The following is a 42,976-nucleotide window of genomic DNA, read 5'->3' as shown; positions in this document are numbered from 1 at the left end:
GCGTCGTTTGAGTAGCTATCCCATTCGAAATGATGACTAAAACCACTGGCGCGGGTTCGCTTGGTAATGAGGTTCGCTGCGTTATAAGCATAACGTTCTTTTTCGCCCGATTGGTTTATCGCGGCGATCAAGTTGCCAGTATCGTCATACTCGTAGTGAGCTAGAGGTTTTCCTGATGTGACGAATTGATCGCTATCATTCACATGATAAGCCAAAACATCAATCAACAATCCTTGTGCGTTATATTTAAGTAAGCAGCCACGCGCTTTGTTCACTTCAATACGAGCCAAACGCTCTTTAACGTCATAATGAAAACGGGTGCTCTGACCTTTATCATTGATGATTTTTTCAAGCAACCACGCAGATTTTCCAGCTTTGAATGTTAAATGCTGATCATCAGGCGTTATTAATACCTGTTTACCATTGGTTTGATAATGCAATGCCAACTTACTACTTAGTTGATAGCTAGATTGGCCTGGTTTGACTTTTTCGAAACGGTGAGAAGCGCCATGCTCATCGCGGTATTCTAACCAATAGGTTCCCTTTTGTTTTGGGCCAACTTTTGGTGGTGGTAGATAGTGTTCCGTCAAACACGCCATAAAATCATGACGCCAACCATTACCCATCGCTGTTTTGTTATTTGAATGGGAAGATCGATACAAACGACGCCACACTAAAGAGCGACTACCGTTTAAGGTGAAATCGATCAAGGGCAGAATCTCTTCCCCTGTCAACATAGACACAGGGTCTGATCGGCACTCTTGATCTGTTATTGGTGTTTCACTAGAAACATCAGATGAAACACCACCAGTATTAGTCTCAGGCGATTGGGACACTGTCTTTCCCACCGCTTTTTCTGGACCTTTTTTGTTACTTGCTTTAACCGCATCTGCTTTATTATCAGAATATGAGATTTTCATATCCTGCATGTAGAAAGTAACTACCTCTGACATAAATGCGGCCTTTAATGCTGCCGCTGTCAAAGATGGCGCTTGATCCTTAGCTCCCTTCACACCAAGCGCTTGGAGAAATAGAATAACATTAAGATGTGATGAAGGTTCTTTGGAAATTATACGGCTCACTTCGTCTGTTCTGTTATTTGCAGACTCAGACGTGTCCGTCACTACTTGATGATACCCAGAAGGTACTTTACCTCCCTTACCAACAAGATAAATGTGATATCCCTCTCCTTTCAATTCAAGTGAATTACTTTCCATTAGCGTCGCGTTTCCTCATTCTTCCATATGTATACCCCAACAGCTTGATGAACCGACTGCTCTTGAGAAATCATTAATGCATGCTTTTGACTGCTGTAATTGGGATTATTAATAAGAGAATAAAGATTCATCACCCCATTAACTGCTCCTAACTTTCCTAAAGTATAAACAGGAAAAATATATTCGATATTTTTACCAAGATGTGGGGCAAGCAATTGCAGACTATGTAGCCAAATGTCTCCATCTTCATCAATGCCATTTCCAGGAGAAAAAATAGTATCTATATCAACTGAAACATCTTCTATCGCTTTCTTAAAAAGCGCCCCAAACGCATCATGTTGCTCGAAATCAATACTAGCTTCATAGCAAAAAAAGCGCTGCGACCAACCTACACTAGTCAAATCTAATGTAGCAACAATCCCACCAACACCATGGTAACAATATTCTGAGCTGGAGTTTGGTAGATAAACCCCATCGATAGCAATAACATTTGCAGCATCTATGCTTTGCTCTGAGATAAATTGTATAGCGGCATCTATACCACTAGAGCCTAGAAAAAAAACGAATTCAGGCTTTGCAGCAAAAAGCTGATAAAAACTTTCAATTACTATCTCTTTTTGCTCACTCTGAAATACCCAAGCAGGCATGAGCCAAATAGTAGGCAAATTAGAATCTTTTAGAGATACAAATAACGATTTGGCCTTCAAGATACAGTCATAAGTAAATGACTGCCATGATTCATCTCCAGAAAACTTTTCTTTCGTTACAAAATCGCCAATCATCAACTCTTCTATAGAAGAGGTATGAGGCAAAGAGACATAATCAACAGATAGTAAAAAGGCTGTCATTCCTATGCAGCTCCAAGCTTTTTCTCAGTGAAGAACAGTGACTGATATCGTTCAAATAGCATCACCAGCAAGACATTTGATACACTGATAGATTGCTTATTGGCGACATCAATCGTCCCTGAAAAAGACAAACCACCCAGCAACCTAAACCCTGCAAATTTCTCTTCGTATTTAGGCCAGTTCAACGCAAACTCTTGCTGAAAACACTCCAAAGAACCTTGATCGCCTAACCAAGCAGAAAGCTGGACATCAAAAGGGACAATGCTATCAAGATCACTCCCTAATATACTTCTAAGCTCTTTAATCAACTTGGATGACACATCAGATTGAGTCAGAATAGAATTTAGCAACGGAGAATGTTTAACCATCCCGCCCCGCATCAATAAGCACAACGTGTCGTCTGTTGACAAAATATCACTAGCAAAATTGCAAACAATATTTAATTGGCTTGGCGTTATCACCATCAAAAACAAAGACATTACTCTTGTTTCTAACAACCCCTCATCTACTAAATCTGTAAAAAAAGCCAACAACTGATCACGTGATAACAATTCTGGCGTTTCCAACCACGGAAACCGCTCATACAAACCAAGCGTTATCGACTCTTCACTAGATAAACTCAACATCTGATAAAGGCATAACTCCTTATCTGTCGCAAGATCACGCAAAAGACAATGGGAGCCAGTTATCTCAATAATATCTTTTGATACAGAACGAAGATCTTTAGAAAAATAAAGGGCATTGATATATTCAGCTTTTCTATCTGCTGCCATTTTACCAATTAGATAAGCAGCCCCCTCAACAAGAATCTCTTTATCGACATCAGACTCCAGCAATACAGAAAGATGATGTAAATCTACATCATCAGTATTGCTCTTATTAATGACGGACAGCCAGCATTCTTCCGTCAGTTGCTTTTTACACTGAGCATAATAACCATATGAAAAAAAAGGATTTAGCCTAGCCTCATTCAGCTTTTTTATCTGACTATAAAAGTCATTAACGAAAACAGATAACAAATCAGCCGCCTAACCAATGAGAACCGTAGGATTACCTACTACAATTTTGCCACTATGCGAAGTCCCGTCACCAAGTCGAGCTGCAGGTTTACCGTTAATAGTCACCGAGCCCGAGCCACCTTTTATACTATCCGGCGGCCCAACACACACAAGCATATCCCCATCCCTTGCCGCTGGAATACCACCAATTAAGACATTCGAAGACCCTGCAGCAATGGGGCCGCCAACATGCGGAACAGTGCCAGTTGTTTTAGGGCACACATGCATACTTCCAATTGTTGCCGCTGGCTTTCCCATGCAACCTCCTTATATAGCAATATGATTTTAATCTACTGATCGTAGAGTGGAATGACTAATAATTTCCCCGATGCAACAAAACAAGCAAGCTCTTCTATTAAAGTATCTAACGTCAAATCAGATATAGACACACTTGAAAAGGTTACATAGAAATATAACTTTGAAATGATATTGGTCTGATTCAATCGAGGATGTAAAGAAGAAAAAAACTGATCGGCAAAGTACCCCCCCCCTACTTTTAAATAAGCAAGGGAGGGACTTAGAAGGGGGTCATTAGGTCTATGAATAGGTAAACAGACAAGGTGAGGAAGCCCATACCGACAATAAGTTATAAGACCTTCCTTCACGCCAGACTTCATAATAATACTAGCTGTGCTATCTATAATTTCCATATCATACACTTCTGCTTAGTTGAGTTTGATGGTTCCTGCCGATAAACTAATCGCGCTACCATTTACTTTCACATTACTGCCTTTGATATTGATATTGCTACCCTCGATAGTTATATCTCCGCTACTAGACAACTTAATTTGTGCAGAGCCAGTTTTAATAACTATTTCATCTCCAGCTTCAATATTTAAGCTTTTACCCACTTTTAAAGTATCATTTTCTCCAATCTCAGAAGTACGATTAACTTTAACTTTAAGGCCTTCATTATTGCCGATCTCAGTCGTTACGTTGTTATCAACCTTGTCATTACGGTCATTTTTGACATAAAGCTGGTGGTCTTTTTCAGCTTGCATATAAACAAGCTCACTGCCTTTTTTATCCTCAAAGCGCAACTCATTAAAATTATCAGCTCCACCTTCTTTAGTAGAACGTGTCTTTATTCCGCTTTGGGTTTTCTGTGCAGGTAGATCATAGGGGGGCATTAGATCTGCATTATATATGGCACCACTAATGATCGGCTGATCCGGATCACCGTTGATAAAATCAACCAAGACCTCTTGACCTACTCGTGGGAAGAAAAAAGCGCCCCACTTCTTTCCTGCCCAGTTTTGAGCAACACGAATCCAACAAGAACTCTGAGAGTCTTTCTTTCCATCTCTATCCCAATCAAACTGGACCTTAACTCTTCCGTATTTATCAACCATGATCTCATCGGCACTATCACCCGTTACTATTGCCGTTTGAACACCGTGAATAGCCGGTTTCTTTTTAATCGCCTGAGGTCGGTAAGGGACATCTTTCGGCACACATTCAAAGTGATTCATGTATACCATATTAGCAGCTGAAATTGATGCGCCAGACTGGTTAGGAACAGAGACGGTAGTCAACATTGAGGTAATAACGAAGCTTTTACCACTCATGCGAGGGTCTTCGTGTTCAGCAAAACTAAAAAGCCCGCCCACAAAAAAACTACGGCAATCACTTCTACCGCTACTAAGCTTCATGTCTCTTTGCAACGATTCCAGCTGAAGAGAAGCCAAGCTGGCAGCTCGAACATTACTTTCGTCCTCGCCAGTATACTCAAACACCTCTGTAAAGGACTGCGTCGGTAGCGTTGGTTTCTTTTGTTCACCATCAGGATATCGAGAGGGTTGTTTAAAGTCATAACCAATTCGTTTAAAAGACCCTGGAGCTAAACTTAAACCACCTTGCCAGGTCGATATATGAGGGGTGCTTAAATGCCCTGTTGAGTAAGTAACCTCTGACTCATCACATTCAGTATATGCAGTAACATCATCAGAAAGAACAAGCACATGATCACTCTTAGAGTGCTCAAAGAAATAAAATATACCTTCCTGCTGCAACAAACGCTGAATAAAATCAAAATCCGTTTCTTGATACTGAACACAGTATTCATACTTTGGATACGTCTTTGTTGTTTGATCTTTAAAAGTAACGTTATGCTGTGAAAATAAATCCGAAAATATATCTTGGATTGTTTTCTTTTGGTATATGCGACTGTTTTTGCGGTTTCGCATTGACGCAGCGTGAGGAACAATCACTGCTTGATAATCAATGTAATTCTTTTTCTCAGTTAAATCAGCAGTTCTTGTCCCTTTCGAAACAAGATCGCTAACTATACCGTGATAATAGCGCTCAGTTTTATTGTCAGTACTTTTCACTAAAATACTAACAGGCTTACCCAACAAATCCTCGTGAGAAACTTGACGGCCTAAAGCATAAACAGAAGCAGAAATGACAAATAAATCCGACATTGCCTCTTGAGCAACAATTCTAGATAAGTAAAGAGCATCCTTACCTAACGGTGTGTTGATCTGTATGACGTTATTTTTTTGTGTTTCGTTTTGCATTCCTTGCCTTACCCATCAAAAAAAATAAATTAAAACAAAAAAGCTCTGAGCATTCGCCCAGAGCCCCTTTATCAAGACAACAAATTACATTTGCTGACCTTTAGCACCGCTATAACCATAAACAAGAGGTGCAGAAATAGCATTCTGATCATCTGTAGGTGTAACAGTCATCATCATTTCAGTATAGCTGATAGTGATTGTTTCGTAAGGACGATCATTTTGAACTGAAACTGAATAGCTAGAAATCATAGCATCAGTCAATTCAATTTTCATAATTTCTTCAACCTTATCACCTTGCTTAGTGATATGAAAAATTGCAGGCTGACCTTTACCGATTGTTGCTTCTTTGAATAGATCTGGAGAAGCTTTATCTTGAAGTTTAGTGATAGTTACATCACCAAGACGAGTCGCGCTTGACTCACGGTCCATTGAAGTACCTGTATGTGAAGAGATTTCACGACTAACGTTCCAATCCATAGAAAGCACTGTAATCATATCTTTGAATGATTCAGCTGTAGCTTCACCTTTAATTGAACCGTATTTTAGATAAGTATTAGCTTGCATTTGATAACGCTCCTTATATTGAATTATTACATCCTACACTGGATGCTCATAGCTTTGGTTTCCCAAATTCCCTTGAAATCATTATCTTTTTAAATTGCAACGAAAGGAGTGTACTTAATTCCCTTCCCTGGTTAAGACAATGTCTCAAAAACGTCCATTAACTAATTAAGACGAGAAGATTATAAGGTTGGGGTTACGAAGAAACAACCCTATATTTCTCACTTTTCGATATTCTTATTTTTTACTAAATCAGAACAACTAACTCACTACCACAGAGAAATCATTATTATCTAAAGATAAAACGACATTACTAATCTCTTTATCCTCAACCATGTTGCTTAGTAACAATTCTGAGAGTAAAGGCAACACCTTGTTTTGTAATAAAGTATGGATATTACGAGCACCAGAGCCTGCATTTTGACAATTAGCGACAATATGATCCAACACACCATCATCATAAGAAAAAGAACAATCGTAATTAGAACGAATTCTATTTTTAATTTTAAGAAGCTGGAAGTTTGCAATTTGAGAAATCACTTCATCACTCAAAGGCACATAAGGTATAACGTTTATACGCCCTAAAAATGCAGGTTTAAAAACAGCTAACAAATCATCCTGTAAGGCACTCTGCAACCCCTTGATACTTGGCAAAGCCTCCTCATCTTCATAAAGTCCCATTGTAGTATCAGTACCTACATTTGACGTCATAATGATAATAGTATTCTTGAAATCTATATCGCGCCCTTCTCCATCCTTGATCATCCCCTTATCAAAAACTTGATAAAAAATATCATGAACCCCAGGGTGAGCCTTCTCCATTTCATCAAGTAATATCACACTATACGGCTTCCTTCTAACCGCCTCAGTTAAGATACCACCTTCACCATAGCCTACATAACCTGGGGGAGAACCAAGCAACAAGGAAACTTTATGCTCCTCTTTAAACTCAGACATATTTATAATAGTTATATTTTCTTCGCTACCATACACTTCTTGAGCCAAGGTTAACGCAGTCTCAGTTTTACCAACCCCGCTAGGGCCAGTAAGCATAAATATACCATTTGGCCTATTCTCATCAGCTAAATGAGCTCTTGAAGTTTGAACAACTTTTGCAATAAGATCAAGCGCATGATCTTGCCCAACAACTCGCTCTTTCATTGTATCTGCAAGCTTTAACACACCAAGAACTTCATCTTGCTGCATTTTTCCAACAGGAATACCGGTCCAATCCGAAATCACCTGCGCAATGACCTCTTCATCAACCTGCCAATGAACCATATTTTGCGCAAAGGACGACAGCTCATTTTTACTCTTTTGCAGAGACTCTAAAACACTAACATCAGGAACATCTTCGCCACTTATTTTATTAAAAGCCTCTGACAACTTTGAAACAATCACTTTTTCTTTTTCAAACTGCTCTTTCAAAGGCACCAAAAGATCCAGAGCCTTAACTGAATCAGCCTGCAGCTCATTAATTTTTTCAGCATGATCAAGACCTGACTTCTCCTCACGTAACAACATACTAATTTGAGAATCAATGTTATAAATTTTATTTTCTAGTTGCTCAATAGAATTAGGTACGGACACTTGGCTCATTGCGACTCTCGCACAAGCTGTATCCAGCAAGCCAACCGCTTTATCCGGTAATTGCCTACCCACGATATAGCGATGAGAAAGATTAACAGCACTCTCAAGAGCCTGCTCAGAAATAAATACGTTATGATGTTTTTCCATGACAGACACTAAGCCACGAAGCATTGATATAGCCTTTAGAGGGTCTGGCTCTTCAACCTTAACAACCTGAAACCGACGAGAGAGGGCAGCGTCTTTCTCAAAATATTTCTTATACTCAGCCCAAGTTGTTGCAGCAATGGTTCTTAACTCCCCTCTTGCCAATGCAGGCTTTAGCAGGTTTGCTGCATCATTTTGACCAGCTTGACCACCACTACCAATCATTGTATGCGCTTCGTCAATAAAAATAACTATTGGTCGAGAAGAGCTTTTCACTTCTGATATTAATGTCTTTAGACGGTTCTCAAACTCACCTTTCATGCCAGCACCAGCCTGCAATAAAGCAAGATCCAAGCTATGAATCCGCACATTTTTTAAGACATCAGGAACAGACTGCTGAGCAATCCTAAGAGCCAACCCCTCTACAACCGCTGTTTTACCTACCCCAGCTTCGCCAGTTAAAATAGGGTTATTTTGCCTACGCCTGGTTAAAATATCGATCATTTGTCTTATTTCAAAATCTCGACCTAAAATTGGATCTATTCGCCCACTTTCAGCTTGTGCAGTCAAATCCACAGTAAATTGATCAAGACTAGGCGTTTTAGATGCTGATGCCAAAGACGACTGCTCAGATGAGCCTGACACAACATTAGACTCTTGGGATTGAGCCATAATTCCAGGCCAAGCGTGTAATAACTGCCCCGGATCTATTTTATTAAACTGCTTACTGCATCTCGTTAATAAACTCGACAGCGCATCATCTTTGATTAACGTGTAAATAACATATGCACTTCTAATTTGAGTATCTGTAAACTCAATACTTGTACTCAACCAAGATTGGCGCAGTAAACTAGTAACATGATGGGAAAGGCTTGGTGATGATTCACTACCAGTCTTAAAAGACTCAAGCGAACGATTCAAATCATTTTTAACGACATCAGCGTCAACATCAAAAGCACTCAAAATCAACCGAACATCATCAAGCTGATTCTCTAACATAGCAATCAGCCAATGTTCTAATTCCACAACAAAATGACTACGACTATTACAAATAGCAACCGCTTTTTCCAAACTCAACTTACACTCAGGGCTAAGTTTCTCGACCAGTTTATTCAATGTCATAGAAGACATATATTCTTCCTTATTAAAGTGAATTATCCTTTACGAGAAAGGTGCAACCTCTTATTAGAGTTCAATCGACTAAAAGCCAGAACACTATTCCCACCAAGAGTTACATCTTTCTTATTCAATCTAGAAATATCAGAATTACTAAAAGCCGATTCAACCAGAATCCTAGCTTGAACACCATTACCCACATAATCCTTAATAATTCTACACACAAATTTATACAATTCAGCATTGGGCAGTAATTTTTTCAGTTGCGCTGCATTATTCGGATATATACAGACCTCAATTAATGTTGAAATATCCCATATCTTGCTACCTAACAAGGCATCAACACCTAGCTTGGAATATTCTCCATCAAACGAAGTACGACTCGATAATCTTGTCTGTTCAGATGACTTTAAGTTCTGCCATTTCCCTTCTAACTGCTTAATTTTTACCTCACACCCTAAATATGAAGTCAAAATATTTTTCAAGTCAGAAGTGTTTTTTATTGCCCTAGAAAAGATTCCTGAGAAAAATAAATTATAGTCTGCAGAACCTCCACCTAATAGTGACAAAATTTTAGTATGACTGTCTTTATAGCCACTCTTAGAAGAAAAATTAAGTGAATGCTTATACTTTTTCCAAGATCGATAGTATAAAGATATTAATCGATGGTTAAACATATCGTAGAAATCACGCATCGCAGTATCTTTATACTTCACACGCTGAAGAACCAACTCACTATAAAACTGAGGCATCACACCTGAAGAACCAGTTAACCCCATAAAAGAAATATCTACTTTCATTTTTTGTAGTACCGAGGGATCGCCAACAGGCTCAATTCTACTGATGGATGCTCCAGGAAAACCGAACTTTTGAGTTGATGAAAACCTAACCAGCTCATTGACTGGATCACAGTCATAACCGACTTTCCTATAAGCCATTTGCTCTCTATCTAATTGCTTCTCAATTAAATAAATCGCTTTATAAAAATCAAACTGTGAAGCGTTTTCGGACAGCAATTTCATCATAAGAGTACCCGATCACCAACTCTCGCAGGCCACTGATGATAAACCTGCTCTTGCTCTTTCAACCTCAAAGATACCCTAGTAAAGCTATTAATTGCCGCAAACTGCGCAAAGAAATGCTCGAGAATAGATGCAAAAAAGAATACTCCACTACCTGAGAAGTCATCATTAGCAAAGGTGATTTCAATATCACTTCCACTTGCAAAACACACTCTCCCCTTTTGAACAACTCGCGCAGTAGATGGCTCGATAACCACTTTATATATATTATTAATTAAAGCCTTACTCTGAGGAGATACTTTAAAATCATAAAGTCTCAAAACCTCTTTTAAGCGCTCACAGGCATCAGGACCGGTAAAATAATCAAGGTTCAGATGATTAATTAACTGCCACCTAGTCGCATCACCAAGAACTGGCCTAATTGCATGGGTAGGCATCACCAGGCATCGTATTTTCTTAATAATATCGCCTTTTTCAGGCATCATTAAACCCAGCTCATCATCCCCAAAAGGCAAACTTGCGGGCAAATTACGATTACTGCACTTCGCCCTAATAGTAATAACCGTTTTATCACTATTCCCATCCAAGTGAGAGTTATCAAATGATGCATCAACCAACGAAAAAAATGTCTCTGTACCTGCTTCAACATATCCCCCCGCCCACATTGCGGTCTCTCTCCTGATATGCCAAAACAAATCATTACTACCTTGATATTTAGGATGTGTTTGCCCATAAAAAGGAGAAACAACCTGCTTATTTCCTTTAGCATCAAATACAACAACCTCATCGACACTAACAACTTCCGATATCTCGGCATCCATGTACCTAGGAGCGAGCTTATATTCATACTCACTGAGTTGTGGTCGAATAGGCTCAATTTCTTGCTCAAAAAGGTTGATGACTGGAGTACATCCCAACAAAAAGCTAGAACTATCAATTTGCTTTTCTAGTTCAGATGAATCTGTATCCATATAAAAATATATACTTGTAGCGCCTGATTTTTTAGGAAGCATTGATCTAATATTTTTCAACTCAAAGAATCTAAACTTCTCGGGAAAAACAAAATTCTCAACAAGCAATCTAAATCCTGAGGAAGAGCGATGCGAGTAAGGAACAACAACCTCATTCTCACCAAAACCAACAGCTTGGAGGTGCTCCTTAGATACGTAACGAATACCTTCCTCACCATTATCAAATGCCACGCCAATGCAGTTCTTAAATAATAATTCATATATTTTCAATCCATGATGCCACTGCCCACCAATATAAAACCTTAAGTTATTTAAGTCGGTTTCATATAAAGAAACACCGTCGTATTCACACATGACATCAAGCTGAAAAATTGATTTGGCAGGCTTCTCCCACTTTGCCTTTGGAGCAACAAATGGTGCGTTCTCAAATTTTGCGAGTTTAATTTCAACAGGCCAAAGGTTCGTTTCAAAGCAAGTCTTAAACTTACACTGTTTCATGCCTTCAGCATTAGATTCCACCTCTGTTCCAACTGGTATAACAACACCTGTCGTTGAGAGGTTCTCCGCTTCAAGCTTAATAATAGACATTGAAGGTATTGGCGCCTGATAATCAGGAAACATTTGACCAAGTAGCGCATCCGTCAATTCTGGAAAACTATCTTCAAGCTTCTGTCTTATATTAGCTGTCAAAAAAGCAAAAGATTCAACCAGACGAGAAACATGAGGATCCTCAACAGTATCACCACTTAGTTTTAATCTACCGGCTACTTTAGGATACTTCTCGGAAAACTCACTCCCCATTTTTCGTATAAAGGAGAGCTCTCTGTTATAGTATTTTAATAGCTCATCATTCATAAGGAGGCCTCAATTATTTTCATCCCTAAATTTATAGGCTCAACCTCTGAGTTAAAACTAATAAACTCAGGCTCAGGGTCGGCATAAAGCAAAGCATTGATTCGTAAGTTTAACACTCGATTGAGAGGTAGATCTTCATCAGTAAACACCTCTACCTCGATAAATCTAGGCTCAAATTTCTCAATTGTTTTTTTGACAATATCACACAGCAGATCACGACCCTCACTCGAACTCACAGACATACTCGAAAAATCAGGTAACCCATAAGATAAAATAGAGGTGGATAATTCTTCATACTGATCAGGCCAAGTATGCCACTGAATCCTCGCATTAAGTAATGCTTCAATATCACGACGAATATTTCGCCTTAAATCTGAAATACTTATTCCTTCTGATCGAGATGGAGACTCTTGAACTGAAGGATCATCATCAATCAAACGGTCTAAAACCGAAGCTTGGAGCTGCTGCTTACTCTCAATCATGATTAATCAACAGACAATTCTTTGTTTTTAGAAATACTTAAATCAGATATTAGACTTGCTTCTTCATTAATAAAGAGCATCTTCATCCCCCTCCCTACAACCACGTTTTCAGATAACTCATCCCACTCTGTAATCTGCCCTAATTTTTCAACATCATTTTCAGATTGAGCATAAACCAAAGGTAAATGGGCCGTTCCTGATGGGCCATCTTTTATACCCATCTCAACCCTAAGCCAGATATTCTCAAGAAGAGAATCAACAGGCTCCACCTTAAGTGATTCAATTTCACTAAAACGAGCCAAGTAAAACTCTCCATTAGTCCCCAAAACTTCTAGATAAGGATTAAGAATATCATCCAAATCACGAACCATACTCTGAGGGTGGTCGTCACTAAATGATGCCGCACGTAAAACTTCAAGTTTAGAACTCATATCAACAAGTAAATCCGAGTCACCTTCCAACTTTGCAAGGTGCATCTCGAGAAACAGAGTATCTAACTCATCGGCCTCATGAAAAAGCTTCGGCGCACTTTTCCCACTATAAAAGTCCTGTCTAGACTGCTCTGCACGAATGAGATGCCTTAAATTAATAGCTCCAACTGCAAATTCTGGATTCTTCTTCACCATAAAATCAAGTTGCTTATCCGCACGGTCAAGGTCACCATCAATACACAGTAGCTCAGCATAAGCACTTCTAATATCAAAGTTAAGAGGCTCATCTTTCAGCAAAGATGTACAGTATTCCATCGCCTCAGACAATTTACCGCCTTTAATGAATTCATATATTTTTTTCATACATTATTCCTTAATATGATGATGTGGACTTAACTCTGTAACAAGCTGAATACTCGACACCATTTGATCTAATTGAAAATGAGGCTGAAGCTGAAGAAGAGAAAAGAAGTGACCTGGACTTGACTTACTCTCACTCACCTTTACCTTAGCATTACTAAGAGGGTATTTACTTCTGACATGCTCAGATGCTGAATCTGATGCTGTCGTATAATTATTTATCCAAGCTTGTAAATCTCGCTCACACGCCTGCGCAGTGGCATATGAACCAATACGGTCACGAGCAAGGACCTTCAGATAATGAGCAAACCTAGACACGCAAAGAATATATTGAAGCATCGACGACAATCGAGCGTTAACATTAGCCATGTTTGCACCATAGTTTTTCGCCAATTGAGTAGAAGCGTTACTATAAAAAACAAGGTGCTCAGTATTTGTAACAGAAGATATAGGTATAAAACCCAGCTCAGACAACTCCTTCTCAAGCTTAGCAGTAACAATCAAGTCTACTGGTGGCTTCCCTTCTTTTTGGTAAGAATCATTTTTAAAAAAGTCTTTAGCAATCCCCGTCACCATTCCCTTCGACATTTCACCGGGATCCAACCCCCTTATATGACCAAACCAACCACTAGAGCAATACGCCCTAATAAGAGTTGAAACAAAAGGAAAAGCAGCATTCCCCCATAACATATCTTTATCTGAGTTATGGATACGCTCTGTAAAATAAAAGCTTTCGGAACGCTTACCATTATTTAAGTATGGCGCTCTAACAAGAACTCTAGGTAGGGTTAAACCAACAAAGCGAGATTCTTCCATATTTCTGAAGCTTCTCCAGTTGGTATACTCTGGCTGCTCGAACTGGGAAAATAAATCGTATGCATGACCTAATTCAGAAAAAGCATCAACCCCAAATAAGCTTGAATCACTAGAACAAACAAAAGGAGAAAATGCTGCGGCTGCGACCTTCGAAATTTCTTTTAGTGTGGCAATATCATTATATAAAGAACCATTTGAATGAGAGTTAGAAATCTCATAATCCCCAATAACAACACCAAAAGGCTCGCCTCCTGGGTGATCAAATTCGTTTTGGTACACTAAACTAAAAAAAGCACTCTGATCAAAATCAATAGCCTTATTCACATCTCTAGACAATGTCATCCAACTACAATTCAAAAGCTTAATTTTAACTTTTTTCTCATTATCCATTTGCTCGCTTTGAGATAAAAGCCAAAAAAGACTACGCCAACTAGATTCAAGCTTTTTGAATTTATCCTCATGGATTATTTTATTAATTTGTTCACACAACTTGGCATCTATATCCGTTATTACCTGCTGGATATACAAAGTAATAGAATCGTTCGTCCAATTTATGGGAGCGTCTGAAGAGCTTTCAAGCCAAAGAAAAAGAGCTTTATACAGGTCTTTCTCATTCAAAAAACGATCCAATAAGGAGTCGCTCTCACTTATTTTATACTCAGCTTTTCTTTCAAAAGCTGAGCTTTGACTTATAAACGAAAACTCTTCAACACTCATTTACAGCATCATCCTTAATATTAGCGCTTATATCAGTGCCGCCAACTAACCCACTTCAGGTATTTTAGCAACTAAGCGCAAGGAGGATGTCAGTTCTTCCATTTGCAACCAAGGCTTAAGCCACGCAACAGCATTATACGCCCCAGGCTGACCCGGGATTTCCTTAACGCGAACTTTAGCATCAGCTAATGGATAACGAGCACGAATATCTTGTCCACCACCTTCTGTAGCATTGACATAAGACAAGATCCAGCGATTTAACCAAGCCTCAACATCTTCAGCTTCCATAAAGCTACCAATTTTATCTCGCGCCATCACTTTTAGATAATGCGCAAAGCGAGATGTAGCCATTAAATATGGAAGTCTTGCTGAAATAGCCGCATTCGCGGTCGCATCAGGAGTGTCGTACACTTTTGGTTTTTGACAGCTCTGACCACCAAAGAAGACAGCATAATCTGTATTTTTATAATGACATAAAGGCAAAAAACCTAATTTACTAAGCTCAGCTTCTCGACGATCCGTTATGCCAATTTCAGTTGGACATTTCAAGTCAGGATCACCATCATCACTGGTAAATATATGAGTAGGTAAACCTTCCACTTTACCGCCACCTTCGGCGCCTCGTATAGCAGTACAAAAACCATACTGCGAGAATGCCTTAGCCATATTTGTCGCCATAGCATAAGCAGCATTACTCCAGCAGTAATCATGGTTCGCAGTATTTACCGAACGACCTGCTTGAGGCTCAATTTCAAATTCTTCAAAGTTAAACTCTTCAACTGGCTTTGAAGCTGCTCCATACGGTAGACGAGACAAGAATCTAGGCATAGTCAGCGTCACAAAGCGGGAATCATCACTTTCTCTGAATGAACGCCACTTTGTATACTCTAAAGATTCAAATACTTTTTCAAGGTCACGAGGCTTAGCAAGCTCTTCCCAGTTATCAAAACCAAATAAAGAAGGAGAGGAAGCTGAAACAAACGGACAAAAACCAGCAGCTGCAACATTAGACATTAAACCAAGTGTTTCAACATCTTCAGGGTGATTTGTGAATTCATAATCACCCACAATTGTTCCATATGGCTCGCCGCCTGGAGTACCAAATTCAGACTCATAAATTTTCTTAAAGGTTTGACTTTGATCAAATTCAACAGCCTTACTTAAGTCTTTATGCAACTCTTTTTTCTTCATATTCAACACACGAATCTTAAGCGTTGAACTGGTCTCAGAGTTCATAACTAAATGATGAAGCCCTCTCCAAGAACCTTCTAACTTCTGGAACTCATCCGTATGCATAATGACGCTAAGCTGCTTTGATATTTTACTATCGATCAAATCAATAGCTTCATTAAAAGTAACCGTCATGTTTTTATTCCACTGAACAGTACCTTTTAAGGCTTCCTCTGCCAGCGTTTTCAAAAGCTCTTCAGCTCTACCAGACTCTGTTTGTTTAGTTGCACCAATAGCTTGCTCTAGAAGAGAGACACTTTGCTCCGCTACCGTTTCATTACTATTTAAAGCTTCTTCCGTGCTCATTTTTCCGTCCCCTCAATACTTAAGTCCTTTGCCATTGATTCAAGGCTTGCGGTATTACTCAAGACCTCTTCTAAGACATTTTCCAACTCTTCCGAGCGATCTATCTTAGTCATAAGATCTCGTAGCTTGTTACGAGTTTCCATGAGTTTGCGTAGTGGTTCAACCTGATTAACAACTGCCGCAGGCTCAAAATCACTTATCGTGTTAAAGTTTAATTCAACAGCAAACTGACTATCGTCATCAGTCAACACATTGTCAACTTTCATTGAAAGACTTGGGCTCATACGCTTCAAAACATCATCGAAGCTATCGCGATCAATCTGAATAAATCGTCTATCTTTCAATGGTTTCAAGGCATCAACATTATCACCAGAAAAATCACCCATTACGCCAACAACAAAAGGAAGCTCTTTTTTTACTAAAGCTCCCTCAGTTTCTACATCATAAGTAATATGAACACGAGGCTTTCGAACCCTCTTTATCTTGTCATGAACACTCATTGGAACTCCTTTTACTATGTTTCAGTTTCGCTAACTTTGATACCAGACAGTTTAAAATATCCTGATCTAGCATCCTTGTCTGTAATTAATTCATCTAACAACTCAGGAAGAGACAACTTACTCCAGCGTATCACCTGCTCGATCGTATACGACATCGGTGAATGCGGCTCCGTTTCTCTAAAATAAACAGCTATTTCGGATAGTTTTTTTATTGCACTATCCCGTGAATCAATTTTCCCATTATCAGAACGCTGTCCTGATGTTACTAATTTATCTACTTGCTCTTCTTCAGGTAGCAGCTCAGGTTCCGATGACGCAACATTTTCCGCTGCCTGCTCCAACTTATTTTTCCCAATATGCTCAATTGCAGCCGCACTCAAGTCCAATGCTCGTTTTATATTAGAGGTTGGCTGTGGACTACCTGTCACTTTATCCATAACATCACTAAGAATGGAAAAGCTATAAATTGCTCTTTCTATATCAGCTTTTAAATTGACAAAAAACTCAACACTGCTCTCGTTAGCGCTTTTCTCAACATCTTCATAATTCACAGCACCTTGAGCTATCTTTTTTTCACGCTTATCGTCAGGCATTCTTGATATATCGTAAGCCTGTTGATACTCCCAAAAAGTAAAGGGGCCATGACTAACACCATCGGTTAAAGGAATGCTTTTTATTGGCATAATCAGAGCACCCTCTTGGGCTATACCATTAAGACCTACCAAAGCAGATACCTTATCCGACAGCTCTTCACCATCCTCCAGTGCAGGAAAAAGCTCTAAAAAATGATTTTCAATGAGCGTATGGGCAATATCAAACCCCAAAGCAAGCCCTTTAAAGCCTTCTAGCCGACACAGGGCCTCAATGAGCCAAGCAACATACTCAATATCTTTACTTTCATTTTTTATCGCATTTTTACACTGTTCAAAAAGAGGCAACCATTCACGAGTCAACAGAGAAAGACCTTCATCATCAACTAGAGCATTCCGTTCGGCAGCTCTTAGCTGATTCCTTAAATCTTTTAATGTGTAATAAGTGGAATTAGGAGAAATATCAGAGCGAGGATCAATACCTGCAAACTGCTCTTCTGTGATAGGAGAAACGAATTCTTCTAGTGTAAACATTCCATCGTCCTGCTCTAGTAGCATTAAATTATTGATGCCTATTTTACTAGCCCCTGACGCTCTTTACAAGACAAGTAAGATCAAAGCAATATCACAAAATATTAAAGCAGCATAACTGCTTAATATACGTTTTTTTACAGTCTAAAAGACATAACAAATTACATCAAAAATCAATAGAATTATCGTGAAATAACAAAACGCCACTCTAAAGAAAAAAGAACCAAACTAACGACTTAGTACACGACTAAATAAGGGCACCGTTTTTTCATTAGATGAATCGAAATAACTATCGATAACAGGTCGATCAACTCCATTATAAACTACAAGAATACAAGTGACATTATCCCTAGCACCTCGTACCAATGATGAATGCAACAATGCAAGCCCAGTATCAATAACATTATCAGTATCTAGCATCGTACAAATTTCATCGTCATCCAACTCTCCCGTTAAGCCATCCGAGCATAATAAAAACAAATCTTCACTATTAAGCTTGCCTTTTATTACATCAACATTAATCTCATCTGCCACACCTACGGCACGCGTAATAACATTAGACAAAGGGTGCGAGCTGGCTTCAGCCTTACTAATAACCCCCTCTGCAATCAACTCACTTACTTGACTATGGTCATTTGAAACCTGAGAAAAGTCCCCATCACGAAACAAATAAGCGCGACTATCTCCAGCCCAAACAACAAAATACTCTCCATCTTTAATAAACAAAGCAACGACTGTACTACCTGCCGTTCTACCATCCAAATGGTAGTTACTATATTGCTTCAAATCATAATTAGCAGCCTTAACAGCAGTAACAATATGATCAACTGTCAAATTTTCATAATCATACGTCAGAACACTTGACCTTATGACATCAACAACAAGCTGACTAGCGTAATCTCCCGCCTCATGCCCCCCCATTCCATCAGCAACAATCCACAAGTTATGACTAGCTATCTCAGTAAATGAGTCTTCATTAAGCTGCCTAACAGCCCCTCTATGCGAAATAGCATAACTAGTATTAGCTTTTATCATTATCCTTAACCTGTATATGATTCCATTGCCAATGCTGCCACCTACCATCAAACATAGCTGCAGCTTGATTAACTGATGGCAAACCCGAAGTTACGATAACCGACGGCTTCAAAAGACATGAGCCGTGAGTCCACCAAACACTATAACCACCATATTTCTTATATAAAAGAGCATGCAAGACATTTTGAACTACTCCTTGTCCAAGTTCAGTTCCTGCAAACTCAAATACTTGCGCTGTTTTGTTGTCATCCGGTGAAGAAAAGTACTTATAGCGTTTTGACACACCATCTAAAGGCTTTACCACCTCTTCAACTACCTTTCTCCAGCTAAACAAATCAACTGAATCTTCCAACACAGCAAGGACGGCATCCTCATACTCTAAAGATAAAACATCAGATTCCAAAACCTCAACAGGCAAAATATCTGTATTTGCCACAAGAGTAAAAGGATACGGCCTTCCTACTGCATCCATGCTTGGCAACACAGTTCCCATTTTAGAATCCCCCCCAGCTACTCCAGAAGATATGGCAAAATGCCAGACAGGGCCCGTTAAAAATTTATCCCTCCAAGAATCCCCCATCCGCTCTTTACTTACAGAAAGGACAGCCTGCAACCAACGATCCCATATTTCCTGAAAGTCCGCATCAACGTTATCCTGAAGGAAGTCTCCCATACTGGGCAACTTACCAAGATAACCAAAACTCACAACACGCTCGGACATGAAAAACTCTCTAATGTACTATTCCAAAAAGGATGCCTTACAGAACTCGGTAGCAAACGTATAACTGCCACATTCCCCTCAACAGAAAAATGCATACCTAAATCCTGTTTAGTCTTAGGACGGTCTCGCTGCAAATCATCAAGCATCCTAAAGAACGACCACTCACCCTCATAACTCTTATTAATTGAGCGACCACCTCCTGTCAAAGCAAACTCAATATTCGTTCCAGCCAACGAATCCGCCCCTGGCCAAGACATACTAATCACTCGCTGAGGCCCATGACGATAAATAAGCGATTGCCCATTAACGTCCAACTTAATACTAGAAGCTCCACGATCAAGCATCTCTGGCTTCATACCAAATTCAACATTTAATGCCGTACTACCATTTTCAAAAAATACTTCTTGAATACGATAAGCATCATGAAGCATAGTCAAAGAAGAAAGACTCACCCCAATATCTTTTTTGAACGACCACCTAGCACTCCCCATATTTACATTTGGGGCCACATAGGCCTGGAAGAAGTTATCAATAGTACCGCCGGGGCCAAAGAAGTGAGTAAAGTCTTTTAAACTAATTTCATCTTTACCATTCTTGTAAACTGGATAACGTCCTGCTATTGCCGCCCTACACTCCGGAAGAACTTCATTACGCCATAACTCATTAATAACCTGATCTACATTAGACGTAGTAATATCTGACGCATCATCGGCAACAGCCTTTAACCAACCAGAAAGAGGAAAAACCAGACCATTAGAAGATAACTGACCAATAAATTCAGGCTGCCCTTTCCCACTCAACAAGCCCATAACGGAAGCCTTCATTGAATCCTTTTGACTCATTTTATTCAGATATACATTCAGCTCTTTAAGATTAGACTGAACCTCATCCAACTTCTCTAGATCAAGCCCCAAAATACCACTAAATGCCTCTTCAACTTCATAACCTGGCAGTTTGGTATTTGCTTGATGAGGGCTAGTATCGGGTAAAAACTTATTGATCCTTTCAGCTTTCTGAGCAATTGCTGCATCGGCTGCATTAGCCACACCTGCAACTTTTCCAAGAGCACCACTCACATGACTTTCGGGCGCATTTGTTAAGGCCACATTCTTTTGAACCACCGATATAATATTCTTCATAGGAGCTTCTGGCCCAGATAAGACATCAGCAATAGCAGCACCATCAGCAACAGAACTAAATTCTCTCACTTTCAAATTAGCTAAGAACGTCTTCCAATAGTAGATATAATCCTGAAAATAACGTCTCTCTAGCTCCTTTTCCACTTGCTGCTTAGAGACATCGTACGCCACCGCCGCATCATTTCCATATACCCAATTACTAGAAATTAAAACACCAAGCATTTTACTTTTTTCAACACTGAAAATTCCATAAAAGCCATTATAGGTATATAACCCAGGAATTGCATTTGAAGAGCCCGAAGAATCACTTAACTCAAACACGCTAGCAGTTTTAGAACTTACAATATCAGTCAGCCTAAAAGGAGGAATACTACTATTCATGTAGTCCGCTTTTAAGCGCTGATATGCCCTATCGGCCACAGGAAGCTTCGTTAAAGCAATTCGAGCATCACGGACAGCATCGTTATCTATCTGAGTTTGATCTAACTTAATCGATAAAAGAGCAGCTAAATGAGCACGCAAATCAGCCCTAACCTTTAGATTCCCACCCCCAGGAAGCTTGCGATCAAAGTAAGCATCAAACCACGCCTCAACATCGCTAGCATCAAAATGCTCCGGCATATACAACATTAAATAACTTCGCAAGGTTTCGTACAGGTAGCTTAAATGCTCAGCATTACCCTTCATTTCAGCTAAAAGAACTTTAGCCACATAAGGCTCTAGATACTTTTTAAGTGATCGCTCATAAGCACTTCTTGATGCCTCTTTAAGCTCGCTCAACTTATCAAGCCCCACGCCTGCCAACCCTCCACTACTATTTAAATCGGAATTTATAGCAGGAAGATTACGCAACTCATTAAGCCGATCATTCAATACCACTAGGTTATCAGTATCAAAAACACCTGAATCAACCTCTAAATATTGCCCCAATAAGAGATCCGTTTCTGCAATAATTTTAGTATTTGATAAATAATTTCCATAAGCAAAAAAACCATACCCTAATAATCCAGCAAAGCCGGCAGACACAGCCGTCATTCTCAGCCACTTATTCTGCTTATCATGATGCTTATTTGTACTTGCTAAATTTTGCTCAGGAAAGACAACACTCTCTAAAACCTTTTTTATAAAAAAGCTTCTAGACCGATTAATATAACCTCCATCACTTGCTTTACTCACCCCCAAAAAACTTGAAGGATTTCCTTCTTGAGTGGCACTTGTTAAATAGACTCCACGAAAAAGCGGCGGTTGCTCGTAAGCATTTGGCGTGAATATCTCCTTTAAGAACGAATGAGACACCTCTTGAAGAAACCTAAGTTGATGAGGAAATTCAAATACTTTAGCCCTTACAGATTCATCTCTCTCATTAATAAGGCGACGATTCAACATCTCAGTCAAGTTTGAAATTAAACTATGAAATTCCTTATTAAACTGATCAATCTGAGTACCGCCCTTAGAATCTATAGGAAAAGTAACACCCCAAATCTGATCACTTTCATCTTCTGTCAATTCATTAAAAAAATCTCTAAAACCCTCTATGAGATCCACTTTAGATAAAATCACATACACAGGAAAAGTCATTCCAAGCTGATTTTGTAACTCTTGCAAGCGCTGTTTTATTGCTCGGGCATGCAAATTACGCTCTGTCTTAGTCTGCTCCATCAACTCAAAAACACCCATACTAATAATGACGCCATTAATTGGCCTCAAAGGTCTGTATTTGCGTAAAAGACCAAGAAAACCTTGCCAAGCCTTCGAATCGTGTTTAGCGTGACTATCTTGGGTAGTATAACGACCAGCCGTATCTATCAACACCGCCTTATTAGTAAACCACCAATCACAATTACGAGTACCACCAACCCCTTTAATCAGATCCACACCTAGCTTATCTTTCAAAGGATAATCTAAACCAGAATTGTTAATAATAGTGGTTTTGCCAGCCCCAGGTGGCCCAATCATAATATACCAAGGCAACTGATATATATTTCTCCCTTTAAATAACTTCACATCTTTTAATAACGAGATAGCATCAGACATTCGATTTTTTAGTGTACTGATCTCTTCATTTACTTCATCGCTATCAACACTATCATCAATCAATTCTTCAGCCATGTTTGCATTACGCTTGTTCTGCTTAACCAATTGATAAATTTTTGTTACCGCAAAACCAAGAACAATACACAATATAAATATTACACGCACCGAAGCACTTTTAAGCGGGACAAATCCAGCAATAGCAAGGAGTGGACCTGCAAACCAAATCAAAAGACACAAACACAAAAAACCAACAATAAGCATCGCGATTCTTGAGGTTAATATGTAAGAGAGTTTTTTACACTTTTTTATAAAACTCATTTCAACTCCATTTAGAAAAGTAAGTCAATTTCCACTCTACGGTTCATTGCCCTGGATTTACTATCACTATTAGGAACAATAGGATCTGCGGCTCCCTTTCCTTCAGGCCAAAGACGACCACTCAGATTTGTATTTTTAGCCATTGTATTCGCTACTTGAGTAGCCCTCGAAAGAGAAAGTAGCCAATTAGATGGAAATTCTTCTGTTTGGATTGGAGTATCATCCGTATGACCAGTTATAAGAATACGCCCCTCAGTCCCCTCAAGACTCAAGGCCAACTTCTGCAAAACCGGGGTTACTGATGGAAGCAGCGTTGCCGCCCCAGATTTAAATAAATTTTCATTATTGATAGTGATGCGTATCCGATCAGCCTGCTTTTGAACAGCGACAATATCTTTTTGAATTTCTGTTTGTAATAACTGCTCTAAAATCAAAAGCTGCTTATCTTTTTTATCTACAGTTTTCTGCAGATCAATAGGATAAATTGACGCCAAAGAAGCCTCTGTCTTAGATAGTTGATCATTAAGCTGCACATTTAAAAAGAAATATAGAGCCAAGCCAATTACACCCAAAATAGAAAATATAATCCAAAGTGGCGCCTGCTGCCTCAGCTCCCCACCATCGGCAACCCTTCGCTCCCACTCAGGTGTTAAAATATTTTTTACAGGGCCATCCAGCTGATTGAGAATATTATAAGCTCTATTACGGTAGTCCTCCGCACCACCATCTTGAGCATTATTAACCCTAAATTTTCCTTTAAATCCTAAATTCAAGCAATGATACTGAAGCTCTAAAAAGTCACGATTATGTTCAGGATAACGAAGCGAGTCATCAATTAACGTATAAAAATACTCCCCCCCAAACGTCTCTTTATGAAAAATTGACAGCAAACTCTCATTCGCCCACTCCATTGAACTCCAACGCGAGTTAAGAACACTCTCATCTAGCAAGGCACAAAGACAATAGCGCGCATTGAAAATCGTTTTATCAGGAATATCAGCATCACGAGCCTCAAATTCAAAAGATTTAATGGCATCTGTACAGCGATGCTTAAAACCTGATAGATCAGATAAATTCTCAGATTGATTTACAAATATAGCAAGCGAAAAACAATCCGAAGCCGATTCCAAAAGACTATTTTTAAAAATAGAAATTTTGGGCCCACTCTGCTTTTGCAAAGGAATTGCATTTGACGATATTTGCGTTTTATCTGCAGCAGCATCATCGACAGGGCTACTATTTCCAGAATCTCGACCAAGACGACCAGGCCTAGGCTTCATTTTAGTCTCATCCACTGAAACACACTCCCATTAATAATTATGCTCTAACTGCCCAAAGGGTAATATGTAGATCAGGGTAATTGCCTGAGAGATGTAAAGCCACCCCTCCACTTTTAAACAAGCCATCCCACTGCTCACCATGTTTATTTAGTTCAAAATAATGGTAACCTGCATGATACGGGACTTGTCGAGGCGCTGTAGGCAGAGTACTAATAGATATACCAGGCAATTGGTTATTAACTAGATTCCTTATAGTCTCAACACTACCTATTTTTATTTGCGATGGAAGCGAACGACGCAATTCTTCATGAGGAACACTCGCTTTAACAGCCAAAATAAACTGTCCGCTTCGCAGTAAATCTTTATCTTTTAATGCCCCAAAAGAAATACCGAACTTACTTTTCTCAAGCTTAATCTCTGTCGCAGTCTGCTCAATAACCTGACTTAAAGACTGATACAAAAAGTTATTAACTTCCGAGAAGACAAACATCAAATTAAGATGGTCATATTTAGGCAATACAGGGACCAATTTATCAGAGGAGCTGAATGTCGCCAACTCACCTGACAATTCAATCAATCTGGAATAAAAACTATAAGGGTGAATATTTTCAACAGACAACAAACTTTTAAATATAGCATCATACTTATTTAATGTTTGCAGCATAATAAAATCAGAAACAGACGTACTACCAGCGTAACCTTGAGACAGTCGTCCAGCAATATTCTCAGCTCTTTGCCTAATTAAAGCTGAGATCTCCCTAACAATACCAAATACAGGCTTACAAGCTCCAATATTTAAATGCGGTGGAATATATTTGCCATCTAAACGAATTGCCCCCTCACTACTCACCTCTACTATACGAGCAATAGGCATAACAACATATCCAGACACATCTTCAGAGCTAAGCATCAACCTACTATTGAATTTAGCAATTTGTATAATCTCTTCAGACTCTCGACCCAAGCAATCATCCGAAACAGTCAAATCTTCTAACTTAAAACGAGTAACCTGAGAATCATCTATTGAAGACACATTTACACTGTTGCTTCTATATGCAGGAATTGCCAAGTAGACAAGCTGATCAACTACATCCTTACCAACAATGAGCGCATCAGGTGTTAAGGTGTTATCCAGAAAACTAATAGGGGTAAGATCAGGCATCACAGCCTTTAGGCCATCTAAGCAAAACTGCCCAGTATTAAGAAGACTAACATCAATACTTAAATCTACCACTCCCCAAGCATTATTGACATTTGCATCGAGCAGATCCTTTATCACATTAGCCAAGTGCTTGTCTGACTGTTGAAAATGCTGAGGTCTCAGAAACATGCCTTCAGTCCAGGCAACAGGAGAAAAATTATTCATAAAAATTCCTTTTATTCCTCTTTGAGGTAAGTTGCAATAGACTCTACATTCACTCGCACACTGTCATAGCCAGTTGGATCAGCTTCAACTACCCCCCTCCATTTTGCTTTATCAATATCTCTATAAGCAACAACAACACCTATGAAACGAGTATTTTTATCCAACGTCATTTCATACTTAAATTCCTGACCAGGCTGAAGCTCAACCTCATCTTTTTTAAGCAAATCAGGACCTAACACCTTCTCAGCATCCCCATAAAGACTAAAGAAATCCTGTGTGTCAAAAACAGCTTTGGAGCTCAATTCAAAAACTTTTATCACTACAGGTGAAGGCCTTCCATTTATGTCGGGGTTCACATCCTCCGCCACATTAAACTTTAGGTCTGTTGAAGGTGGCACAATATAGTTAACAGTAGAGCAGCCCGATAATAAAAAAACCAGAGCAGTTAGAACCACAGTAGGCAACTTGAACTTTTTCACTTGAGGCAATCCTTTTTTAATCTTGTTTATTAATATAATTATCGTAAGCATTTAAGAACTCATCAGAAAGGGCCATAACCCCCTTTTGATCGACTTCTTTAGAATACTCTTGATGTAATTCCTGATAAATTTTCCAACTTGCCGCACCAGAATTATTAGGCATAAACTTTAATAACGAGTTATTTTCATCCGCTTTTCTACTAATACTCTCAGGCCCAAGAAGCTTCAATAAAGCCTCTAGCGAACTAGACGCCGCAGCAAGCGTTGCATTCTCATGCCTATGCAAGTCATCAAAGCTCTCCTTAATGGAGGATGCAGCACCAAGAAAACTCGTACTTTTCCGCGTATACAGATTTTGAATTGCATCATCAATCGTCGCTGAAAATTTTAGGGGATTATTTTGCTCAACCTGAAACATAGTTCTATTAATTTTCATCTGATTCTTCATGCTAGCACGCTGCCTAAGAGAGTTTATCACCCCCATTAACAACGAATTCAATCCCACCCCCATTTCGAACCATTGCTTCTCTGTCTCTAGCTCAGCCCTAACCACAGAGGAAACACCCAACCCTTCAAGAAAGGCCTGCATAAGTGCTTGTTGGTTACCCGCAGAACCCTGCTCGCCAACTGATGTATGTGATGCTTGTTTTTTCACATCATACATCCGCCCTTCCCCTTCACTTATTGGAGGAGAAATAGATTCAATATTTGATTCCGGTTGCGGTTGCGGTTGCGGTTGCGGTTGCGGAGCAATTTGCCCCTCACCTGAGAATGGATCTAGGCTAGCGCCATCAGAAAATGCAAATGCGCCCCAATCTTCAGGGATCAGATTAGCACTTGAAGAACCATCATCACCAGAGACTGGCGTCATAACCGGAGCGGTCATAGATTCTTCAAGCATATTATCTGCTTGGTACGGAGCTGAAGCAGAGTCAGGAAAAGTGCTTTGAACAGACGCAGCCTGCTTTTGATCCGATAAAGGAAAATCAACTTCCTCTATTTGAAGGGAGTTACCTTTATCACCTTGCAGTGCAACTTCAATTTGAAAATCACCTACACTAAACACATCACCATCAACCAACTGATGCTTCCCACCTTTTCCAATAGGTGAAACACTATGATTTACAAACAACCCATTTGTCGAATAATCATGAACATAGAATAAACCACCTTCATTCACAATTTCTCCATGCTTATTAGAGATAACTTTTTCAGGATCAGGCAAGTGCCAACCACAGTCTTGAGAACGACCAAAAGTTAAAGTGTTTTCAACTAATTTTGTTGCTTCTATCTCCGGAGAAAGGCGATGGTAACTAGTAATTTTTAACAAAACTTCCATTCTAATAGTTTCCTTGTATCTACTTATTAAAAATCATAAATGACTTTACTGTTTATCTCAACAAAAAGGGTGATACTAAACAAACAACCCACAGGGTATTTTTACAGCTAAAAACGCGTAGCCTGTGCGCTTCACTGGATACAGCAACAAAACAACACAACTATATTTTTTAACTCTTCGCTTGAAATTCACATACCAATTCACTACGCCCGCACGACCGCCACCCTGCCCTTACAAAAGACCTCAGCAAAACAAAAAAACACTTCCAGATCGCCCACCTCCCTACCAAATAAACACAATAGAGCAACCATCCAGTATACATACAAACCTATTTTTTGATCGCATTGCTAAAAATCTTTTTTTTTGTAAAAATGCGACACCTAAAAAAAAGAGCCTGCCCTTTCTCATAAACTCGGCTCACTATAAATCCAATAGATACTATATTTGCTGCAACTAAAGGACTGGATGATGAGCAACAACGATGATAGAACACAAATAATTTCAACCCACTCATCGCAAAAAGACACTAGTAACTTTGACAAACAGAGCCTTATAGGGAAAAAGCTATCTGATAGATATTTAATTGAAGAACTCATCGGACAGGGCGGGATGAGTTACATCTATAGAGCAAGGGATACGTTTCTAGAACAAAGCTCATCCACAGATCACCCTATTGTCATTAAAATACTAAGAGAAGAATTTTCTCAATCCTTAGAGGCTATAAAGCTACTCAAAGAAGAAACAGCACAAACACAAAAGCTTTCGCACCCAAATATAATAAAAATATTCACAGCTAATACAGAAGGAAATACCCATTACATTGTAATGGAATGGGTGAATGGTGAGACCCTAGAACATCTAATCAAGCGAAACAAACCGACAGGTCTAAAATTCAAAAATGCACACCCTATCATTAAACAATTACTTAATGCCTTGAGTTATGCACATAGCCATGGCGTAATTCATAATGACCTAAAACCCTCTAACATCATCATTACCGCCTCAGGTGAACTAAAAATCCTTGATTTTGGAATTGCAAAACAACTTCAAAATGATGACGTGTACGCTTTCATTAAAAAAAGCAACAATGAAGCTGTGAGCGGCTACACTCCTTCTTATGCAAGCCCTGAGCAACTAAATGGATATAGTGCCAATGTGACCGATGATTTTTTCTCTCTAGGCTGCATAATCTACGAAGTACTGTGTAGCCGACATCCATATGACAGAAAAGCGTCCAACACACTACCAGACAACAGTAAATTAAAAAAACCTAAAAACAGTCCTTATTTATTCTGGTTTACATTAAAGGCAGCCCTCTCCCTAAAAGCAGAAAACAGAAAAGACATACCCCAAAAGCTCAGCCGCACACTATCTAAAGATCTAAAAAAAACAAGCATATCAGTGCTAATTGCAGTTATTTTTATCACCTCTACTTTCCATGTTTACAATAATATAAACTCTGAAAAATCCCAAATTATAGCCGAAAAAAATAACGCTATAGCAATGAACAATCAAGTAGATATCTGGATGTCATGGAATGCCCCAAAGACACTCAACAACCTCAATTCAATCCCCCCACAATTCGATACTCTAAAACAAGGTTTATTAAAAATACATCAAACAGAAATCATCAAAATTTTCGATGATAAAATCTCAAGGGTACAAAAAATTGAAGATAAACTTAAAAACTACCCAGAGATAGACAACCTCTACCAACAAGCACTCAGCTATTACCCAGACTCAAAAACATTAAACGAACAATATAACAATATGCAACTTGAACGCCAGTCGATTACCCTAGATATTATAGGTAGGTTAAATAACATGCTAAATCAAAAAAGATATTTTGAAAAAGACCAAAATAATATTTTAAACTTGATCGACAGACTGAAGCTTATTGACAACCGAAACACTTACGAACCGACTCAAAAGCAAATTAATGATTTTGAATCGGTACTTAAAAAATCGTCGGCAGGAAATTCCCCCATCCAACTAGAAACACTGCAGAACATCAAGAATAAAATATTCACCACAAGCCAGTGAGAGCATAACAACCTAGACATTTCAAACAAAAAGTCGATAATGGCGCGGTCAAAACAGAGCACTGGCCTTATGAAAACTGCGCAAAACACACATTGTGTCGACATATTACGCGAGCAATGTAAAACGGAATCGAAGAGGCCTTTCATAGCAAGAGGCTCCAACGCCATTCGCTGCACTCATTGTCTAATGGCAGAATTTGCCTGCTTTTGTCATTTAAGAGAGAGGCAAGCCTCTCCTATCGAATTCATTCTACTCTTTCATCGTGATGAAATTCACAAACCCACCAACAGCGGGAGACTCATCGCAGATTTATTCCCAGATGACACTCACGCCTATTTGTGGAGCAGAACAGCGCCATCACAAGCCTTACTAGATCTCATTAAAAGCAGGCAGGGAAACTGCACGATATTGTTCCCGAACACAGAAACAGCCCAAGAACAAAAAAGACAGGTAAGAAGCATTGCTCCATCAAGCAACAAAGGTGATGAAAAACACACCTTCATTATTTTGGATGGGACATGGAAGCAGGCGAGTAAAATGTTTCACCAAAGCGAATGGTTGAGAAACACCCCTCACTTTGAGATAAATAGTGAAGCGCAGCGATCATTTCTTGTGAGGCACTCAAGCCATCAAATGCAATTTGCCACTGCCGAGGTCACTGCCATGTTACTCGACTCATTAGGGCACAAACAACACAGCAAGCTTTTACTTAACTATTATCAAGCATTCAATGAACATTGCTTGATCAGTCGAAAACGTGGCAACAACGAGCAGTTGTGAAATATAATTACAAAAAAAGAAAGCTAGTCAAAACAATGAAATATCACCGCTTAGACAATTAAGACTCTCTAAACAACAAATTCACCCAGCCATTAGAGTGAAACTGTGCGGCTTGCTTTTTCTTCTTGCCAACTAAAATAGGACCATTATCCAAGAACAAGAACGCTTTCCAAGTGCGTTTAAAAATGCCCCAAGAAAGTTCAAAGACCAACTCATTGTGACAGCAAAAAAATACGGTCGTATCATCTCCCCAAGCAGAAAAGTGTGACAACAATCCATCAGGCAACGACTCCTGATCACTATCCCATGCTTTTTCCCACTGCAGCTTACCATCTGGGGCTTGTGTACTGGCTTTCTTTAACCAATCTCGATCCGAAAAATGATCTGGATGTATTTGCTCATCACTAATGTAATCTCGCCAAATTTGGCTGGCGCGAAGCTCACTTAGCAAGCGAATCTCTTGCAAGTCTTCTGACTCAATCTTTGGATCATTACGTTTAAAAATCCAATTTTTTGAAAACTGTTCTAACGATTGGTACAAGGAGGTTTCCTTAAATGTTTTCTTATCTAGTAATAGATATAAAATGATGAAAAAAACTAACCTAACAAGTGAAAAAGGATCGTTTGTTCAATCGGTCAAGCTTAACTAGTATTAGCATTGTTGTAATAAAACAACATTTCTTAATTAGCAGATCAGGAGAATACTATGGACTCTCAACAACAATACGAAGCACTTTTAGCAAAATGGGGCTACGCAGACACTACAGTTGAAGACCACGCTCGACGTCAAAGACGCGCTCGCCGCGTTAAAGCTGTTGTTACTTTTTTCAAGAACACTTTTAAAGCAATCAAAAAAGTAAGCGCTCGTCCTCAGCAACTTGGTCAAGCAAGCAACTAAGCTTCACAAGAATAAGCCCATAATAATTGGGTGTTAGTGTATCGTAAATAGATCTTTTTAAGGGGAGAAAAATAATAAAACCCCCTCCCTTCCTAATTCCCCTCCAAATTCGTTATCATCAATACTCATTCACAACAAAATATTTTCTTTATGACTTACTCTTACAAAGCAATAATCTTTGATTGCGATGGCGTCATTGTCGACACAGAAAACATATCCAATACCATCTTAAAATCCATGTTAAGCGAGTGCGGCCTAGAACTCGATGACGAGACCTTACACGCAAAATTCACAGGATTCACCAACCAAGAAAACCTAATCAACGCTGAAAAACTACTGGGCAAGCCACTACCAGCAAACTTTGACGACGATTACAGACAGCGCTTTCATGCCATCATCGAAGCTGATCTAGAACCTATTAAAGGCGTACGTGACTTACTTAGTAAGATCACCACACCAATTGCCATGGCAACCAATGCACGCCGCAAAGAAATGAACTTCAAACTAGACAAAATTCAATTATCTGAACGCTTTTCTACCCGTTTCTGTGTCGAAGACGTGGAAAACGGCAAACCAGCACCAGATCTTTACTTAAAAGCCGCGCAAGCATTAAATGTTGATCCTAAAGATTGTTTAGTGATTGAAGATTCTATTGCAGGAATTACAGCAGGACGAGCGGCTGGAATGCGGGTACTCGCGTTTAGTGAGACTCTTGACGCAAAAATGCAAGCGGCCGCTGGCGCGACTGAATGCTTTAAAACAATGAAAGAACTAGAAGGTTTGTTGGGACTTTAACAAACCTTCTGACTTTCACTTAATTGAACTAAATTTGTATAACAAAAAACTTAGTTCGACATAGCCTGTAATTGTTTCAGCAGACTCTTCGGCAAGTCTTTAATAGTAAGCGTGCCAGAGTCTGCATCAAATACGATCGATTCAGCTAACAGTTCGCTATCAAAACTAATCGTCAAAGCACGAGAGCTTCCAGACAAACGAGTCAGTTTTTTCAATGCGGCTTTCTCGACGAAAATTTCTTTCTCCATCTTGAAGCTATCAGAATCGGCAATTTCTAAAAATTTATTCGCCTGCTCAATAGAAAATCGAGATTCAACCTGAGAAGCAATCTCTTTAATCGCCAAAGGTTCGCGGTCTTGCGCTTTCGCCTGACAATGCTCAGAAACCACTTTCTTGAATTCATTCGCCTGTTTAGAAGGAAAACCTTCTGACTGACAAAACGCTGCCGTCAAATCCACCAGCTTACGCGTTTCTTTTGCTGCAACTTTAGGCTCATCGCAACCAATAAACTGAGTGAAATATTCACTCTCAAATTTAGGTGCTCGACCAAAACGGAAAGAAATATAACGACCTTCATCGCCCGCTTGCCACGCTGTCAAATTGATACGCAACGACATGTGCAACTTTTCCATCTCAATTTGTTCAATTTGCGACAAACTCAGATCCGCACCAAGGCCAATGCCTTTTTTGCGTTTCAACATCACTATATACAAGAAATGCGTATCGTGAAGCTCGTAATGGTTAAACCACAACAAACCACCTTCGGCTTCTTCAACAGGCTCTAAATACTTCAAATACTCTGCCGCGCAATCTTTGGTAAATCCTGCAAAATCGACAAAAGTATCGTTTTTAAAATGCTTAAACAGCAAAGCGGGTAATTGGGCACCCTCCTCACTTCCCTGAGGGTTAACAAAACGTCCAGTATTCATACCAGAACGATTAAATAGATTCGTTACCTGAGCAGATAGCGCCTCGGCTTGCCCATCAACTGGGTTCTCATTTGGACGCGCAATAAGTATCGCTTTACGCTCACCTTCATGTTTTTGAATCTCATGCACAATTAAGTTGCTAATAGACACCAGCTACCTCTTACGTTTAATATGGACGATTACGGTCATTTTTTAACCCATCACTTTATGAAGGATCTTCCCAAACCAAAACGCTATGATAAAACCCAAAACCACCAAAAGAGACACGCGAAAAGAACTTGAGTCTCTGGTAGATCAATTTATCAAGAAAAACGGAACGATCCAGCAAGTCGACATGGGTGAATCCGGTTTAGTTGATGGCAAGTATAACACGAGCCACATAGGCTTTAACGAGCCAAAACAAGATCGCACGCCATTAAATCACGTTGTTGCCGCTATTCAACAACGAAAACACAGTAAATCCCCACCAACAGCACCAGCCAAAAAGCGCCCCAAGAAAAAAATCATCTACGATGACTTTGGCGATCCTCTACGTTGGGTCTGGGAAGAATAACAAGGCTTACCACTCAGATTAATAAGAGTCTTCTGCCTATTGCTTTGAAATACCAAGCTGATACTGCAATAATGCTCCCACATATTTTCACCAAAATAGGGAGCGATTATGTCTATTCGATACTTACACGCCATGATAAGAACAGATAAGCCAGAAGAAAGTCATACGTTTTACACAGAAGGCCTAGGTCTTATTCAAACAAGACGTATGGACAGTGAAAAAGGTCAATTTTCGCTTATCTACTACGCCACAGAACAAGGCGCACCAGAAGTTGAACTCACTCATAACTGGAGCGATCGCGCCTACACAGGCGGCGACCAATTTGGCCACCTAGCCTTTGAAGTCGAAAACATTTATCAAGTCTGTGAAAAGCTACAATCCATGGGCGTAACCATTTTAAGACCACCTCGCGACGGTCATATGGCCTTTATTAAAGACCCAAACGGTATTTCAATAGAACTTCTGCAAAAAGATGGATCTCTTGAAAGTGCCGAGCCATGGGCGTCTATGGAAAACACTGGTAGCTGGTAGTTACATAAGTTTACAAAAAAAGTATTTAATTAAACAAAGCTACAAAAATCCAATAGTCATCTTGGCAAGTATTTCTTAAGCTTACAGAATCGAAGAACTTAAAAGGTAGCAATAGCGTCATGAAGACTCTCATTAAAACCATCGCACTGACAGGAACATTATTGGTTTATGGACAGCTTTCCGCTGCCGAAAGCCTGTATGCTTCCAATGTACAGTCTCGGCTGGCTGATGCAGACCGAGATGGCGTTATTGATGCGCGAGATCTTTGTCCAGACACTGCTGAAGGCGCAGCCGTAGACAACTATGGCTGTCCTAATCAAACAACCAAACTACTGTCTGTAGAACTGAACATTCTATTTGACACTGGTAAGGCAGAGATAAAACCGCGCTTTTATTCTGAGCTAAAAGACCTTGCTAAATTTTTACAAGAGCATCCTACAAGCACGGTGGTCATTGAAGGCCACACAGACAGCCAAGGTTCAGCAGAGCTAAACCAAGACTTATCTCAACAACGCGCCTCCGCTATTGCCGATGTACTTGTAGACAGCTTTAGAATCCAAGCAGACCGTGTAAAAGGCATTGGCTATGGCGCAACCCGACCTATCGCTGACAACGACACAGAAGATGGTCGCAAACTAAACCGTCGAGTTGTTGCTGAAGTCTTCGCCAAACAACAGTTTGCCAACGAACGTTGGACAATCTACAGCGTAGACAAAAATGGCAGCACCGCGCTAAACAATAGAAACTAAGCACTTAGTAAATAGAACATTCTAAAAACCAGTCAAGATAAATGGCTGGTTTTTTTTGGTTTGGAGATTGGCTTTATTTATATTCTTGCTTCTATCAACAAAGCAACACAGGGTAAACTAAGCAAATATATAACGACTTAAGGAAAAGTATGATCCCTAATTACCAAGACTGCATGAGGCCTTTTCTTGAAGCCGTAAAAAATGCACCTGATACGGAAGTAAAATTAAGAGACATCATTACGACCATTAGCGATCATTTTCAACTTACAGAAGCAGAACGCTCCGAACCCTTACCCAGTGGCAAACAACCCATCATCGACAATCGTGTGGGTTGGGCGCGCACTTATCTTAGTAAAGCTGGATTGATCGACAGCCCACGCCGTGCGCACTTTCAAATTACTCAACGCGGACTAAACGCCCTGAGCGATACAAGCACCAAGATCAATACAAGCTATTTAAAACAGTTTGAAGAGTTCATCGACTTCACCAACACCAGCAACACAACAGAAAAAAATATCCTGCCAGAGCAAACAGACCCGAACATCACACGACAAGACATCACGCAAGAAGAAAGTACAGTACAAGAAGACACAGCAACGCCCGACGAAATATTGCGTAACGCCTATAAAACCATCAACGACGCCCTCGCTCAAGATATTCTAGAGCGCACTCGCAACGTGACACCGTCTTTCTTTGAACAACTACTCATCGACCTACTCATCACCATGGGTTACGGCGGCACAGAAGAAGGCACAGCTCACGCGCTGGGCAAGTCGGGAGACAATGGCGTAGATGGTGTAATCAACCAAGATCCGCTCGGCGTGGATCAAATTTACATCCAAGCCAAGCGCTATAAACAAGGCAATAACATCAGCTCTGGTGACATCCGCGACTTCTTCGGTGCACTCAACCTAAAAAATGCCCAGAAAGGTATTTTTATCACCACTTCTGACTTTACCTCCTCAGCCATTGAAACCGCCCAACGCCTCAGCACACGTATTGTTTTAATCAATGGAAATGAACTCGCTAAGCTCATGTTGCGGTACAATATCGGCAGTCGAAACGAGCAGACCTTACAGATCAAAAAGATAGACGAAGAATTCTTCGACCAGAATTAGAAAATATTTCCAACCAGAAGACATAGTAAAAACAGAGGGCATGTAAAATGCTATTGGAAAACAAACTCAATATCACTGATCAAATAGAACTCGCGAAAGCGGAGGAAAAAATCAGTAAGCAAAAAGCGAAACAACTGTTTGACTCCAATGACATAGAAAAAATTGAGATTGGCACCTTTAGAGGGCTCGCCTTTATCCACGCCTACTTGTTTGAGGACATCTACCAGTTTGCTGGCAAGGTTCGCGAGGTAAACATAGCCAAAGGGGCTGATCTTCAAAATATAAGCAGCTTTGCTCCCCTCATGTATTTAGAGCCATCGCTGAAACACTTCGATGCCAAGCCTCAGAGCAATTTCGATGAGATCGTCGAAAAATACGTAGAGATGAACATCGCCCACCCATTTCGCGAAGGCAACGGTCGCGCTACTCGTATCTGGCATGATCTTATATTCAAAAAAGAAATCAAACAGGTAATAGACTGGAATGCCGTCGATAAAGACGAATACTTCTCAGCTATAAAGCGCAGCGTCGTCAAAGACGTTGAAATTAAAGTGTTACTCAAACAAGCCTTAACCGATAAAATCCATGACCGCGCAGTATTTATGAAAGGCATTGACGTGAGTTACTACTACGAAGGCTACAGTGAGTTTAAGACCGAAGAGCTTTAGCTTGCCTAGTAACGAAATTCTTTCCCAACACCTCATCTTGCCAAAACAAACAACTTTTACATTGTAGGTTTTACAAACTAAAAAGCCGCTATTAAGCGGCTCTGGTGTAGACAATAAAGTCATTTATTGTGGCATGTTCTTAGCTTTTTCAAGCATTTGTTGCTGCTCTTTAAGCGCTTTCTTTGCGATCCGATCAAAAAACTGGCGTTTTTCTGCAGATTTAGCATGTCGAAAAAAAACAGAAAAAGGCGTCGATTTCACTTTTTCTTTTTTAGGAATTAGCATTTCGTATCTCCTTAACTACCGTAAACCTACAATAGTCTCTAATTGCTCACGATTGTACTTTTTGCGCAGAATCTCGCTAATAAAGCATAAAATTAGTCATGAAGAAATACAGCTCCCCTTCTGCTTAAAACGAATTACTTGCAAATATTGACTCATGTAGCTAAGATTCACGCATCTCATCTACCATGTGTAGAAGGAGTTACGACACCGTCCTCGCAAGAGGGCGAGGTCAGCTTTTCTTAGTTATTTCCTATACATTATCTTTATTTCGTTCCCAACGTTTATTGTATTTTCTTCTTTCATGTTCACGCTCAACGTAAAATGCAGTCCAAGGCAAGATATAGTCGCCTCTATCATCTAGCACAACTAAATATCCTTCTTGCTCATACCAAATATGAATGCGCTTATTTTTACCTTTAGGTTCTGCCCACATTTTTAAAGATAAATGTTGATCGTTTTCAATAATTGGCTTTGGCCAACGAATACGCTCACAACGACGAAAATCCGGTGTTCGCTCGTTTTCATCATCCCCTGTACTGGTCATATGCCAAAAAGTAGCAGACTTTCCATCGTATTCAGGATATCGCTTTAACCCTAGCCTAACGCCACGAAAGGTCGGCTTTGATAAGACAAAATCTGCTTCAAAATAAGCATAGATAGCATTTAAATAACGATTCCAATTTCCGTCGTAATCATTAAATAACACCAAACTTGGCAGCCATGCCGATGTCATTAGGAATCTCCCTGTCCATTCCAAATTAAAAGATTAAACTTACTTTCTCTAATCAAAGTATTGCGCGTTAATTGATAACCACTGCGCTCTTTAATCCTTGATATTAAATCAAGCTTTGCTTGATTCGTTGTTAGACCTCGATGTAAATAGGCTAATGCACCTATCAACAGATCTGCCACTTGAAGCTGTTCCGCTTCATGAGAATGAATGCGCTGCATTTTTTCTATCATATGTTGCGAAAAATCATAATGACTATTGCAAACGACATCGTGCAACTTGGTAATTTTTTCATGACCCAATGTGTCTTTAATATCAATGTAGACACGATATTTTGATTCTGGATCAAAGATACTTTTCAACATAACAAAGTACATTTTGTAGTACCAATCATCATGAGTTTGACCAAAGTCATGATGATTAAGAACTGTTTTATCAGGTACGACTAAACCTCTAAAATGACAATCATCGTCATCAAAAAAGTAATCAATGACATCGAGATAAAAGTCCAACCGCCCTTTACTTACCTTAGTCCATTTGATTTCAAAATCTGCTGACAGTCCATGTTTTACCTTGATTTCTCGAATCCGTTTGGAAATTTCAGCCCGCTTAGCCACAGGACACCAAAGCGCCCCCAACGTCATCACGTTAATGCCATCGTTTTCTAAGTGGCAAGATTCATCACAATACACATTATAAAGTTCGCTCATAGAACCTCTCCTTGGTTACAAAGCTTGCTCAACTAGGGCATCAGCAAGGTTCAGTTGCGTGGTTTGCGCTTCGCTGAGTCGGGCTTTCAGCTGATCGCAGATAGCCATTAATTCATCGACTTTAGCGACGATGCGGTGCTGCTCTTCGAGTGGTGCTATTGCTATTAGACAACCACGTAATTGTGTTTTATTTATAGAAGCCAAATTAGTCGTTTGCTTACTGGAGCCTGCGAAATAATTACGAGCATAAGGTCCATTAAGATATTTTTCTAACCAAATTTCACTTTGCTCTTCAATAAATATTCGGGCTTTAAATACATGATTTTGATGACCTACGTAGTCAAGCTCATCTGACCAAATTGCGGTTCGCCCTACTTTATCCCAATCGCCACCCTCAGTTATTAATAAATCCCTTTTTTTAACTCTATATTTCTCTTTTTCACTAATCGGAATTTCAATTTCTTTTAAAAAATTTAAATCGAGATAGTTCCGCTGGACATTTGCAACACTTAAATATGGAACCTTTACAACTTCCCTACCAGCCAGCTTTCTTCCCTTTGTAATACCTCCTTGAATCTCAACTATATTTTCGAACCTAACCCACTCCCATCCCTCAGGCAGCCCGAACGGTTTTTCATCATCTGAAATAGGTGGCAGTGGCTTTTGTTTTTTAATTTTCTTTTGCTTAACAAGTTCTTCTTTTTCGGCGGCGATACGCTCAAGTAGAACGGACGCTGGCTCGTAATTTGGACTATTTCTCGCCTCGCGGCTGGCCTGTTCAACCAATTTACCCGTGACCGCCAGTTGTAGGATGGTTTGCTTTAGCTGGTCAATGCTTTGTTCTGTGGTAAATAAGGTGTCGAAATGACCACTGATGCGCATCCAGCTTTGTGCTAATTCTTCGGCATTCTGGCTATCCACTAAGGTGTCTAGCAATACAGTCACTAAGGTTTGGTGAGCATCAAGGCTGGATTCGGTTTGCGCTTCGAGCTTATCGCAAAGCGCCATCAACTCATCGACTTTAGCGACGATACGGTGTTGTTCGGTTGTTGGCGGAACTGAAATTATACCCATTTGAAACTGCTTATCATTGATTGCAGGGTAAGCCACTCCAGTCTGAACGGATTCTACATATCTAACAAAAGGCGTACTTCTCAAATAACGATAAACATAGTTACCGACAATACCATTTAGTGGATGAATAATTGCAAACGCTGTACTGGCAATAGGCTCATAGGAAAACTTCTTATCTATGATCGCGATATTTAATAAATAAGGTCGTATTGTGGAATAAATGACTGTCCCTTCAGTAACAATTTTTCGTGCTCGTGAAGGAGCGTCTTTGCCTTCCAGAATGGTTGGTGACTCAACTAATCCATATACTTTATCTATAGAACCAACATCAATGTATGAAAACGTTCCTTCTGGTTGCTTCTGACCTAGATCATGGCCAATTTCTTGAATCCGACACCACTCCCACCCACTTGGCAGTTCAAATGGTTTTTCGTCTTCGGTAATCTCTGGCAGCTTTTTCGGCTTTTTGATTTTGCCTTCTTTGACTAGCTGGGCTTTTTCTTTGGCAATGCGTTCGAGCAGAACAGACGCAGGTTCGTCATTCGGGTCTTGAGCGACAAGCTTGCCACGAACAGCTAGTTCTAGAATCAGCTCACGCAGTTTTTTGATGCCGTAGAGTTCTATTTTTTTGCTTGAGCCACGACCAGAGCTGGATTTGCGTTTGATAGCGCTGCTCCAGATGTCGATGTGCTCGGTGATCAGGTTTTCTATCGGGCTAGAATGTGTTGTTTGAGATTCCACCGACATTACTTCTCTCCACCCGTAGTTGAGCCAGACGAGCTTAACGCCGCGCCGAGTATGTCTTTTAGCTGGTTGCGTAACGCCGCGATGTCGTCTTGTTGCGCTTGGTAAGTGGCCAGTAATTCTTCTGGATCGTGGCTTTCTACCGTTTCTTGATACGGGTTTTTAATGTCTAAGTTAAAGTTCCGCGCGATGATCTCGTCGATAGAAACTTTCCAAGCGTTGTTAGTTTCGACTCGGCTGGCAAAGCCATCTGCTTCGTCGCCCCACCAATCGATTTCGGCTTGAAATTCTTCAAACTTCATCGGCTTGGTTTTATTGTAGTTTTTCACACCGTCTGGATACGGATGCTCATAAAACCACACGTCTTTCGTCGGTTGGCCTTTGGTGAAAAACAGGATATTAGTTTTAATGCCAGTGTAAGGGTTAAACACGCCATTGGGTAAACGCACGATAGTGTGCAGGTTACATTCTTCGGTGAGCATTTTTTTGATTTTAGTTTTCACGCCTTCGCCAAATAAAGTGCCATCAGGCAAGACCACGCCTGCTCTACCGCCGTTTTTGCTATCGGTTGGCTTAGAAAGCACCTCGATAATCAGTTGTAGAAATAAATCCGCTGTCTCACGGGTTTGCATGTCTGCCGGAAAGTTCTTTTCTATGCCGTCTTCTTCTGTGCCACCGAATGGAGGATTGGTTGCAATCACATCGATGTTGCTGTCCCAGCTCGACAGCGGTTTGTTCAAGGTATTGCCGTGGCGAATTTGCACGGGCACCTCGATGCCATGCAACATCATATTGGTGATGCACAATAAATGCGGCAGCTGTTTTTTCTCAACACCGTGAATTTGCTTTTGTAGGGTTTGATGATCGTCCGTGGTTTGCACGTAACGCTCTTTCACATGATCGAAAGAGCAGGCCAAAAAGCCACCGGTTCCCGTAGCTGGGTCCATGATGGTTTCGCCCAGCTTTGGATCAAGACGATCAACAATAAACCGTGTAACGGCACGAGGCGTATAGAATTCCCCTGCGTTACCAGCACTTTGTAAATCCCGCAAAATTTGCTCGTAAATATCGCCAAATAGATGACGTTCATTGGAATCGGTAAAGTCGATTTCGTTTAACTTGTTTATCACTTGGCGCAGCAGCGTGCCGTTCTTCATGTAGTTGAAGGCATCACTAAAGGCTTCTTTCACCACAAAACCGCGTGGGTTTAGATCGATTGGCGCGGTGAGGTTTTTCAGATCGTAAAATAAATCGTCGTTAACAAAATCGAGTAACTCTTCGCCCGTTATGCCTTCGGGATCTGCCGCCCAGTTGTGCCATAAATACTCTTCAGGAATCGGTGCTTTGTAAGCGCCTTCCAGTTCAAAGGCGAGCTCTTCTTCTTGAGCATCGAATACTTTAAGAAACAGCAACCAAGACATTTGACCAAGGCGCTGAGCATCGCCATCGACACCAGCGTCTTTGCGCATTATGTCTTGAATGGATTTTATTGCAGAACTGATAGACATGGGCTTTCTCTTAATAAAACTTTTCGTAAAAAGTACGGGCGCTGAATGGTTAGCGCCCGAGGAATAGGATGTTGTTAATTATGTAATGCAAATCGAGCCACGTTAGATAGGAATGAACGTCTAAGCCGATTTTGGTTCGTCTGATTGGTAAATCTCACTTTCAAGTTCTCTGATCGCTTCGTCATATTGTGGTTTGCCACCAAAGCCTTTTTTTACAATTTCATTCGGGCGACCAATTTGGTCAAATGGCGTCACTTTGAGCACTTGAATGTTTTCTATCTCTTGTACGCCAATGTCGGCGTATTTGTCTAACAACTGACTCAGCACTTGCTGAGCCGTTTCGCCGTATTTAACAAAGTAATTGCGCTTTTTCACCTTGTCGGCACGTTCGCGTCGCGTCAGCGGTGGCATATCATAAACCACATGACAGATCAGATCGAATGGATCTAGCCCTTTTCCGACTTCCTCTTCTAACGCTTCCCAAATAATGCCCTGCTCTGCCAATTCATCGATGATGACTTGCTTACGTTCTGAGTCTTGCCATTTTTTGGTAAATTCATCGAGGGAGGCAAATTGTTTCGCCATGGTTTTGCGCGTGTAATCTTTGAATGACTCGGTCACCAGCTTGCCGTCTGTATCGTAGTATTGAATACGCTCAGCAATGGCTTTCACCTTGACGCCATTCACATAGAACTTGCGAACTTTGTCTTCGTCGTTCCAATCTGTACTGTCATCACTGTTATCAAAGGAACCAAAGTCATCACTCATGGTTGAGTTAGACGCATCGTATGGCGCTTCTGGCTCTTGGATGGAATCAGGATCTATCTCTTCGTCGCCAAAAGGATTTTCAATATCATCCATGCCATCGACGATATCGTCTAGCGCCTCTTCTGTCTCATAATCACTGGTATGTGTTTGTTTGATTTGCACAGGCTCACCATCGAATCGTTCGTCAGCAAACAGCTCGGTAGCCTTTTTAAAGTCCATGATGGTAAACCAGAGTTTACCGTATTTTTCATCGATACGAGTGCCACGACCAATGATTTGCTTAAACTTAGTCATGGATTGAATGCCTTGATCCAACACCACCAGTTTACAGGTTTTGGCATCCACCCCTGTGGTCATTAACTCCGAGGTTACGGCAATTACTGGGTAGGCTTTTTTCGAGTTAATAAAATTATCCAGCTGACCTTTACCCAAATCCTCATCGCCCGTAATTCGCATTACGTACTTATCATTTTTCGCCATCTGCTCTGGATTAAGATTGGCAAAAGCTCGACGCATAC

At 40.1% G+C, this 42,976-nt stretch carries 40 protein-coding genes (1 of these 40 running past the window's edge); 9 read left to right on the top strand and 31 right to left on the bottom strand.

Going from position 1 to position 42,976, the window contains the following annotated elements:
* From KPL72_RS16295 to tagH, 23 genes are all read right to left on the bottom strand, one after another.
* The coding region (locus tag KPL72_RS16295; RefSeq protein ID WP_219703750.1) for an RHS repeat domain-containing protein at window positions 1-1,217 on the bottom strand (1,217 nt) is incomplete at its 3' end.
* Window positions 1,217-2,065 (bottom strand): hypothetical protein, encoded by an 849-nt coding sequence (locus tag KPL72_RS16290; RefSeq protein WP_219703749.1) that lies wholly within the window; start codon window positions 2,063-2,065, stop codon window positions 1,217-1,219. The genes KPL72_RS16290 and KPL72_RS16295, both read right to left, overlap by 1 nt.
* Window positions 2,066-2,067: 2 nt before the next feature.
* Complete coding sequence (locus KPL72_RS16285) at window positions 2,068-3,084, bottom strand: hypothetical protein (RefSeq protein WP_212915493.1); 1,017 nt, start codon at window positions 3,082-3,084, stop codon at window positions 2,068-2,070.
* 9 nt (window positions 3,085-3,093) lie between these two features.
* Window positions 3,094-3,381, bottom strand: a complete 288-nt coding sequence (locus KPL72_RS16280; protein WP_212915494.1) for a PAAR domain-containing protein — start codon at window positions 3,379-3,381, stop codon at window positions 3,094-3,096.
* Between the two features lie 32 nt (window positions 3,382-3,413).
* Complete coding sequence (locus KPL72_RS16275; RefSeq protein ID WP_212915495.1) at window positions 3,414-3,773, bottom strand: hypothetical protein; 360 nt, start codon at window positions 3,771-3,773, stop codon at window positions 3,414-3,416.
* A 15-nt stretch (window positions 3,774-3,788) separates the two neighbouring features.
* A complete protein-coding gene (locus KPL72_RS16270; protein WP_219703745.1) occupies window positions 3,789-5,642 on the bottom strand; it encodes a type VI secretion system Vgr family protein in 1,854 nt (617 codons plus the stop codon).
* Window positions 5,643-5,726: 84 nt separating this feature from the next.
* The gene (locus KPL72_RS16265) at window positions 5,727-6,206 is read right to left on the bottom strand and encodes an Hcp family type VI secretion system effector (RefSeq protein ID WP_212915497.1); all 480 of its coding nucleotides are present in this window, start codon (window positions 6,204-6,206) and stop codon (window positions 5,727-5,729) included.
* 258 nt (window positions 6,207-6,464) lie between these two features.
* Window positions 6,465-9,068 (bottom strand): type VI secretion system ATPase TssH, encoded by a 2,604-nt coding sequence (tssH, locus tag KPL72_RS16260; RefSeq protein WP_219703743.1) that lies wholly within the window; start codon window positions 9,066-9,068, stop codon window positions 6,465-6,467.
* Between the two features lie 23 nt (window positions 9,069-9,091).
* Entirely contained in the window at window positions 9,092-10,078 is a 987-nt protein-coding gene (gene tssG / locus KPL72_RS16255; RefSeq protein WP_219703741.1) for a type VI secretion system baseplate subunit TssG, read from the bottom strand.
* Complete coding sequence (gene tssF / locus KPL72_RS16250) at window positions 10,075-11,901, bottom strand: type VI secretion system baseplate subunit TssF (protein ID WP_219703740.1); 1,827 nt, start codon at window positions 11,899-11,901, stop codon at window positions 10,075-10,077. Before tssF ends, tssG begins: the two co-directional genes overlap by 4 nt.
* On the bottom strand, window positions 11,898-12,383 hold the full coding sequence (tssE, locus tag KPL72_RS16245; protein ID WP_212915501.1) for a type VI secretion system baseplate subunit TssE: 486 nt from the start codon (window positions 12,381-12,383) through the stop codon (window positions 11,898-11,900). The genes tssF and tssE overlap by 4 nt, the downstream gene beginning before the upstream one ends.
* A gap of 2 nt (window positions 12,384-12,385) precedes the next feature.
* Entirely contained in the window at window positions 12,386-13,177 is a 792-nt protein-coding gene (locus KPL72_RS16240; protein ID WP_219703739.1) for a type VI secretion system accessory protein TagJ, read from the bottom strand.
* 3 nt (window positions 13,178-13,180) lie between these two features.
* Window positions 13,181-14,707 (bottom strand): type VI secretion system contractile sheath large subunit, encoded by a 1,527-nt coding sequence (gene tssC, locus KPL72_RS16235; RefSeq protein WP_212915503.1) that lies wholly within the window; start codon window positions 14,705-14,707, stop codon window positions 13,181-13,183.
* Between the two features lie 45 nt (window positions 14,708-14,752).
* On the bottom strand, window positions 14,753-16,243 hold the full coding sequence (tssC, locus tag KPL72_RS16230; RefSeq protein WP_212915504.1) for a type VI secretion system contractile sheath large subunit: 1,491 nt from the start codon (window positions 16,241-16,243) through the stop codon (window positions 14,753-14,755).
* A complete protein-coding gene (gene tssB, locus KPL72_RS16225; protein WP_219703738.1) occupies window positions 16,240-16,743 on the bottom strand; it encodes a type VI secretion system contractile sheath small subunit in 504 nt (167 codons plus the stop codon). The genes tssC (KPL72_RS16230) and tssB overlap by 4 nt, the downstream gene beginning before the upstream one ends.
* Before the next feature lie 14 nt (window positions 16,744-16,757).
* A complete protein-coding gene (gene tssA, locus KPL72_RS16220; RefSeq protein ID WP_219703737.1) occupies window positions 16,758-17,867 on the bottom strand; it encodes a type VI secretion system protein TssA in 1,110 nt (369 codons plus the stop codon).
* Window positions 17,868-18,092: 225 nt separating this feature from the next.
* On the bottom strand, window positions 18,093-18,899 hold the full coding sequence (locus KPL72_RS16215) for a PP2C family protein-serine/threonine phosphatase (RefSeq protein ID WP_212915507.1): 807 nt from the start codon (window positions 18,897-18,899) through the stop codon (window positions 18,093-18,095).
* Entirely contained in the window at window positions 18,886-19,620 is a 735-nt protein-coding gene (gene tagF, locus KPL72_RS16210) for a type VI secretion system-associated protein TagF (protein WP_219703736.1), read from the bottom strand. Before tagF ends, KPL72_RS16215 begins: the two co-directional genes overlap by 14 nt.
* Entirely contained in the window at window positions 19,602-23,111 is a 3,510-nt protein-coding gene (gene tssM, locus KPL72_RS16205) for a type VI secretion system membrane subunit TssM (RefSeq protein ID WP_219703735.1), read from the bottom strand. The genes tagF and tssM overlap by 19 nt, the downstream gene beginning before the upstream one ends.
* An 11-nt stretch (window positions 23,112-23,122) precedes the next feature.
* The gene (gene tssL / locus KPL72_RS16200; RefSeq protein WP_219703734.1) at window positions 23,123-24,406 is read right to left on the bottom strand and encodes a type VI secretion system protein TssL, long form; all 1,284 of its coding nucleotides are present in this window, start codon (window positions 24,404-24,406) and stop codon (window positions 23,123-23,125) included.
* A gap of 22 nt (window positions 24,407-24,428) precedes the next feature.
* Entirely contained in the window at window positions 24,429-25,757 is a 1,329-nt protein-coding gene (tssK, locus tag KPL72_RS16195) for a type VI secretion system baseplate subunit TssK (RefSeq protein ID WP_212915511.1), read from the bottom strand.
* Between the two features lie 11 nt (window positions 25,758-25,768).
* Window positions 25,769-26,287: a type VI secretion system lipoprotein TssJ gene (tssJ, locus tag KPL72_RS16190; protein WP_212915512.1), complete on the bottom strand. Its 519-nt coding sequence runs from the start codon at window positions 26,285-26,287 to the stop codon at window positions 25,769-25,771.
* Window positions 26,253-27,575, bottom strand: a complete 1,323-nt coding sequence (tagH, locus tag KPL72_RS16185) for a type VI secretion system-associated FHA domain protein TagH (RefSeq protein ID WP_219703733.1) — start codon at window positions 27,573-27,575, stop codon at window positions 26,253-26,255. Before tagH ends, tssJ begins: the two co-directional genes overlap by 35 nt.
* Window positions 27,576-28,043: 468 nt before the next feature.
* Here tagH and KPL72_RS16180 point away from each other — a divergent pair, with 468 nt between their 5' ends.
* Both KPL72_RS16180 and KPL72_RS16175 read left to right on the top strand, forming a co-directional pair.
* Window positions 28,044-29,618 (top strand): serine/threonine-protein kinase, encoded by a 1,575-nt coding sequence (locus tag KPL72_RS16180; protein WP_219703732.1) that lies wholly within the window; start codon window positions 28,044-28,046, stop codon window positions 29,616-29,618.
* Window positions 29,619-29,687: 69 nt separating this feature from the next.
* Window positions 29,688-30,398, top strand: a complete 711-nt coding sequence (locus KPL72_RS16175) for a tRNA-uridine aminocarboxypropyltransferase (protein ID WP_219703731.1) — start codon at window positions 29,688-29,690, stop codon at window positions 30,396-30,398.
* Window positions 30,399-30,456: 58 nt separating this feature from the next.
* Here KPL72_RS16175 and KPL72_RS16170 read toward each other — a convergent pair whose 3' ends face one another.
* Window positions 30,457-30,939, bottom strand: coding sequence for a DUF2947 family protein (locus KPL72_RS16170; protein ID WP_219703730.1), 483 nt, complete (start codon window positions 30,937-30,939; stop codon window positions 30,457-30,459).
* A 165-nt stretch (window positions 30,940-31,104) separates the two neighbouring features.
* Between KPL72_RS16170 and KPL72_RS16165 the strand changes: the two genes are divergently transcribed.
* Complete coding sequence (locus KPL72_RS16165) at window positions 31,105-31,296, top strand: hypothetical protein (RefSeq protein WP_212915517.1); 192 nt, start codon at window positions 31,105-31,107, stop codon at window positions 31,294-31,296.
* 150 nt (window positions 31,297-31,446) lie between these two features.
* Entirely contained in the window at window positions 31,447-32,091 is a 645-nt protein-coding gene (locus KPL72_RS16160; protein WP_219703729.1) for an HAD family hydrolase, read from the top strand.
* Window positions 32,092-32,141: 50 nt separating this feature from the next.
* Here the strand turns inward: KPL72_RS16160 and KPL72_RS16155 are convergent, their stop codons facing one another.
* The gene (locus KPL72_RS16155) at window positions 32,142-33,170 is read right to left on the bottom strand and encodes a nucleoid-associated protein (protein WP_212915519.1); all 1,029 of its coding nucleotides are present in this window, start codon (window positions 33,168-33,170) and stop codon (window positions 32,142-32,144) included.
* An 85-nt stretch (window positions 33,171-33,255) separates the two neighbouring features.
* On the opposite strand from KPL72_RS16155, the gene KPL72_RS16150 reads away from it, so the two are divergent.
* The 5 genes from KPL72_RS16150 (at window position 33,256) to fic (ending at window position 36,639) form a co-directional block, all read left to right on the top strand.
* A complete protein-coding gene (locus KPL72_RS16150; RefSeq protein ID WP_219703728.1) occupies window positions 33,256-33,573 on the top strand; it encodes a hypothetical protein in 318 nt (105 codons plus the stop codon).
* A gap of 108 nt (window positions 33,574-33,681) precedes the next feature.
* Entirely contained in the window at window positions 33,682-34,104 is a 423-nt protein-coding gene (locus tag KPL72_RS16145) for a VOC family protein (RefSeq protein WP_212915521.1), read from the top strand.
* Between the two features lie 119 nt (window positions 34,105-34,223).
* Window positions 34,224-34,853 (top strand): OmpA family protein, encoded by a 630-nt coding sequence (locus tag KPL72_RS16140; RefSeq protein ID WP_219703726.1) that lies wholly within the window; start codon window positions 34,224-34,226, stop codon window positions 34,851-34,853.
* A gap of 149 nt (window positions 34,854-35,002) precedes the next feature.
* On the top strand, window positions 35,003-35,971 hold the full coding sequence (locus tag KPL72_RS16135) for a restriction endonuclease (RefSeq protein WP_219703724.1): 969 nt from the start codon (window positions 35,003-35,005) through the stop codon (window positions 35,969-35,971).
* Window positions 35,972-36,018: 47 nt separating this feature from the next.
* Window positions 36,019-36,639 carry a protein adenylyltransferase Fic gene (gene fic / locus KPL72_RS16130; protein WP_219703722.1) on the top strand — a complete coding sequence of 207 codons (621 nt, stop codon included), beginning with the start codon at window positions 36,019-36,021 and terminating at the stop codon, window positions 36,637-36,639.
* Between the two features lie 123 nt (window positions 36,640-36,762).
* Here fic and KPL72_RS16125 read toward each other — a convergent pair whose 3' ends face one another.
* The 6 genes from KPL72_RS16125 to hsdR all read right to left on the bottom strand — a co-directional run.
* Window positions 36,763-36,924: a hypothetical protein gene (locus tag KPL72_RS16125; RefSeq protein WP_219703717.1), complete on the bottom strand. Its 162-nt coding sequence runs from the start codon at window positions 36,922-36,924 to the stop codon at window positions 36,763-36,765.
* A gap of 250 nt (window positions 36,925-37,174) precedes the next feature.
* The gene (locus KPL72_RS16120; protein WP_219703715.1) at window positions 37,175-37,657 is read right to left on the bottom strand and encodes a hypothetical protein; all 483 of its coding nucleotides are present in this window, start codon (window positions 37,655-37,657) and stop codon (window positions 37,175-37,177) included.
* Window positions 37,657-38,364, bottom strand: a complete 708-nt coding sequence (locus KPL72_RS16115) for a DUF3800 domain-containing protein (protein ID WP_219703713.1) — start codon at window positions 38,362-38,364, stop codon at window positions 37,657-37,659. Before KPL72_RS16115 ends, KPL72_RS16120 begins: the two co-directional genes overlap by 1 nt.
* A gap of 15 nt (window positions 38,365-38,379) precedes the next feature.
* On the bottom strand, window positions 38,380-40,185 hold the full coding sequence (locus tag KPL72_RS16110) for a restriction endonuclease subunit S (protein ID WP_219703712.1): 1,806 nt from the start codon (window positions 40,183-40,185) through the stop codon (window positions 38,380-38,382).
* Window positions 40,185-41,690: an N-6 DNA methylase gene (locus tag KPL72_RS16105; protein WP_219703710.1), complete on the bottom strand. Its 1,506-nt coding sequence runs from the start codon at window positions 41,688-41,690 to the stop codon at window positions 40,185-40,187. The genes KPL72_RS16110 and KPL72_RS16105 overlap by 1 nt, the downstream gene beginning before the upstream one ends.
* 120 nt (window positions 41,691-41,810) lie before the next feature.
* A protein-coding gene (gene hsdR / locus KPL72_RS16100) for an EcoAI/FtnUII family type I restriction enzme subunit R (protein WP_430010743.1) crosses the window boundary here: on the bottom strand, window positions 41,811-42,976 show its final stretch. 1,309 nt of this gene lie beyond the right edge of the window; 1,166 of the gene's 2,475 nt are visible here — the last part of the coding sequence; its start codon lies off the right edge, out of view; its stop codon occupies window positions 41,811-41,813.

The sequence above is a fragment of the Marinomonas lutimaris genome (assembly GCF_019426345.1).
In the GTDB taxonomy this organism is placed as follows: domain Bacteria; phylum Pseudomonadota; class Gammaproteobacteria; order Pseudomonadales; family Marinomonadaceae; genus Marinomonas; species Marinomonas lutimaris.
The sequence above is the reverse complement of the archived record's forward strand: the minus strand, read 5'-3'. Positions and strand labels throughout refer to the sequence as shown.

Bases quoted from the DNA above. Each gene is read 5' to 3' on its own strand.
- KPL72_RS16290 (WP_219703749.1), bottom strand. From the start codon at position 2,065: ATGACAGCCTTTTTACTATCTGTTGATTATGTCTCTTTGCCTCATACC.
- KPL72_RS16280 (WP_212915494.1), bottom strand. From the start codon at position 3,381: ATGGGAAAGCCAGCGGCAACAATTGGAAGTATGCATGTGTGCCCTAAA.
- KPL72_RS16275 (WP_212915495.1), bottom strand. From the start codon at position 3,773: ATGGAAATTATAGATAGCACAGCTAGTATTATTATGAAGTCTGGCGTG.
- KPL72_RS16270 (WP_219703745.1), bottom strand. From the start codon at position 5,642: ATGCAAAACGAAACACAAAAAAATAACGTCATACAGATCAACACACCG.
- KPL72_RS16265 (WP_212915497.1), bottom strand. From the start codon at position 6,206: ATGCAAGCTAATACTTATCTAAAATACGGTTCAATTAAAGGTGAAGCT.
- tssH (WP_219703743.1), bottom strand. From the start codon at position 9,068: ATGTCTTCTATGACATTGAATAAACTGGTCGAGAAACTTAGCCCTGAG.
- tssG (WP_219703741.1), bottom strand. From the start codon at position 10,078: ATGATGAAATTGCTGTCCGAAAACGCTTCACAGTTTGATTTTTATAAA.
- tssF (WP_219703740.1), bottom strand. From the start codon at position 11,901: ATGAATGATGAGCTATTAAAATACTATAACAGAGAGCTCTCCTTTATA.
- tssE (WP_212915501.1), bottom strand. From the start codon at position 12,383: ATGATTGAGAGTAAGCAGCAGCTCCAAGCTTCGGTTTTAGACCGTTTG.
- KPL72_RS16240 (WP_219703739.1), bottom strand. From the start codon at position 13,177: ATGAAAAAAATATATGAATTCATTAAAGGCGGTAAATTGTCTGAGGCG.
- tssC (WP_212915503.1), bottom strand. From the start codon at position 14,707: ATGAGTGTTGAAGAGTTTTCGTTTATAAGTCAAAGCTCAGCTTTTGAA.
- tssC (WP_212915504.1), bottom strand. From the start codon at position 16,243: ATGAGCACGGAAGAAGCTTTAAATAGTAATGAAACGGTAGCGGAGCAA.
- tssB (WP_219703738.1), bottom strand. From the start codon at position 16,743: ATGAGTGTTCATGACAAGATAAAGAGGGTTCGAAAGCCTCGTGTTCAT.
- tssA (WP_219703737.1), bottom strand. From the start codon at position 17,867: ATGTTTACACTAGAAGAATTCGTTTCTCCTATCACAGAAGAGCAGTTT.
- KPL72_RS16215 (WP_212915507.1), bottom strand. From the start codon at position 18,899: ATGATAAAAGCTAATACTAGTTATGCTATTTCGCATAGAGGGGCTGTT.
- tagF (WP_219703736.1), bottom strand. From the start codon at position 19,620: ATGTCCGAGCGTGTTGTGAGTTTTGGTTATCTTGGTAAGTTGCCCAGT.
- tssM (WP_219703735.1), bottom strand. From the start codon at position 23,111: ATGAGTTTTATAAAAAAGTGTAAAAAACTCTCTTACATATTAACCTCA.
- tssK (WP_212915511.1), bottom strand. From the start codon at position 25,757: ATGAATAATTTTTCTCCTGTTGCCTGGACTGAAGGCATGTTTCTGAGA.
- tssJ (WP_212915512.1), bottom strand. From the start codon at position 26,287: ATGCTTACGATAATTATATTAATAAACAAGATTAAAAAAGGATTGCCT.
- tagH (WP_219703733.1), bottom strand. From the start codon at position 27,575: ATGGAAGTTTTGTTAAAAATTACTAGTTACCATCGCCTTTCTCCGGAG.
- KPL72_RS16180 (WP_219703732.1), top strand. From the start codon at position 28,044: ATGAGCAACAACGATGATAGAACACAAATAATTTCAACCCACTCATCG.
- KPL72_RS16175 (WP_219703731.1), top strand. From the start codon at position 29,688: ATGAAAACTGCGCAAAACACACATTGTGTCGACATATTACGCGAGCAA.
- KPL72_RS16165 (WP_212915517.1), top strand. From the start codon at position 31,105: ATGGACTCTCAACAACAATACGAAGCACTTTTAGCAAAATGGGGCTAC.
- KPL72_RS16160 (WP_219703729.1), top strand. From the start codon at position 31,447: ATGACTTACTCTTACAAAGCAATAATCTTTGATTGCGATGGCGTCATT.
- KPL72_RS16150 (WP_219703728.1), top strand. From the start codon at position 33,256: ATGATAAAACCCAAAACCACCAAAAGAGACACGCGAAAAGAACTTGAG.
- KPL72_RS16145 (WP_212915521.1), top strand. From the start codon at position 33,682: ATGTCTATTCGATACTTACACGCCATGATAAGAACAGATAAGCCAGAA.
- KPL72_RS16140 (WP_219703726.1), top strand. From the start codon at position 34,224: ATGAAGACTCTCATTAAAACCATCGCACTGACAGGAACATTATTGGTT.
- KPL72_RS16135 (WP_219703724.1), top strand. From the start codon at position 35,003: ATGATCCCTAATTACCAAGACTGCATGAGGCCTTTTCTTGAAGCCGTA.
- fic (WP_219703722.1), top strand. From the start codon at position 36,019: ATGCTATTGGAAAACAAACTCAATATCACTGATCAAATAGAACTCGCG.
- KPL72_RS16125 (WP_219703717.1), bottom strand. From the start codon at position 36,924: ATGCTAATTCCTAAAAAAGAAAAAGTGAAATCGACGCCTTTTTCTGTT.
- KPL72_RS16120 (WP_219703715.1), bottom strand. From the start codon at position 37,657: ATGACATCGGCATGGCTGCCAAGTTTGGTGTTATTTAATGATTACGAC.
- KPL72_RS16115 (WP_219703713.1), bottom strand. From the start codon at position 38,364: ATGAGCGAACTTTATAATGTGTATTGTGATGAATCTTGCCACTTAGAA.
- KPL72_RS16110 (WP_219703712.1), bottom strand. From the start codon at position 40,185: ATGTCGGTGGAATCTCAAACAACACATTCTAGCCCGATAGAAAACCTG.
- KPL72_RS16105 (WP_219703710.1), bottom strand. From the start codon at position 41,690: ATGTCTATCAGTTCTGCAATAAAATCCATTCAAGACATAATGCGCAAA.